46 protein-coding genes (1 of these 46 running past the window's edge) are annotated in these 57,671 nt (G+C 49.7%); 16 read left to right on the forward strand and 30 right to left on the reverse strand.

Annotated features, from left to right (window positions below; all coding sequences use genetic code 11):
* The coding region (locus BFC18_RS19935; RefSeq protein WP_170826638.1) for an Ig-like domain-containing protein at nt 1-1,620 on the forward strand (1,620 nt) is incomplete at its 5' end.
* 41 nt (nt 1,621-1,661) lie between these two features.
* Here the strand turns inward: BFC18_RS19935 and BFC18_RS19940 are convergent.
* From BFC18_RS19940 to BFC18_RS19955, 4 genes are all read right to left on the reverse strand, one after another.
* Nucleotides 1,662-2,618, reverse strand: a complete 957-nt coding sequence (locus BFC18_RS19940) for a PAS domain-containing protein (protein ID WP_170826639.1) — start codon at nt 2,616-2,618, stop codon at nt 1,662-1,664.
* A gap of 50 nt (nt 2,619-2,668) precedes the next feature.
* Nucleotides 2,669-5,182 carry a chemotaxis protein CheB gene (locus BFC18_RS19945; protein ID WP_070127410.1) on the reverse strand — a complete coding sequence of 838 codons (2,514 nt, stop codon included), beginning with the start codon at nt 5,180-5,182 and terminating at the stop codon, nt 2,669-2,671.
* A gap of 16 nt (nt 5,183-5,198) precedes the next feature.
* A complete protein-coding gene (locus tag BFC18_RS19950) occupies nt 5,199-7,181 on the reverse strand; it encodes a putative bifunctional diguanylate cyclase/phosphodiesterase (RefSeq protein WP_170826640.1) in 1,983 nt (660 codons plus the stop codon).
* Between the two features lie 170 nt (nt 7,182-7,351).
* Complete coding sequence (locus BFC18_RS19955) at nt 7,352-9,130, reverse strand: DUF885 domain-containing protein (RefSeq protein WP_211481054.1); 1,779 nt, start codon at nt 9,128-9,130, stop codon at nt 7,352-7,354.
* Between the two features lie 227 nt (nt 9,131-9,357).
* On the opposite strand from BFC18_RS19955, the gene BFC18_RS19965 reads away from it, so the two are divergent.
* The 5 genes from BFC18_RS19965 to BFC18_RS19985 all read left to right on the forward strand — a co-directional run bounded on the left by BFC18_RS19965 (nt 9,358) and on the right by BFC18_RS19985 (nt 15,422).
* The gene (locus tag BFC18_RS19965) at nt 9,358-10,572 is read left to right on the forward strand and encodes a M24 family metallopeptidase (protein ID WP_070127415.1); all 1,215 of its coding nucleotides are present in this window, start codon (nt 9,358-9,360) and stop codon (nt 10,570-10,572) included.
* A gap of 2 nt (nt 10,573-10,574) precedes the next feature.
* The gene (locus BFC18_RS19970; RefSeq protein WP_070127416.1) at nt 10,575-11,177 is read left to right on the forward strand and encodes a YigZ family protein; all 603 of its coding nucleotides are present in this window, start codon (nt 10,575-10,577) and stop codon (nt 11,175-11,177) included.
* A gap of 554 nt (nt 11,178-11,731) precedes the next feature.
* Nucleotides 11,732-13,870, forward strand: coding sequence for a TonB-dependent siderophore receptor (locus tag BFC18_RS19975; protein WP_070127418.1), 2,139 nt, complete (start codon nt 11,732-11,734; stop codon nt 13,868-13,870).
* A 65-nt stretch (nt 13,871-13,935) separates the two neighbouring features.
* On the forward strand, nt 13,936-14,487 hold the full coding sequence (locus BFC18_RS19980) for an Lrp/AsnC family transcriptional regulator (protein WP_245680443.1): 552 nt from the start codon (nt 13,936-13,938) through the stop codon (nt 14,485-14,487).
* A gap of 2 nt (nt 14,488-14,489) precedes the next feature.
* Nucleotides 14,490-15,422 carry a 2-hydroxyacid dehydrogenase gene (locus BFC18_RS19985; protein WP_083273203.1) on the forward strand — a complete coding sequence of 311 codons (933 nt, stop codon included), beginning with the start codon at nt 14,490-14,492 and terminating at the stop codon, nt 15,420-15,422.
* A 76-nt stretch (nt 15,423-15,498) separates the two neighbouring features.
* Here BFC18_RS19985 and BFC18_RS19990 read toward each other — a convergent pair whose 3' ends face one another.
* The 7 genes from BFC18_RS19990 to BFC18_RS20020 form a co-directional block, all read right to left on the reverse strand.
* The gene (locus BFC18_RS19990; RefSeq protein ID WP_070127420.1) at nt 15,499-15,855 is read right to left on the reverse strand and encodes a cupin domain-containing protein; all 357 of its coding nucleotides are present in this window, start codon (nt 15,853-15,855) and stop codon (nt 15,499-15,501) included.
* A gap of 160 nt (nt 15,856-16,015) precedes the next feature.
* A complete protein-coding gene (locus BFC18_RS19995; RefSeq protein WP_070127422.1) occupies nt 16,016-19,144 on the reverse strand; it encodes an efflux RND transporter permease subunit in 3,129 nt (1,042 codons plus the stop codon).
* 11 nt (nt 19,145-19,155) lie between these two features.
* Nucleotides 19,156-20,319, reverse strand: a complete 1,164-nt coding sequence (locus BFC18_RS20000; RefSeq protein ID WP_070127424.1) for an efflux RND transporter periplasmic adaptor subunit — start codon at nt 20,317-20,319, stop codon at nt 19,156-19,158.
* Nucleotide 20,320: 1 nt separating this feature from the next.
* Nucleotides 20,321-21,544 carry a TolC family protein gene (locus BFC18_RS20005; RefSeq protein WP_070127425.1) on the reverse strand — a complete coding sequence of 408 codons (1,224 nt, stop codon included), beginning with the start codon at nt 21,542-21,544 and terminating at the stop codon, nt 20,321-20,323.
* Between the two features lie 65 nt (nt 21,545-21,609).
* The gene (locus tag BFC18_RS20010; protein ID WP_070127427.1) at nt 21,610-21,960 is read right to left on the reverse strand and encodes a hypothetical protein; all 351 of its coding nucleotides are present in this window, start codon (nt 21,958-21,960) and stop codon (nt 21,610-21,612) included.
* A 15-nt stretch (nt 21,961-21,975) separates the two neighbouring features.
* A complete protein-coding gene (locus BFC18_RS20015; RefSeq protein ID WP_070127428.1) occupies nt 21,976-22,827 on the reverse strand; it encodes a GNAT family N-acetyltransferase in 852 nt (283 codons plus the stop codon).
* Between the two features lie 107 nt (nt 22,828-22,934).
* The gene (locus tag BFC18_RS20020; RefSeq protein ID WP_070127429.1) at nt 22,935-24,101 is read right to left on the reverse strand and encodes a M20 aminoacylase family protein; all 1,167 of its coding nucleotides are present in this window, start codon (nt 24,099-24,101) and stop codon (nt 22,935-22,937) included.
* Between the two features lie 296 nt (nt 24,102-24,397).
* On the opposite strand from BFC18_RS20020, the gene BFC18_RS20025 reads away from it, so the two are divergent.
* Together BFC18_RS20025 and BFC18_RS20030 are read left to right on the forward strand one after the other, a co-directional pair.
* Nucleotides 24,398-25,864 carry an aldehyde dehydrogenase family protein gene (locus BFC18_RS20025; protein WP_070127431.1) on the forward strand — a complete coding sequence of 489 codons (1,467 nt, stop codon included), beginning with the start codon at nt 24,398-24,400 and terminating at the stop codon, nt 25,862-25,864.
* A 26-nt stretch (nt 25,865-25,890) separates the two neighbouring features.
* Nucleotides 25,891-27,213: an NAD(P)/FAD-dependent oxidoreductase gene (locus tag BFC18_RS20030; RefSeq protein WP_070127432.1), complete on the forward strand. Its 1,323-nt coding sequence runs from the start codon at nt 25,891-25,893 to the stop codon at nt 27,211-27,213.
* 47 nt (nt 27,214-27,260) lie between these two features.
* Here the strand turns inward: BFC18_RS20030 and BFC18_RS20035 are convergent, their stop codons facing one another.
* Entirely contained in the window at nt 27,261-27,536 is a 276-nt protein-coding gene (locus tag BFC18_RS20035; protein WP_070127433.1) for a metal/formaldehyde-sensitive transcriptional repressor, read from the reverse strand.
* A gap of 73 nt (nt 27,537-27,609) precedes the next feature.
* Here BFC18_RS20035 and BFC18_RS20040 point away from each other — a divergent pair, with 73 nt between their 5' ends.
* Nucleotides 27,610-28,692: a cation diffusion facilitator family transporter gene (locus tag BFC18_RS20040; RefSeq protein WP_070127434.1), complete on the forward strand. Its 1,083-nt coding sequence runs from the start codon at nt 27,610-27,612 to the stop codon at nt 28,690-28,692.
* A gap of 56 nt (nt 28,693-28,748) precedes the next feature.
* Here BFC18_RS20040 and BFC18_RS20045 read toward each other — a convergent pair whose 3' ends face one another.
* Genes BFC18_RS20045 through BFC18_RS20070 form a run of 6 tightly spaced genes read right to left on the reverse strand, consistent with a single transcriptional unit; the run spans nt 28,749 to nt 35,964 of the window.
* Nucleotides 28,749-30,536 (reverse strand): ABC transporter ATP-binding protein, encoded by a 1,788-nt coding sequence (locus BFC18_RS20045; protein ID WP_070127435.1) that lies wholly within the window; start codon nt 30,534-30,536, stop codon nt 28,749-28,751.
* A gap of 1 nt (nt 30,537) precedes the next feature.
* Nucleotides 30,538-31,365 carry an ABC transporter permease gene (locus BFC18_RS20050; RefSeq protein WP_070127437.1) on the reverse strand — a complete coding sequence of 276 codons (828 nt, stop codon included), beginning with the start codon at nt 31,363-31,365 and terminating at the stop codon, nt 30,538-30,540.
* Nucleotides 31,366-31,367: 2 nt separating this feature from the next.
* Complete coding sequence (locus tag BFC18_RS20055) at nt 31,368-32,324, reverse strand: ABC transporter permease (RefSeq protein ID WP_070127439.1); 957 nt, start codon at nt 32,322-32,324, stop codon at nt 31,368-31,370.
* 19 nt (nt 32,325-32,343) lie between these two features.
* Nucleotides 32,344-33,966, reverse strand: coding sequence for an ABC transporter substrate-binding protein (locus BFC18_RS20060; RefSeq protein WP_083273204.1), 1,623 nt, complete (start codon nt 33,964-33,966; stop codon nt 32,344-32,346).
* Between the two features lie 40 nt (nt 33,967-34,006).
* Complete coding sequence (locus BFC18_RS20065; RefSeq protein WP_070127441.1) at nt 34,007-35,284, reverse strand: NAD(P)/FAD-dependent oxidoreductase; 1,278 nt, start codon at nt 35,282-35,284, stop codon at nt 34,007-34,009.
* Between the two features lie 8 nt (nt 35,285-35,292).
* A complete protein-coding gene (locus tag BFC18_RS20070) occupies nt 35,293-35,964 on the reverse strand; it encodes a haloacid dehalogenase type II (RefSeq protein WP_070127443.1) in 672 nt (223 codons plus the stop codon).
* Between the two features lie 526 nt (nt 35,965-36,490).
* Between BFC18_RS20070 and BFC18_RS20075 the strand changes: the two genes are divergently transcribed.
* From BFC18_RS20075 to BFC18_RS20085, 3 genes are read left to right on the forward strand one after another with little or no spacing between them, the layout of a single operon-like run.
* Nucleotides 36,491-37,867, forward strand: coding sequence for an aminotransferase class III-fold pyridoxal phosphate-dependent enzyme (locus tag BFC18_RS20075; protein WP_070127444.1), 1,377 nt, complete (start codon nt 36,491-36,493; stop codon nt 37,865-37,867).
* Nucleotides 37,867-38,943, forward strand: coding sequence for a tartrate dehydrogenase (locus BFC18_RS20080; RefSeq protein ID WP_070127446.1), 1,077 nt, complete (start codon nt 37,867-37,869; stop codon nt 38,941-38,943). Before BFC18_RS20075 ends, BFC18_RS20080 begins: the two co-directional genes overlap by 1 nt.
* Nucleotides 38,943-40,430 (forward strand): NAD-dependent succinate-semialdehyde dehydrogenase, encoded by a 1,488-nt coding sequence (locus BFC18_RS20085; protein ID WP_070127447.1) that lies wholly within the window; start codon nt 38,943-38,945, stop codon nt 40,428-40,430. The genes BFC18_RS20080 and BFC18_RS20085 overlap by 1 nt, the downstream gene beginning before the upstream one ends.
* A 75-nt stretch (nt 40,431-40,505) precedes the next feature.
* Here the strand turns inward: BFC18_RS20085 and BFC18_RS20090 are convergent, their stop codons facing one another.
* The 4 genes from BFC18_RS20090 to BFC18_RS20105 form a co-directional block, all read right to left on the reverse strand.
* Complete coding sequence (locus BFC18_RS20090; protein ID WP_070127449.1) at nt 40,506-41,411, reverse strand: CopD family protein; 906 nt, start codon at nt 41,409-41,411, stop codon at nt 40,506-40,508.
* 21 nt (nt 41,412-41,432) lie between these two features.
* On the reverse strand, nt 41,433-41,825 hold the full coding sequence (locus tag BFC18_RS20095; protein WP_070127451.1) for a copper resistance CopC family protein: 393 nt from the start codon (nt 41,823-41,825) through the stop codon (nt 41,433-41,435).
* Between the two features lie 48 nt (nt 41,826-41,873).
* On the reverse strand, nt 41,874-43,037 hold the full coding sequence (locus BFC18_RS20100; protein ID WP_070127453.1) for an acetyltransferase domain-containing protein: 1,164 nt from the start codon (nt 43,035-43,037) through the stop codon (nt 41,874-41,876).
* Between the two features lie 63 nt (nt 43,038-43,100).
* Nucleotides 43,101-43,820 (reverse strand): DUF4198 domain-containing protein, encoded by a 720-nt coding sequence (locus tag BFC18_RS20105; RefSeq protein ID WP_070127455.1) that lies wholly within the window; start codon nt 43,818-43,820, stop codon nt 43,101-43,103.
* Between the two features lie 442 nt (nt 43,821-44,262).
* Between BFC18_RS20105 and trhA the strand changes: the two genes are divergently transcribed.
* The 3 genes from trhA (at nt 44,263) to BFC18_RS20120 (ending at nt 48,826) form a co-directional block, all read left to right on the forward strand.
* On the forward strand, nt 44,263-44,913 hold the full coding sequence (gene trhA, locus BFC18_RS20110) for a PAQR family membrane homeostasis protein TrhA (protein ID WP_070127457.1): 651 nt from the start codon (nt 44,263-44,265) through the stop codon (nt 44,911-44,913).
* A 313-nt stretch (nt 44,914-45,226) separates the two neighbouring features.
* A complete protein-coding gene (locus BFC18_RS20115; RefSeq protein WP_070127459.1) occupies nt 45,227-47,305 on the forward strand; it encodes a right-handed parallel beta-helix repeat-containing protein in 2,079 nt (692 codons plus the stop codon).
* Nucleotides 47,306-47,341: 36 nt separating this feature from the next.
* Nucleotides 47,342-48,826: an oligosaccharide flippase family protein gene (locus tag BFC18_RS20120; protein ID WP_070127461.1), complete on the forward strand. Its 1,485-nt coding sequence runs from the start codon at nt 47,342-47,344 to the stop codon at nt 48,824-48,826.
* A gap of 52 nt (nt 48,827-48,878) precedes the next feature.
* Here BFC18_RS20120 and BFC18_RS20125 read toward each other — a convergent pair whose 3' ends face one another.
* The 4 genes from BFC18_RS20125 to BFC18_RS20140 form a co-directional block, all read right to left on the reverse strand.
* Nucleotides 48,879-49,718 (reverse strand): class II glutamine amidotransferase, encoded by an 840-nt coding sequence (locus BFC18_RS20125; RefSeq protein ID WP_070127463.1) that lies wholly within the window; start codon nt 49,716-49,718, stop codon nt 48,879-48,881.
* Nucleotides 49,719-49,865: 147 nt separating this feature from the next.
* Nucleotides 49,866-50,669 (reverse strand): polysaccharide pyruvyl transferase family protein, encoded by an 804-nt coding sequence (locus BFC18_RS20130; protein ID WP_070127465.1) that lies wholly within the window; start codon nt 50,667-50,669, stop codon nt 49,866-49,868.
* Between the two features lie 82 nt (nt 50,670-50,751).
* Nucleotides 50,752-51,543: a Stf0 family sulfotransferase gene (locus BFC18_RS20135; RefSeq protein WP_070127466.1), complete on the reverse strand. Its 792-nt coding sequence runs from the start codon at nt 51,541-51,543 to the stop codon at nt 50,752-50,754.
* A 17-nt stretch (nt 51,544-51,560) separates the two neighbouring features.
* On the reverse strand, nt 51,561-52,424 hold the full coding sequence (locus BFC18_RS20140; protein WP_070127467.1) for a glycosyltransferase family 2 protein: 864 nt from the start codon (nt 52,422-52,424) through the stop codon (nt 51,561-51,563).
* Between the two features lie 88 nt (nt 52,425-52,512).
* On the opposite strand from BFC18_RS20140, the gene BFC18_RS20145 reads away from it, so the two are divergent.
* The gene (locus BFC18_RS20145; RefSeq protein ID WP_070127469.1) at nt 52,513-53,322 is read left to right on the forward strand and encodes a sulfotransferase family 2 domain-containing protein; all 810 of its coding nucleotides are present in this window, start codon (nt 52,513-52,515) and stop codon (nt 53,320-53,322) included.
* A gap of 154 nt (nt 53,323-53,476) precedes the next feature.
* Here the strand turns inward: BFC18_RS20145 and BFC18_RS20150 are convergent, their stop codons facing one another.
* The 4 genes in view from BFC18_RS20150 to BFC18_RS20165 are tightly spaced (at most 38 nt apart) and all read right to left on the reverse strand, a layout consistent with a single transcriptional unit that may run on beyond the window.
* Nucleotides 53,477-54,466, reverse strand: coding sequence for a glycosyltransferase family protein (locus tag BFC18_RS20150; RefSeq protein WP_070127470.1), 990 nt, complete (start codon nt 54,464-54,466; stop codon nt 53,477-53,479).
* The gene (locus BFC18_RS20155) at nt 54,466-55,593 is read right to left on the reverse strand and encodes a glycosyltransferase family 4 protein (RefSeq protein ID WP_070127472.1); all 1,128 of its coding nucleotides are present in this window, start codon (nt 55,591-55,593) and stop codon (nt 54,466-54,468) included. Before BFC18_RS20155 ends, BFC18_RS20150 begins: the two co-directional genes overlap by 1 nt.
* A gap of 38 nt (nt 55,594-55,631) precedes the next feature.
* Nucleotides 55,632-56,951, reverse strand: coding sequence for an O-antigen ligase family protein (locus BFC18_RS20160; protein WP_070127474.1), 1,320 nt, complete (start codon nt 56,949-56,951; stop codon nt 55,632-55,634).
* Nucleotides 56,935-57,671: the 3' portion of a glycosyltransferase gene (locus tag BFC18_RS20165; RefSeq protein ID WP_070127476.1), read on the reverse strand. It continues 433 nt past the right edge of the window; the window shows 737 of its 1,170 coding nt (coding positions 434-1,170); its start codon lies beyond the right edge, outside the window; its stop codon occupies nt 56,935-56,937. The genes BFC18_RS20160 and BFC18_RS20165 overlap by 17 nt, the downstream gene beginning before the upstream one ends.

The following is a 57,671-nucleotide window of genomic DNA, read 5'->3' on the forward strand; positions in this document are numbered from 1 at the left end:
CTTGGCGATGGTACGTGGTCGGCGAATGTGCCATCTGCGATCTCAGAAGGTCTGCTGGATGTAAACGTGTCGGTGCTGGATGCTGCAGGCAACTTAGCCACGGTGAGCACGTCGGGTCTTATCGACCTCACGCTGCCTATCCTCAACGTGAACGCTATCACTGATCTCACCAGCGATACGCCACTGATTTCGGGTACCTCTGATGAAATTGGTGCATTGATCACTATTGTCGTTACCGACGGCAACGGTGATGCACAAAGCTTCACCGCCACTGTACTTGGCGATGGTACGTGGTCGGCGAATGTGCCATCTGCGATCTCAGAAGGTCTGCTGGATGTGAACGTGTCGGTGCTAGATGCTGCGGGCAATCTGGCCACGGTGAGCACGTCAGGTCTTATCGACCTCACGCTGCCTATCCTCAACGTGAACGCCATCACTGATCTCACCAGCGATACGCCGTTGATTTCAGGGACATCTGATGAAATTGGGGCATTGATCACCATTGTTGTCACCGACGGCAACGGCGATGCGCAAAGCTTCACCGCCACTGTACTTGGCGATGGTACGTGGTCGGCCAATGTGCCCTCTGCTATCTCCGAAGGTCTGCTGGATGTAAACGTATCGGTGTTGGATGCCGCTGGCAACTTAGCGACGGTGAGCACGTCAGGTCTTATCGACCTGACACTCCCAATATTGAACATCAATCCGATTACCGATCTTATTAGTAGTACACCACTCATTTCCGGTACATCCGATGAAATTGGTGCACTTGTATCGATTGCCATCACTGATGGCAATGGCGATTCGCAAAGCTTTACCGCCACCGTCCTTGGCGATGGCACCTGGTCAGCGAATGTGCCTTCAGCCATTTCAGAAGGGCTGCTGGATGTGAACGTGTCGGTATTGGATGCCGCAGGCAACGTGGCATCGGTGAGCACGTCAGGTCTTATCGATCTCACGCTGCCTATTCTTACGGTAGACGCTATTGGTTTTACTAACGATTTGACGCCCACCATTTCGGGTACGTCGGACGAGATTGGTGCAACCGTAAATATTCTCACCGAGGATGCTCTGGGCAATACGCAGACCCTATCAACAAACGTTGGCGGCGATGGCACATACTTGCTGGATATCCCACTGGACGTTGCAGAAGGTATTTTAAATGTTGACGTATCGGTTATCGATGTAGCAGGTAATCTGAGCGAACTGTCTGTGAGCGGCGTGGTTGACGTTACCCCGCCAGCAGTGAATATCACGCATATGCCATCATTAACAGAACCCTACATTTCAGGAACGTCGGAGGCTGGACTAGAGGGCCTGGCAGTAAATATCGATTTGACTGCGAATATACTGGGTATCGAAACAACACTCGATCTATCGGTTACCATTGCTGAAGATGGCACCTGGACTTATGGTCCCATCCTCAACCTTGGCGTAGGCCCAGTGTCAGCTACAGTATCGATCACCGATGCAGCAGGGAATGTGTCTGAAGTGACGGAGAGCGGTTCTATTTCAGTGCTTGGCGGCTTCCTCAGCGGACCAAGTTCGGAGCCAAGTGGTTCAGAAGATTCAGGTTCACTGCTTTCTATAAACTTGGGGCCATTGAGTATCGATATTTAATAGAAACAACGATAAAAAGGCCGACAGATAATCTGTCGGCCTTATCGAAAGAACAACCCGAGAATGTAGGGCAGATCTACAAATTTGTTGAACATCTCTTCTGATACTGGCATCTGGCGGGCCTTCAGGGCTATCTTTTGCTTACCTGTTAGCCAGTCGAATGATGCTGATTTTTTGTCGACTGATTCATGTAATGCTGTTAAATCATCATCTCCGAACCCAATTACCAGAACGCCATAAAACTCATCAGAGAAAGAATGAAAGATCCCTCCTGGGACGGCTGGTATCAGATTATCCCGAAGGAAAATTCTAAGTTCGTTGATTCGACTGATATCTTTATTTAACGACGGCACAGAAACACTGATTACCGTCACATCTAAACCAAGACGATGTGCATTTTGTGTAAGTAACCGAGTTTGCTCAACAAAATGTTGTTGACCGGAAAATCCCACATCATCTATATCAAAGTCGTTCTGGACTTGCTGATTAAGCGCCTCATTCATTGATCTACTTCGAGAAACTTCTTCACTCAAAGCGTCAAAACGACGGGTCAGATGATCGTATCTAATCTGCAGGCCAAGTAGTTCTTGCTGCCTTTCCATTACCCGGGTTAAGTCCTGATGACATCCTAATAACCGGATTGGCTCTCCATCTTCAGAGTGGATGGCAATACCTTTACAACGCACCCACACAATTGAGCCATTTTTATGTTTGTAGCGCACAACCTGATCGTAAGGAATGTCGGGATTTCTCAGGTGAAGTTGAAGATTGCGCTGCGCTAGCGCCAGATCTTCAGGAAAAATAAGATCCTGCCATTCGCTGACCTTATGCAGTTTAAACTCAGGATCAAAACCAAATAAACGCCAAAATTTCGGGCTCATCCACTCATTTTCTGGCTCGGTTAAATCCCAGTACCAAAGGCCGTCGACTACCTCATTCTGAAAAAACTCAAACATTAACTTGTCGTGCTGGAGCAAATGGAAAAGCTCTTTTTCCAAATAGTGCTCCTGCATCGACAATATCTTTGGTCTTTCTTCAGGCTTGACCATTATCTAAGCTCAATAATCGAAATAATGACCCCTTTCGCCCTGTCACCAATTTTGTACTGGCTAACCGTTACTTCAAGGCTAGTGTCTGTAGTCTCATTGGTGAATACCTCAGTTACAGAGCCCTTTTGGCCTCTATTAACCTGAGAAACCAAATCTTCCAGTGATTTAAGCGGCTTCTTAAATGACAGGTCGCGGAAATCGCGGTTAATATCAAAATCAATGATATTAACGTATTGCTTCATAGCTTGAGTAAAACGGCGGATCTTCAAATCACTGTTTAAGAACAACACCGCCAAATGCGTGGCTATCATCAAGTTCTCGAGGTCGTTGTTGATATCCGTTAACTCTGCGATCTTTTGCTGATATTCGCTATTTACCGTGTAAAGCTCTTCGTTAACCGACTGCAATTCTTCGTTGGTCGACTGGAGTTCTTCGTTAGCAGCCATCAGCTCTTCGTTACTGGATTGCAACTCTTCGCTGGTGGTGTCGAGATCTTCTAGCGCTTCGCGATACAATTTCTGACAGTCGATGAGCGCGTTGTCGAGCTCTTCAATCCGCTTCTCAGTTTGTTCTCCGCGCTCATAAGTGATATCGGAGATCGGGATTTTGCGCATCTCACCTTCGAAGAAGCTTAATGCCACAAACGTATTGTCCGGCCCGTTTTCGCTGAAAGAGAAACATCGTAATGACCAGGAACCATTTTCTTCCGTCTTGACGTCTTCCATGAGTACTGATGTGTGCTCACGAAGTACCTGATGCGCGGCTGAAATAGCCTGCCCGGATAACTCATCAAGAAGGATATCCGATAAATCGTAGGTCACTAAACCCGGGCGCAACTTCTCAGTAAACGGCGAGGTATCACCATAGCTATACACCACGCGCAGCTTCGCATCAGTGATCAATGTGGGAGGAATATATTCATCCATCACCGCCTGACGACCAATAGTGGCAGACTTACGCTCTTTTTCGATACGCTTATTCGGCGTACTCAGATAACTGGAAATTGCTTTAGGCTTATAATTCCGGTTACGAAATGCGGGCGAGGAAGAATTAATCTGCGAGGACGGTACCTTAATATCTTTTGTCTTCTGATAGATTCTGCTGCGCTGATCGGTGAAGTCAAAATAGATACTGAAACTCCCCGGCGATTCGGCACTGCCTAGCACCAGAAAACCACGCACTTTCAGCGCAAAATGGAAGAACGCCATTACTTTTTGCTGCGCTGAATTCTGCAAATAAATAAGCGTGTTCCGACAGCTGACCAAATTCATATTGGAGAACGGCGGATCCTGAATAAGGTTATGAGTAGCGAAAACTACCATGTTCCGCAATTGTTTCGTTACCTGATAATTACTGTCGTTTAGTAATTTGAAATGCTTAGTGAGATATTCTGCAGGTACCTCTGAAGAAATGCTACTGGGATAGGTACCGTTAGCGGCAAATGCGATTGCAGACTGATCGATATCGCTGGCAAATACAGTGACCTGCCTGTGTACGTCAAGCTCTTCCATCGCTTCGGCGAACAAGATGGCATAAGAATACGCTTCTTCTCCTGTTGAGCATCCAGGACACCACAGCCGAATAGTCTCGTCAGGTGGTGTTTCCAGCACTAACGGCTTCACCACATCTTCATACAGTTTTTCCCATACCTCGACATCGCGGAAAAATTGCGTCACACCTATAAGCAGGTCTTGCTTAACCAGTTCTACCTCTTCTGGTGTGGAATTTAAATACTCCCAATACTCAAAGAGGGTGTGCTTACTATTAATGCTCATGCGGTGTTCGATTCTTCGAGACACTGTTGATTCTTTGTAAGCGCGGAAATCCAGCTCTGTACGGGTGTTGATGAGCGCTAAAATATCATCCAGAATTTTAGAATTTTTGGATAAATGTTCTCGGAATTTGCTACGAGTTTCCCGCGCGAGAGGATGCTGAATAAAGCGTTTAATCTGATCAGGAATATCGCGGATAGGTAGTACGAAATCCACCGAGCCAGTATTAATGGCATTGAGCGGCATGCCATCGAATTTGGCTTCATCAGGGTCTTGGACAATAACCATAGCGCCCATCTCTTTCAAGGATAAAACCCCGCGGCTGCCGTCTGAACCGGTGCCCGATAGAATTATGCCGATAGCATGATTTTGCGCATCTTCAGCGAGGGTACGAAATAATTCATTGATGGGCAGGTTAATGCGGTTGTCTGGCGGTAAATCTGAAAGGTAAATCTTCCCTTCGGCAATACGCATTAATTTACCTGCCGGAATGAGATACACCGTGTTGCTCTTTAACTCTTCACCTTCTACGGCTTGATGCACAGCCATTGAGGTGTTTTTACTGAGCAGTTCATCCATCATGGATTTGAAATCCGGAGACAGATGCTGAACGATTACATAGGACGCCCCTAAATTGTCAGGTAGCAGGTTAAACAGTTCCTGCAATGCTTCCAGCCCACCGGCAGAAGCCCCAATGCCAACGATATAGTGCGAAGAGTTATGCTCATCCTTGCTTTCCATAGTGCTTTACCCACGCTTATGATGCTAATTTTTGATCATTCAATATTTTTTTCAGTGTATCCGAATCTACCGGCGGAGAGAAATAAAACCCTTGAAAAAGATGCACTCCCATCTTTTTACACCGGGTGAATTGCTCTTCGGTTTCGACCCCTTCTGCTAAAATCTGCAAATCGAGGCTTTTTCCCATCGCGATCATCGCGATAAGTGTTTTCTGGAATTTATCCGTTTCCAGCATGTTACTGATGAAGTAGCGATCGATTTTTAGCTCGTCGAAATTGTAATGCATGAGCCTTTTGAATGAACTATAACCGGTTCCAAAATCGTCCATGGAAATAAGAAACCCTTGATTCACCAAAAGTTCTATCTGTTTCTCCACCCGCTGACTGTTTCGCTCTAGCATTAATTCGGTAATTTCAACGCACACAGATGTTAACGGAATTTTATGCACGGTACACAGTCGGCTGATCCGGCTTGTGAAATTGCCCACCTCCAGCTGCGATACATCAACATTGAGATTTAAACGAAGGTCAGGATTCGAATTGAGCAGTCCAGCAAAGCCCTCTAGAGCACGATCCAAGGCCATCGAAAGCAGTTGGCGATCAAAATCGTTGAGCTTTGCAAAGGTTATAATGTCTTCAATGCTCTTAAAATACTGCAACGGTTGTCGAAAACGAATTAATGCTTCTACCGACATGATTTTACCGTCTAGCCCGTAAATGGGCTGATAATGGCAATTTACGTCGTTATTATTGAGAATTTCGGACAGCTCTTTACGCTGACTTTTTAGCCACTTTAATTGCTCGCTAAGGTTGACGTCATAAATCTTGAAGTGCTCATTGGAAAAGCCCCCTTTTTTTACTTCATACATTCCCTGGTCCGCCGCATGGACCATGGCTTGTACTTTTTCCGACCGTCCCATTTCTTTATCAAAATGGATCATCGGTGTCCATGCGATACCGATGCTACAGCTAATTTGCTGTTCTCTGCCGTCGATGGCAGCCATTCGGTTTAATGAATCGGAAATCTTTTTCGCAACGTTTCCTACAGTGCTATGTTTATCAATTCCTGGCAAACAAATGACAAATTCATCACCGCCGAAGCGCGCAGTCATATCGTGCTCTCTTACTATTGAACGGATCTTTCGTGATACAACTTGCAGCACCTTATCACCCGCTTTGTGACCGAGGGTGTCATTAATTTCTTTGAATTTATCCAGGTCGATGAATACGAAGAGCGAATTAGCAAACTTGGCTTCATCCATTTCTTCCACTTTGCGGATAAAGGCTGAACGATTGAGCAATTCGGTAAGCGGGTCGTGGTCAGCCAAATATTGCAGCTGCGACTGTGCCTGATGTTCGCTGGTAATATCACTTACAGTAACTGTCGCGTTGATGAATTTATCTCTGTGATCGAAGTGAGCGGAAAGCTGCACAGAAAAAATAAATACCTTGCCTAAGGGGGTAATAAACTCAGCTTTACTTTGATATACGCTTCGTCTGAGTTCTTTGTCCATAATATGCGCCTGCATATCACGTATGGTGTTCTCAGGAAGAAATTCTGCCCAGCCCCTACCAAGCAATTCGTCAATGGAGGTTTTCATCATATCGGCACAATGGCCGTTTACAAAAACTGCATCCCAGTTGCTATCAACGTTGATAATGCCAATGGGGAGATCATGAGCAATTTTGGTAATGCCTTTATTGTCAGAAAAAATGGATAATGCATAGGGTTCTTCTGGTATTGCAGTAGCAGATAAAACACAGTGATAGCCAATTAACTTTTCAATACTGACCACAATAGGTCCGGCATTAAGAAGTGAAATATCTTTTTTAGTAAGAATTCGGGGAATGAGCGAGCCATACGCAAATTGCGACAATCGTTCTGACGCCCTGCATAACTCAAGGTCCCTGTCATAATAAGCCGTGAAACCGTCATTTAACTCGACGATAAGATCACGCACATCTTTTTGAGGAGAAATTAACGCTGTGGAACTTCCCATTTCAATCAACTCTTTGCACCTTTCAAACTGCGTTAAATCACAGATCATCCATTCACAAAACACATAGTTTCATAAAGATAGTACTAAATGAGTTAAAACGAGAAACATTAGATAAAAGTTTATTGCGCGTGAAATACACGCGCTCTAGTTATGAATAAGAATGGCAGGCTTTAGTTAGGGTATGGCGATGGACCGCCCTCCTCGATAAAGCGGTCGATACGCTGCTCCAGTACCGATAATGGCACTGAACCGAGTTGAAGTACGGTATCGTGGAAGTTACGAATATCAAACTTATTCCCTAACGCTTTTTCCGCCTTTGCCCTTACCTCTTCCATTTTCATTTCACCTAGGTAGTAAGACAACGCTTGCCCCGGCCAGGCGATATAACGATCTACCTCGGTGGTAATTTCATGTACCGACAACGCCGTGTTGTCTTTCATAAACTGTTGCGCCTGTTCGCGGGTCCAGTCTTTAGAGTGAATACCGGTATCTACCACCAAACGGGCTGCGCGCCACATCTGATAGCTGAGCATGCCAAACAACTCATAAGGTGTATGGTATATGCCCATTTCCTCACCCAGTTTCTCGGTGTACAACGCCCAACCTTCACCATAAGCAGAGATATAGCTTTGACGACGGAATTCAGGGATATCATCATTCTCCAGTGATAATGGCATCTGGAAAGCATGACCCGGCGCTGATTCGTGTAATGTGAGTGCAGGCAACGAATACAGAGGACGGGACGGCAGATTATACGTATTCACCAGGTAAACGCCCGGACCACCACGGCCAGCCGTATAAAATGGCGCAATATCATCGGGCACAGGAATAATGGCAAAACGTGCCCGAGGTAAATGGCCAAAGTAGTCACCGGCCACCGCATCAAATTCTTTTGTCGTCCAGGCTGCCCGGTCTAGCAAGGCTTGCGGGGTATCAACGTAAAATTGCGGGTCGGTACGCAGAAATGTCAGAAACTCTTGCAGTGAGCCTTTGAAATCAACATCCGCCATAACCTTAGCCATACGCTCGCGAATCTTTTTCACCTCACTCAAGCCGATGTTGTGAATTTCATCGGCCGTTAAGTCCAGCGTAGTGTATTTTTTAATTTCCGCTTCGTAATACGCTTTACCATCAGGTAAATCGTACGCGGCGATAGAAGGTTGTGCGTTGGGAATATAGTCTTCGACTAGAAATTCCAGCAGCTTTTCGTGAGTAGGAATAATTGATTTTTTAATGGCAGCTTTACCTTCGGCGATAAGTGCCTTTTGGCGCTCTGGACTGATTTTCGAAGGCAGCTTGGTAAAAGGCTGAAAATAGATGTTGTCTTCGCCGCTGGCTTCCACCACCGACTTTACAGAAGCTTCCCGTCCCACCAGCGATATTTTTGGCAAGGTGTAGCCACGAGCCAAACCCAGCTTCATATTGCTGATTTGCTGGTCGAAATAACGTGGCATGTCGTTTAGCCACTTAATGTAGTTCACATAATCCTGTTCGGTGTGAAAGGTTTCCCGGGCCAGATAAGTTAAGTTACTCCAGAAAGCCGTGTCGCCTTCCAGGGGCTTTTCATACATACGGAATTTCTGGTCAGTAATTTTAGTTTCTATCTGGTAGCGATAGACTTCATAGTTAACTTTATTTTCTGCCGACAGCGCTTCTACATTTAACGCATCCAGTTGCTTAAGTACTGACTCCCAACGCTTCAAACGACTGGCCTGTACTTCAAGACTCACGTCTGGCAGCGAACTTGGCGCAGCCTTGGTATCGCTGTTTTCATCAACACTGTATTGATTGGTTCGCCAGTTCCATTCACTGGTATAAATGGCTTCAAACTGGCTATCCACACTCTGCTCAGCCTGGGTAGCGTTTGCAGCATGAGCAATGCTTGCGCCTTGTGTTGCAATAGCGATAGATAACGAGAGTAACTTAATTGACCGAGATAATGTTCCCACAGAAAACTTCCTTATTGTTGTTATCAGGTTGTTCACCTGGTTTTGTGAGGCCAGTTTTAGCATTTACCGGCAGGTATTTACCACTGCTTGAAGTCAGTTCGACAAAATGGGCGGATAAACGGTAAATCGACAGGCGAACAGAAATTACCGCCTGACGCACGCATCGGTTTTTAGGTTTTGGTATACTGTATTCCTTACAAAACACCATTATAATACCGGGAGGCCCAATGGCAGTAAACGGGATTGGCGGCAAAACAACCGCCGAAGCATTATCATCATTAAAAGATATGACACAAGACATCTCCGCCGTAGGCAAACCGGAGTATCTTTCCCGCATTGCAAGCGCCCAAGCGTATATGCAGCAAAATGATATTGCTGCCGTTTACCTGAACGCCGGCACAAACATGACGTACTTTACCGGCCTTGAATGGTACGCCAGTGAGCGTCTTGTAGGCGCTATTCTGCCAGCAAACGGCGACATCGTTTTTATTGCTCCCACGTTTGAAATTGGTTCGTTGTCTGAACGCCAGCTTATTGAAGGCGAAATTATTGGCTGGCAGGAACACGAAAGCCCGTATACCTTATTTGCTAACACCCTTTCAAACATGGGCATTAGCGAAGGCGCCACCATTGGCGTGGACGAATCCACTGCATTTTTCATTGTCGACGGCTTCAATAAAGCACTATCCGGTATAAACATCATTAACGGTAGTGCTGTAACTGCGCACTGTCGTATGCAAAAAAGCGAGACGGAATTAGCACTGATCCAGCGCGCTATGGACATGACCATCACTGTGCATAAAGCGGCGGCCAGTATTTTGCGTGAAGGGATCACCACCACCGAAGTCGAGCAGTTTATCCATGAAGCACACAAGAAAGTGGGCGCGCCAGCAGGGTCTTACTTCTGCATTGTATTATTCGGTAAAGCCACCTCATTCCCCCATGGCGTGAAAGATCCGCAAGTGCTGAAAGCCAACGACATGGTGCTAATTGATACTGGTTGTAAACTGAAAGGTTACTTATCAGACATTACTCGCACCTATTGCTTCGGCACGCCCACAGAAAAGCAGGCAACCATGTGGGAAGCGGAAAAAGCCGCTCAGATTGCTGCCTTTAACGCAGCCAAAACGGGTGCGCCATGTGGCGATGTCGATGCCGCTGCCCGCGCCTGTCTGGAAACCTATGAGCTTGGTCCAGACTATAACCTTCCGGGCCTGCCTCACCGCACAGGTCATGGCATTGGTATGGATATTCACGAATGGCCTTACCTGGTAAAAGACAATCCACAGCCACTGGCAAAAGGCATGTGTTTCAGCAACGAGCCGATGATTGTGGTACCCGGAGAATTCGGTATTCGTTTAGAAGACCATTTCTACATGACCGACACCGGTGCTGCCTGGTTCACTGAACCGGCCCACTCCATCGAGAACCCGTTCGGCTAATCATGAGTTATCGCGTTCCGAAACAGCGGTATGAAACGCTGCTGGAAATTAAAAAGAGTAAGTTCTTTGCTTGTGCTGGCTTCGTGGAGTCCCGCGAAGCGGCGATGCAAATGCTTGAAGAAGTGAAAGCCCAATACCCCGACGCCCGGCACCATTGCTGGGCGTATCTACTTGGTACTCCCCATCAACCGGTAAGCGTGGCCATGTCAGATGACGGCGAGCCTTCGGGCACCGCAGGTAAACCCATTCTGAATGTGCTGCAACACAAAGATGTGGGCAACATCATGATGATTGTCACCCGCTATTTTGGTGGTATCAAGCTGGGTGCAGGCGGACTGGTACGCGCTTATTCCGGCGCAGCGCAGCAAACCATGGAAACCTTACCAGTAATTGAAATGGTAAGTCTGGAATCGTTTCAGGTAGAAACCGACTTCGCCCAGGAGCAGTTTATTCGCCATTGGGTCTCAACGGTAGAAGGCAAAATCGCCGATTGCCAGTACAGTCAGGCCGTTACCCTGTTTGTCGATATTCCCGCTGATGCTGAAGATGCCCTGATGGCAATGGAAGGCAGTCATGGATTGCGGATTAAGCGGGTTGCGGATTAGTCAGACGACACAGAGAGCGCCCGGACAGCGCGATCATACAAGCCGGCCTAAGCATGACGAGCGGTTGAAAGTAAGGAGCAATTGCTCGTACGGAACGGTAAGCCCGCGGACAGGGGGTGGTGTTGCCTGAGTGAACCGTCTGCCGCAGGGAAGCGGCAGCCGAGGCCCCATGGATGGGTTTACGCCGTGTTCACGAAGGCAATACCACCCCCTGGCCAGAAGGGCTTACATACGTTCCTACGGGCAATTGCGCCTTATTTCGTCCAATTGGCACAGTAAGGCTTCGGCTTTTATTATCGCGCCGTCTTGCCGCCACCCCGCTCAAATTCCATCCAAAAACGCGGTTTAGCAGAATCTGCTGCATTGCTTGAACGCTCAAAATTTTTCACTGCACTAGGGCGCTTTTTCAGCGCATTTTCAGCGTGGCAATCACCGTATACTGATTGTGGAAGAATTATTCACCAACAATAAGAAGCTTTAATTACATTAAATAAAATAAGCTCAGAGGATAATGCTTTTGCCGTTGACCAGAGAACTTATTGGAGAGGAACACCATGATAACCAAAAGAATTTTGACTAAATCGGTGCTTGCGGGTGCTGTTTCAGTCGCCCTATCGTCTACCGTCAACGCACAAACTTCAAACGAGCAACAAGATGTTGAGCAAATCGAAGTGGTTCAACAACGTCAGGCTTACCGTGGCGACGTGCCACTCAAATCTATGCCGCAGAATATTGATGTGGTCAGCGCAGAACTGCTTGATGACCTCGGCGTAAACGACTTTCAGAACGCGCTGGACTTCACCAGCGGTATTGCCCGTCAGAACAGCTTCGGCGGCATGTGGGACAGCTTTGCTATCCGCGGATTTGCCGGTGATGAAAACCTGCCAGGCGGCTACCTGGTAAATGGATTCAGCGCAGGCCGTGGTTACAGTGGTCGCCGCGAAACCTCGAATATTCAGTCCATCGAAGTGATTAAAGGCCCGGGCTCTGCACTGTTCGGCCGTAGTGAGCCTGGCGGTACTATCAACATTATTACTAAAAAGCCGCAGTTCAGTGAAGAAGGCTATATTCAGGCGACTATCGGCAGCTACGACCTTTACCGTGTAGAAGGTGATTACACCAATGCGATTACCAAAGATTTAGCATTCCGCGTAAACGGTGCCTATGAAGATGCCGGAAGTTTCCGTGATACTGTTGAAACCAACAAACTTTCCATCAGCCCGTCTTTCCATTACAACTTCTCTGCCGATACCAGCCTGGTTTATGAGTTGGAATACCTCGATCAGGAACTGCCGTTTGACCGCGGGATCATTGTTACCAACTATGAATTCGGTGATGTGCCCATTGAAACCTACTACGGTGAACCCGCCGATGGCCCTACGCAAATTGATGCAACCGGTCATCAGCTTACGTTCCAGCATAAGCTGAATGATAACTGGAACTTTCTTGCCGGTTTGAGCTACCGCGAATCCAGCTTTGAAGGCTATTCATCGGAAGTTGAACTTGGCGGTCGCCAGTTGGTTACCGAAGAGGGTTTTGAAGAAACAGTAAACCGTCGCCGCCTGTACCGTAACTATGAAAGTGAAGATCTGGCCGGTCGTCTTGAATTTAGTGGTACTGTAGATTTAGCCGGTATGGCTCACCACATTCTGATTGGTGCTGATGCCTACGAATACACGCTGGACATCACACAAGATCGCTGGCGCGTAGCCTGGGGCGTAAACGATACCACCTACTCGGTAAACAAATATAACCCTGTGTATGGTCAGGCATTACCCGAGCTTTCTCCAGTTCGCTTCGATACCGAAGACCAGAGTTCTGTCGGTATTTACTTCCAGGATCAAATCGACGTAACCGAAAAATTCAAAATTCAGGGCGGTATCCGCTTCGATGATTTCGATCAGGACTTTGAATCTTTTCTCACTGGACAGGTAACCTCGCAGTCGCAAACCGCCACCAGCCCGCGAGTTGGCCTGGTGTATGAAGCTTCCGAACTGTATACCCTGTATGCAAGTTACTCAGAAGGTTTCCGTCCAAACTCAGGTTCCAACTTCGACGGTGAAACGTTTGAGCCGGAAGAAAGTAAATCCTATGAGGCAGGTGTGAAATTCAACACTGCCGATGAAGGTATTACCGGTACTGTCGCCTTCTTCCGTGCGGAAAAATCTAATGTGCTGGCGGCCGACCCGAATCCTGAACATTCAGGTTTTTCCGACACCATTGGTGAAGCAGAAAGTCAGGGCGTGGAAGTGGATTTAACTGCCATGCTGGGTGACAACACTATGGTGACAGTGGCATACGCCTATGTAGATGCCACCACGTCAAACGCTATCGTCAACGCTGATTGGGGTGTTGAGATTCCGGCTGGTACCCAACTGCTGAACATTCCGAAAAATAAACTGAATGTAACGGCAATTCACTACCTCGACATTGCCGGGAAAGAATCGAAACTGGGTGCCAGTGTGAGTTACGTAGATGACCGTCCAGGTGAGTTAATTGACCCGAACTATGTACTGCCGTCTTACACCACGGTTCGCATTTTCGGCTCTGTCAACCTCACCGATGCTCTGAGCATCAATGCTGACATCGAAAACCTGTTTGATGAAGAGTATTACGCCAGTTCTTATTCAGCGATGTGGACAATGCCGGGTAATCCGCGTCAGGCCAAGCTGAGTGTGAAGTACGCATTCTGAGTGTAAAAAGCCGGACCGTTCTGGTTCGGCCTTTCAGGATTTTGCATACGCTATAGGTAAAATAGATGACTGTTTATGCCTATAGCGGTAATGTGAAACAGAATGTAGTACAGAAGGAACATACCGTGGCAGACATGAAATTAGACCGTATTGATATTAACATCCTGGCAGAGCTGCAAAAGAACGGAAGGATCACCAACACTGATTTGGCCGACGCAGTGGCACTCTCTCCCAGCCCCTGTCTGGCAAGGGTAAAGCGCTTAGAAAAAGCCGGTTACATTACCAGCTATAACGCTAAAATCGCGTTAGATAAGTTAGGTGAAACCGCAACTGTTTTCACCGAAGTTACACTGACCGACCACCACATGGAAGATTTTGCCAAATTTGAGCGCAACATTCGCACCATTGACGAAGTGATCGAATGTCACCTTATCAGCGGCGGTTACGATTATCTGCTCAAGTTCGTTACCCGTGGTATCACCCATTACCAAACACTGATGGAAGAAATTCTCGAGAAGGATTTTGGCATTGCCAAGTATTTCAGCTACATCGTGCTGAAGTCGCCTATCGAAAAACTTCATTACCCCCTTACTACTTTGTTTAAACCGGAAAAATAATTGTGTCGCTGACGCTGCTTTATAAAGGCCCTGCTGAGCGGGGCGAATGCTGGCAACAGGCCGTTGCGGCAGCATTGCCTGAGGTTCGCTGGTTTACCTGGCCAGACGTACCGCAACCGGAAGCCGTTGACGGCTTCATTACCTGGACGCTGCCAGACGATTACCAATCGCGATTCCCGAACCTGAAGGCCATCTTCTCCGTGGGTGCCGGTGTTGATCAGTTCAATCCGGCATCCCTTTCATCCGACCTCAAACTGGTACGCATGGTCGACCCTTCCATTGCTACCCAAATGAAAACCTACGTGCTGACTGCCGTAATGATGCTGCATCGAGAGCAGTTTCGTTACCAGCGTCAGGCCGCACAAAACCTGTGGCAGGCTCACCCGGTAAAACTGCCCCATGAATGTACCATTACCATTTTAGGATTAGGCAGCCTGGGCAGCAGCGTGGCAGACATGCTTCACCAGCTAGGTTTTAATGTGCAAGGCTGGAGCCGCAGTCCGAAAACCCTTGATGGGGTAACCACTCTACACGGCGACGAAGGCCTGAAGGCGCTTTTACCCAATACTGACATTTTGGTTTCCCTGCTTCCGCTCACCGATGAAACCCGCGGGCTATTGAACCAGGATTTACTCAGTCAGTTGCCCAAAGGCGCAGCGTTAGTTAATGCAGGTCGTGGCGAACAGGTGGTGGATGATGATTTGCTGTTCATGCTGGATTCCAGCCATCTGAGCCAGGCCGTGCTGGATGTATTTGAGAAAGAACCCTTACCCGCAAAACATGCATTCTGGGACCACCCGAATATTCATGTTACGCCCCACACCGCGACCGTGACGCGCAATGACACCGCGGCAATTCGTCTGGTCGACAACCTGAAACTGTGGTTGCAGAACGAAACCATGGAGGGCGAAGTAGATAAAACCCGGGGCTATTAACGGCACCCGGGAATAGCCCATAAAAAAGCGCCGGTCAGCGTGCATCGCTCACCGGCGCTTTTTCTTTAATACCGCTTTAATCGTATACGCAAACGTACACTTTTTTGTATTTCTCTATGGTGCGCCAGGTCCCCTGAAAACCATCCTGCATCAGGAATGTATCACCCGCTTTGTAAGTCACCGGCTCGCCGCCGTCTTCTGTTAGCTCAATCAGTCCCTCAATCAGGTAACAGAATTCAAAGAATCCTTTCTTCACTGAACGGTTTACGCTGGCCTCACAGGTCATTACGCCTACTTTGATTTTGTCGTTGCCCGCCGCCACGTGGGCCCACTTTTCCAGTAACGGATTGCCTTCAATCAGAATTTCAGGATTCGCATAACTTTCGGTAGGGGCTTCAGCAGGATGCTGCACAACAGTTTGTAAACGGCTCATTAATTTAAACACTCCGGATAAAAAAATAACGCTGTCTGCCTACCCGGCAACAGCGACTTCAGTTATATCCAGTATAAGCAGGTCGCCCCGGCAGCTTTCGCTAAATCGGCAAGGCTGCGGGGCATAATGATTGGCTTGTCAGATAAAATTCAGACAAAAATTACGCGTCTGTTTTTACCCGGGCAAACCACGGATATAGCGTGGGTAGCACCACCAGCGTGAGTAAGGTGGAGCTGATAAGTCCGCCCACAATTACTGCCGCCAGCGGTTTCTGAATTTCAGCACCTAGCCCGTTAGAAAGCAGCATGGGGATTAACCCGAGCGCTGACGTCAATGCCGTCATCAATACCGGCCTGAGGCGCGAGCAAGCCCCGGAGACAATTGCTCCCATCGCGTCCGCCTGATCTTTAAGCCTTAAATTCAGACTTTCCACCATGACCACACCGTTTAGCACCGCAACGCCGAACAGGGTAATAAAGCCGACAGAGCTTGGCACAGACAAATAGTGTCCACTGATATACAGCGACAGTACGCCGCCTACCGCCGCCAGTGGAATGTTTATCATGATCAGGGCCACCAGCCGCACATTGGTAAAGGCAAAGTAAAGCAACAGCGCAATCATCAGCAGTGAAACCGGCACCACCAGCATAAGACGCTGCATGGCGCGCTGCTGATTTTCAAACTGACCGCCAATCTGCACCGCATAGCCCCCCGGCAGCGCAACCTGAGAGTCGATGGCGTTACGAATATCACTCACCACGCTGCCCATGTCACGGCCATCAACGTTGGCCTGGATCACCACTCTGCGCTGTACATCATCACGTCGTATTTGCGGCGGACCAGACTCGATAGCCACTGATGCCACGTCTTTAAGGCGTATCCAGGCACCCTGCGCACTGAGCAGACGTAGCTCGTTAATGGCATCAATATCATCGCGGAATGATTCGTTGTAACGCACCACAATATCGTATCGCTCGTTACCGCTAATGATTTGTCCTGCCGAAGCACCACCAATCCCCTGCTGCACCAGATCCATCACATCCGCCACATCCAGGCCATAGCGACTCAACTGTCTGCGATCAGGCCGCACCACTAATTGCGCCTCGCCGCTGATTTGTTCCATAGCCACATCCTGAGCACCGGGAATTTGCGCCACGGCGTCAGCGATTTGTTGACCATAATTGGCCAGTACATCCAGATCCGGACCAAACAGCTTGATTGCCAACTCCGCTTTTACACCCGACAATAACTCATCCACACGGGTAGAAATGGGCTGGGAGAAATTGAACAGCAAACCGGGATGCATTTCCAGTTTACGACCCATGGCTTCCTGCAGGCCCACGCGACTTGACGCGGTTTGCCACTCGTCCACCGGTTTAAGACCAATGTAAATTTCGATATTGTTGACCGGCTCAGGATCGCCACCGATTTCTGCGCGGCCAATTTTGCTCACCGCATAAGTCACTTCCGGAAATTCCAATAGCATTTTTTCCAGTTTCGGCGCGACACTCAAGGCAGTATCCAAACTGGCAGAAGGGGCCAGCGTAACCCGCAGGTTAATGGTACCTTCCTCCAGTTCCGGCGCAAACTCCGTACCCAGTTGTGGAATGAGTGAACCCGCTATGGCTACCAGCGCAAGTGCTACACCTACAACGGCCTTTCGATGATGCATAGTGCGGGTCAGCAAGCGCGCGTAAGCCGCCTCCAGCTTCAGCAATACAGGATTTGCCCGCTGGACTACAGGACGGGCTTTCAGCAGATACACCGACAACACCGGCACAAACACCAGGGCAACAATAACCGCGCAAATTAAAGCCAGCATAATCGCAATAGCCATCGGCTGAAACAGCTTCGCTTCTACGCCTTCGAAACTGAACAATGGCGTGAATACCACCAGAATAATGAGCGTGGCAAAGAACACCGGTCGCGCCACTTCCTGGGCGGCACGCACTATCAGTGCGGTGATGTCACCCGCGGCGTTATTGTCTTTCGGTAGCTTCTGATAGATGTTTTCCACCACCACCACCGAGCCATCCACCAGCATACCGATGGCCACCGCCATACCGCCCAGTGACATCAGGTTGGCAGAAATGCCCAGCATACTGAGCATGGCCAGCGCCAGACCGATAGACACGGGGATGGAAATCAACACCAGTAACGTAGCCCGCACGCTGAGTAGAAACAGCGCCAACACCACCACGATAAACAAAAACGCCAGCAGCAACGCGTTGACCACGGTATCCACCGCCTGTCGAATGAGATCTGCCTGGTCGTAGTAGGGTTCAAAGCGCACACCTTCCGGCAGTGCGGCGTTGATAAGGTCGATGCGCTGGTTTATGCCCTGAATCGTTGCATTGGTGTTGGCCCCCATGCGTTTGAGCACCACGCCGGATACAACTTCGCCCCGGCTTTCCACCTTACCCTGCTCGTCTTTCACCGACATGGTTACCGCTCCCTGGCGGATTTCACTGCCCATTTCCACCGCGGCCACATCACCCACAGTGATAATGGCAGCTCCTTCGGTTTTCAGCGGGATCTGTCTTATCTCATCTAATGCCGCTTCACCAGAAGACAACCAGCCTGTTCCCCGGATCACCAGTTGTTCAGGGCCACGCTCCATATACCAGCCACCGGCATTATTGTTATTGCGGGAAAGGGCTTCTACCACGTCCTGTTGCGTCAGGTTGTAGGACAATAACCGATTAGGCCAGAGATTCACCTGATACTGACGTACATAGCCACCGAAAGACAGCACTTCAGTAATACCGTCCACCGGCATCAGCAGCAGCTTAATGAGATAGTCATTCATACTGCGCAGCGCCATGCTATCGTAGCCTGAACCCTCATCGGCAATCAGCAAATACTGGTACACCTGACCAAGTCCCGACGTATTCGGGCCAATGGCTGGCATGCCAATGCCTTCGGGGATCATGTCTGCGGCGATTTGCAAACGCTCAAACACCAACTGGCGGGCAAAGTACACATCGGTGCCCTCGCGGAACACCACCGTAATGCCGGATAAACCGGTTTTCGAAATAGAGCGCACTTCTTCCACATCAGGCAGTGCATACATCACGGCCTCAATGGGATAAGTAATAAGCTGCTCCACTTCCTCAGCGGCGAGTCCCGGCGCTTCGGTATTAATGGCAACCTGAATATTGGTCACGTCGGGAAACGCATCCAGATTCAGCCGGGGGATCATCAGCGCGGCAAAGGCACACAAGCCCGCCAACGCCAGAATTACAATCAGACGCAGTTGTACTGCGCGGTCAATTAAACCTGCAAACATACTGAGTCCTGTTAGTGGTTGTGCGGATCAAAACCGCCTTTGGCGATTTCAGAAGCAACGAAAAAAGCACCGCGGCTCACATAGGTCGTGCCTGCGTTAACACCGCTGATTGCCTGCCATTCGCCGAACTTCGGCCCCAGGGTAACCGTAACTGGAGACAGGTCGCCGTCTTCAGTTTCGGTAAATATCTGCCAGTCGCCGTCGGCATCGCGCATTAATGCAGATTGCGGCACAGCCAGCACACCGGTCGTTTCCGGGCCGTTGAAATAAATGTCCGCAAACATACCGGAATGGAAACGGTGTGCGGTGTTATCCAGGTCAAGCCGCACGGTACGGGTACGACTTGTCGGATCAATCGTATGGGACTCCTGGGTAACCATCGCTTTTGCCGACATGTCACCTACGATCACGCTAGCCTCATCGCCGGGCGCAAGATGCAGATCGTTTTGTGCTGACAGGCGGGCTTCTACCCACAAGTGGGCTTCATCAGACAGCAGCATCAGCGGTTGTCCGGGTTCGATACGCTGCCCCTGATTAAAGTCATCGGTCATAATCAGGCCGCTCGTTTGTGCAGTGAGGGTATATTCGCCCAGCGGATAGCGCTCGTTCTTTTCAATGAGCTCGATGGTGGAAGCAGAAAGGCCCAGCGCCTGTAAGCGCCGACTGGCGGCGTTGTAGTTGGTTCGCGCCTCAATGAAACGTTTTTCCCCAACCGCACGCTGTCCCAACTTGCTGACCCGCTGCCACTCAACATAGGTTTGCTGAAGCTGGCTTTGCGCATCAATCATTTCCTCACTGAACAAGGTAACCAGAGGCTGCCCGGCACTGACTTTCTCGCCCAATGCAGCATGACGAGCCGTTACCACCGAGCTCACTCGAGGAGAAATAATGTAGCTGCGGTAACCATTTACCTTTATTTCACCCGGCGCATAAACCTGCTGACTCAGAGACATTGGCGACAATACTTCCAAATGAATGTCTGCCAGCCCTCGCTGCGCTTCAGAAAGGGCAACTTCAGCCTGCTCTTCATGGCCGCCATGAGCTTGTTCATTATGATCTTCATGCTCGCTTTCATGTGCAGGTTCATGTGACAGATGACTTTGCCCGAAAACCGGAGAAATATTTAATACAGCAAGCAAACTCACTGCTTTCAATAATGTTGATAAATCCTTCATGTTACTGCTCCTGTGAATTCAGTGAAGATATGTGATTTGCCAGACGGGCAGTGATATGCAGGTATTCAATTGTGGCAAGCTGGAAGTTGGCTTTGAGTGTAAGACCGGCCTGCATGCCGTCTCGTAACTGCTGCACTTGCCACTGATAATCAGAAAGGCTCAAGTCGCCTTGGGCATAGCGCGACTGAAGCACCTTTACCTCATTGGCAAGATCGTCTTCATGCAATGCTTGCCATTGCAAAAAGCGTTCTTTGGTTTGATTTAATCGCAGGGCGGCATTGTCGAGGGTTTCTTTGGTACTTCGCATCAGCGCATGCATTTCCTGCTCACTGGCCAGCGCCGCCTCACGTGCAGCATCATTCACTTCTGAATAGTCATTGCGCCACTGCAGCGGTACAGATACGTTCAGCGACACCAACGACTCACCCGCCTGGCGCCCCACCCCAACACCGATATTCGGAACGGGTTTATTGGATTTCAGTTGGATATCAGCGTCTGCCTGTGCGCTCAGCCAGTTAATCCGGGCTTGTTGCAGTGCAGGGAGCCGGGCCACCTCGATAGGGGTATTACCGGGCAGCACCTGCTGCCAGAAAGCTTCACTGACAGGACGATGCATAGCCTGCTCGCCAGCTAATGCCCTTAGTGCTTGCCGGGCATCCAGCCAGTCCTGCATACGTTCATTTTCCGACACCATCCCCTGGCCAACCACGGCTTTCGCCATGGCCACTTCGGTATGGTTAACCTCACCGGCGTTGAGCTGCGCCCGGGTCAGTTCAAGTAACTGTAGATCCTGTCTAACCTGTAGCCGGGCTAATTCATAAGCCTGTTCGCCCAACTCGGCCTGCACTTGCGCGCGCATGAGCTCTGCCAGCAAATCATTGGTGATAATGGTGACACCAAGTCGCCCTTGTTGAGCCATCAGATCACCGAGTCCGGTACGGGATTGTTTTACATCCCACCAGTCGATATCGGACGACAGTCCTACCTGAAAATTGGTTTCATCACCTTCCCGTTCGAGGGAACTGTCGAAAGACGGGTTGTAAAGAGGCCGAGCCATGGCCGCCGCGGAATATTCCGATGCAGTCATTTGATGGGTGTAAGCCTGCATGGTGGGATGCTGCCGTACGGTCTGCATTGCCCACTTCGACCAGGAAGTAGATTCCGCCGCACACAGCGATGTACTGAGTGCGAGCAATAAGCCCGCACCTAAAAAGCGATGTTTCATTGAATTTATCTCTTAACGATGACACGCACTTCGGCCTACGCCGAAGCATGAAGAAAGCCTGTTCGTTAAGCGATAGGAGGTCGAAGCAGGTTGCTCCAATGGCCTTCCGTCAGAGGCTGGATAAGGGAATGACGGGTGTAAAACTGATTATCAGTATTCAGTGCTTTTACTGCTACGGGCAGGTAAATATGCTGGGCGCCGTGACAATGACAGCAGTGCTGACAATCGAGTCCGTATTTGTCGGTGGTCTTTGGGTCTTCCTGAAACTGAGTGCCGGAAATATCAACGGCATCACTCTTCACATGAAAATCGGTATCCTGATGGGCTGCGTGCGAGTCGAAAACCACACTCATTGCCTGCGAACTTACTGAAAGCAGCAGCAATAAAATGAGTGTTTTAAACGAACGACTTCGCATACTGATGGCGACCTGTTATCCGAATGCCTGGGAAATGAGGCTGTAGATGGTAACACCGCTTTGTGACGACGGCAAAAATTTACCTTTTACCATTACACTGACTTTGTCGACCTGCGCCAGTCCCAGAGATTCGAGCCAGGGTTTCAGTGCTAGCGCTTCTTCGGTAAGGTCAAAGCGGATAAACCCGGTTTCATCTGCCAGCAAGCGGCTGATTAACGCTTTGGCCGTGTCATCATTATCCGCCAGCACCGGCCCGAGCGTCTGGCCATGTCCGCTGGTACGCAGCATGGCGAATCCTGCCGGTTTACCCTCGTTAAAGGCAACCAGTCCTTTTCCTGTGGCAGCCACGGCTTTGAGCAGTGATTCCCGTGAACACCCGTAAGCGGCCGCATCCAGCGCGATTACATCTTTCAGCGTGGTTTCGTCCAGATCGCTAAATGACAGCGCAGAATTTGTCACCTCAGGTTGAGCTGTCAGCTCGCCCTGCACCTGATACACAAACCCGCACTCTTCAAAACCGCATTGCTGATACAGGCGTGTCCCGGCCACGGTAGCCACAAGCTGCAAGTTGCGCGCGCCAGTCTGACTCATCACCGTGTCCATTAGAGTTCTGCCAAGGCCGTTGCCCTGACGGTGCTCGGGCACCACCACCAATCCTACGGAGGCGTACTCACTGCCGTAATCCCACCACAGGATGCAGCCAGCAATTTCACCGTCAGCATCTTCGATGATGCTGCCGTTACCCTGGGAGAAATGCAGTTGCCAATCGCCCATCCGGTGGGGCCATTTAACCTGCTGAGTAAAGGTTAAACAGGTGGGTAAGTCGGTGTCACGCATTGCGCGAACGGTGAATTCAGTTTTATCCATTGGCTTTAATTACCTGCAATGTATAGAAAAATTTCGTAAATAGTGTAACGGTGCCGACTCAGCAGATTTTGCCGTTTGAGATGCGTTCACAAGTCACTTCTGTGTTTTCACACCATCTGTGACGGCAGAAAATCTTCCACCAGTGCCACGTGAAGGTTCACGCCGGTGGCGATGATATCGTCATTGAAATCGTAACCGGGGTGATGCAGAGGAATATGTTCACCGCCACGGCCCTGCCCTAACCACACATAAGCGCCCTCACAAGCCTGCAGCATAAAGGCGAAGTCTTCAGAGGTGAATGCCGGCTCCGGGGCCTGTACTGCCTTACCGACTGTTGCCGCCACTTTCAATGCATGCTCGGCAGCCGCCCCCGCATTAATCGTGGCCGGATAATAGCGATGATAATCAATACTGATTTGTGTGCCGGAAGCCAATGCAACGCCATCAATCACCTGACGGACGGCGGCTTCAATCTGATCTTGTACCGCTGGGTCAAAGGTTCGCACTGTGCCGGTAAGTGTCACCGCTCCGGGTAGAACGTTATGCGAATTGCCGCCGCTTATCTGAGTCACCGACAATACGGCGGTAGACGTAGGCGCAATCCGACGGGAAACGATGGTGTTGAGTTGGCTCACCAGCTCACTGGCAGCCAAAATGGCATCCGGCGTCTGATGAGGGACGGCAGCATGACCGCCTTTGCCTTTCACTTTAATCGAAAATTTATCTGCCGCCGCCATAATTGGCCCCGGACGGGTTGAAATGGTTCCCGCCGGTAAATCCGGCCAGTTGTGAAATGCATAAACCCGGTCACAGGGGAAACGATCGAACAAGCCATCTTCTATCATGGCTTTCGCCCCCGCCTGCCCTTCTTCGGCCGGCTGGAAAATAAAATGCACCGTGCCATCAAAATTGCGGGTGCGGGCTAACTGGCGGGCAGCACCCAGTAGCATGGTGGTGTGACCGTCATGGCCACAACCGTGAAACACGCCATGATGGCAGCTGGCGTAAGGCAATCCGGTTTCCTCGACAATGGGTAACGCATCCATATCCGCACGTAATCCTAGCGAGCGGTTTGAATTACCCACTTTCAGCGTGCCGACCACACCGGTTTTTCCAACGCAGGTAGTGACTTCTAGCCCAATTTCCCGCAGACTCGCCGCCACTTTTTCAGCAGTCTTCACTTCTTCATAAGCCAGTTCAGGATGGGCATGAATGTCTCGCCGGAACGACACAAGCTCATCGAGCAAATCATCAATACCGGTATGCTGAGTCATAATGTTGTCTCCTGAACAGGGTGAAAATGGAACGGTCTTTTGCTGGCCATACGGGCAGTCTTGCAGGATGTCAGTGTAGCGTGTCCGGTGCAATGAAATCGGCCTGTTTGTACTGCTTTTTTCAATATAATTTGCCGTTCAGACAAATAAAGCGGCACCCAATGCTGCTTTATCACCCCTATACTGGATTCCACTAACTTGCAGCAGAATCTGCCGGTCACGTTTCTCGCAGACACATGATCATCGCAGACAGATGGCCACCAGAACTACGCAAAGACATAAACAGGAAGCGCATAATGAGTAAACAACCCGTCGAGCAATTTCTTGATAGTAGCCGCCTTAAGCAGGCTTATATCAATGGTGAGTGGATTGCACTGTCCGGGAATGCGCCCTTTGACGTTATCAATCCGGCGACAGAAGAACCGGCTGCAACTATCCACCTAGGCAATCGGGACGATTTAAACAAAGCCGTGGCAGCCGCCAAAGCAGCATTTCCGATCTGGGCGAATACGCCGGTAGAAACCCGTCTGGCCGCACTGGATAAAATTATTGAACTGATTGAGGCGCGCACTGAATTACTGGCTAATCTGATGTCCCTTGAAATGGGCGCTACTCTGGCTTATGCCCGCGGAACCCAGGTTCCCCTTGCCGCCGCCCATATCCGTGTCGCCCGTGAAAATCTGGCCAAATACGAATTTACTGAAATGCGTGGTACCACCGCGGTCACCCGTGAACCAATTGGCGTAGCGGGCCTCATCACCCCATGGAACTGGCCTCTTTATCAGGTGACGGCCAAAGTAGGACCGGCTCTGGCTGTTGGCTGTTCAATTATTCTTAAGCCCAGTGAGCTTTCACCGCTGAGCGCTCTGGCGTTCGCCCAGATTATCCATGATGCCGGCGTGCCTGCCGGGGTATTCAACCTGGTGAACGGCAACGGCATTGATGTGGGTGAGCCCATGGCCAGCCATCCTGATATCGATATGATTTCCTTTACCGGTTCTACCCGCGCCGGCGTACTGGTTGCCCAGGCAGCAGCACCTACGGTAAAGCGTGTTGGTCAGGAACTGGGCGGCAAGTCGCCGAATATTCTGTTGCCTGATGCCGATTTTGCCAGTGCAGTAGGTCCTGGTGTACAGGCCGGGATGCGCAACAATGGCCAGTCCTGCAGTGCACCAACCCGAATGCTGGTTCCCAGAGAACGTCTGGCAGAAGTTGAGAAATTGGCCGCCGAATCTGCCGAATCTATTGTGATTGGTCTGGCTGATAACGAACTGGCCACCCATGGCCCGGTTGCCAATAAGCCGCAGTTTGAACGGGTACAAACCATGATCCAGCGCGGTATCGATGAAGGCGCCCGCTGTGTCACCGGTGGTACCGGACGTCCTGAAGGTTTTGACCGGGGCTATTATGTTCGCCCTACCGTATTCAGCGATGTCACGCCAGACATGGATATTGCACAGGAAGAAATTTTTGGCCCGGTGCTGTGCCTGATCCCTTATGACAGTGTGGAGCACGCCATTCAGATTGCCAATGACACTGTTTATGGGTTGGCGGCACATGTGCAGTCCACCGATCTGGATGCAGCCAGAAAAGTCGCCCGTCAGATCCGCTGTGGACAGGTACTGATTAACTATCCAACCTGGGACCCACAGGCACCTTTTGGTGGTTTTAAACAATCAGGCAGTGGCCGGGAATACGGCATCGAAGGTCTGGAAGAATATCTCGAAATCAAAGCCATTGTAGGCTTTGAAACGCAAGCATAACGAAATTGATGTAAGGTACTACAAGCATGTCTCCGCAACTGAAAAAAATTGCAAGCAACGAGAAACTGCCCTCAGAGGTAGATGTTGTCGTCATTGGCGGCGGCATTATTGGTGCTGCTGCGACCTATTTTATGTCAAAGCAGGGTTATAAAGTCGCGCTGATTGAAAAGGGCCTGGTGGGCTGCGAACAATCCAGCCGCAACTGGGGTTGGTGTCGCCAGCAAAACCGCGACGAACGTGAACTGCCTACCTCCGGGCTGTCTATGCGTTTATGGGATGAAATGTCCCGTGATATTGGTTTTGATCTGGGGTTCCGCCGCTGCGGACTGCGCTACGCCACCGACGATCCGAAACAGTTGGCCCAGTGGGATTCATGGCGAGATCTGGCAAAGCAGTACGGTGTAAATACCGTCATGCTGAATGCCAAAGAAGCCAACGAGATGATTCCGGCCAAAGGCCGCACCTGGCTTGGTGGTGTGCATTCTATTGACGACGGTAAAGGAGAACCCGCCATTGCCGCCCCGATGATTGCCGAGGGAGCAAGAGCACTGGGCGCAACGATTCACCAGAACTGCGCTGCACGTGGCCTTGATATCAAAAACGGCAAGGTTGAAGGGGTTATCACCGAAAAAGGCACCGTCAAAACCAGTAAAGTACTGTGTGCTGCGGGCGCCTGGGCATCCGCTTTCTGTCGTCATCACGGCATCAGTTTTCCTCAGGCTAGCGTGCGTCAGACCGCTTTTCGCACCAAGCCCATCACCAATATCGGTGAAGCGATTTATACCAGTAACGTCGCCCTGACCCGTCGCCTCGATGGCAGCTATACGGTTGCGATAAGTGGCACTGCGCTGCTGGAGTTTACCCCTCAGGGCATTCGATATGCCAAACCCTTCATGCCGATGTTTATGCAACGCCTGAAAGCGGTACAGGTGAATATTGGCAGTTCATTCTTTAAAGGCCCGGAAGCGTTCAATCGCTGGACCAATGATGGCATTTCACCGTTTGAAAAGATCCGTATTCTCGACCCGGCACCGGTGAAGAGCAACCTGCGGAAAACTATGGAAACGGTAAAAGCCCTGTTCCCGGCACTCGCCGAAATGGAAATGGCAGAAAGCTGGGGAAGTTATGTAGACTGCACCCCAGACGCCATTCCGGTTATCTCCCCAATCGACCAGATTGACGGGTTCTTTTTGGCAGCAGGTACCTCCGCTCACGGATTTGGTCTCGGACCGGGCCTCGCCAATGTGGCCGCCGACATGGTATTGGGTAACACCCCCGCCATCGATGCCAGTTCCTACCACCTCTCCCGGCTACTGGACGGCTCGAAAATCCGCGTTGGTGCGATCTGAGGTATCTTGCTGCCAGTTTGTCAGCCGGGCTTTTATGCCCGGCTTTTTTATTTAAGGTAAGACTTCAGAATTTTGTTCAGCGCGTCTATTTCCTCGCTACGCTGCGCATCGGTCAGTCCCGGCGCCCCCACGTGTTCGCGAATGTGCTCCTCCAGTATCGTGGTCATCAATCCATTCATGGCGCCTTTTATCGCCGTTACCTGCTGCAGGATAGTCAGACATTCGTTACCTTCTGTCAGCGACTTTTCCACTGCATTTAACTGACCGCGTATTTTCTTCACCCGGGTGACTAACGCCTGCTGATTTTTGTGAATGTGCGCCATTTAAAGACCTGTTCTTTTCCAAAATAGTATACTGGGGTATAGTATATTAAAAGTTTGCAAAGGTTAACTAATAATGTCTGTAAAAGCGGCTGAAGCACGCATTCACTCCCACGATTTTTATGTTGAATCAGGCGATTCAGAAAAGAAAATCAATCTGGTCTTTTTACTCACTACCCTGACCATGATTGTAGAAATCGCAGCGGGAAGCTGGTTCGGGTCCATGGCTTTGCTGGCCGATGGCTGGCATATGTTTACTCATTCGGCTGCCTTTGCGGTATCACTGTTTGTGTACTGGTATTCCCGCAAGCACCGTCATAACCGTGACTTCTCTTTTGGCACCGGTAAGGTTAACGCTCTGGGTGGATTCGCGAGTGCGGTTGCGCTGGCAACAGTATCGCTTTTTATGCTGATGGAGTCTGCGGGCCGGCTGTTTATGCCACAGGCTATCAGCTTTGATGAGGCAATCGTGGTCGCCGTGATTGGTTTTATCGTTAACGTGGCTTCGGTTTTTCTGCTACATGATCATCATGGTCATGGTCATCATGATCACGGGCATAGCCATCAAGACCATGGGCATCATCATAGCCACCATGAGCATCATTCCCACGCACAGGGTCATCACCATCACGCCCATTCTGATCACCACAAGCATGTCCACCATGAACATACTGATCATCACCACCATCATGCAGCCGAACACACTGCACATCATGAACACGCTGCGCATCAGGGGCATCACGACCATAATCTGAAAGCCGCTTATCTGCATGTACTGGCAGATACTCTGACGTCGCTGCTGGCGATTATTGCGTTAGTATTGGGGAAATTTTATGGCTGGCTGTGGGCAGATGCTGTGATGGGCATTGTCGGCGCAGTGGTTATCGCGAGATGGGCCTGGGGACTGATCACCCATAGCAGCGCAATGCTGCTCGATAAATCTGTTACTCCAACAAAATTTGATGCCGTGAAACAGTTACTTGAAAAGGACGGGCAAAGTACCGTGACCGATATCCATTACTGGCAACTGTCCGCTGGCCACAACGCCGGGATCATTTCATTGACCACGGCGTCGGAATTAACCCCGGATGAAGTAAAGGACAAGGTCAGTGAGTTGCTGCCCTGCGATCATCTTACCGTTGAAATTAATCCTGCCTGAAAATAATAAGCCCGTTGTACACAGCAACGGGCTTTATCATCATGATCCGTAAAGGATTAACTATAACTCAGCATCGCCTCATCACGGTGACACAGAACAGACTTACCGGATGAGAGTTTGCGCGACGGTGGCGCTTCACTGTCACATAAGCCATTCAGTTTAACCGTGCAGCGGTCTCGAAAGCGGCACAGGCTGTCACTGTTGCTGATGGGGATATTACGGGCTTCCTGATCCTGATTGCGGCTATCCAGCCACTGTGGGTCCAGCGTAGGCACACTGCTCACCAGCAGGTCGGTGTACGGGTGATACGGCGCAGAGGCAAAGGATTTTCCGCTGCCATGTTCGACCTTACTGCCCTTGTACAGCACCACCACTTCATCACACAGGTGTTTTACCGTGGAAATATCATGACTAATGAACACAATGGCGATATTCAGTCGCGCCTGTAATTCTTCCAGTAGTTCGAGAATAGCAGCCGCCACAACGGTATCCAGTGCTGATGTCACCTCATCACAGAGGATCACGCTGGGCTCTGCAGCCAGTGCACGGGCCAGGTTAATACGTTGCTTCTGCCCGCCGGACAGAGCACCGCATTTACGATCGGCAAGTTCCACCGGCAACTTAACCAGTTCCAGCAGCTCGGCCACCCGTTGCTTGCGGGCTGCCCCGGTGAGACCGTGGAAAAAGGTGAGCGGCCGGCCCAAAATATCACCGACCTTATGGGCGGGATTCAGTGCCGTATCAGCATTCTGGAACACCATCTGAATATGCTGGCATTCTTTTTTGTCTCGATCTGCAATCGCAGAAAACAGTTCACGTTTGTTCAGCAGCATGTAGCCGCTGGATGCGGGTAACAATCCGGCAATAACCCGGGCAAATGTCGACTTACCAGAGCCCGACTCGCCAATGATCCCCACAGTCTGACCACGACGGACCTTCATAGAGATATCCGACAGAATAGGAATTTCTGGCCTGCCGTCGGGTTTGATTCTGCCGTAGCCTGCTTCGATATTGGCAATTTCCAGCACCACATCGCTATCGGCTTTGTTTTGAACAATGTCAGAGTGCTGGACGGCACTGAGTAGCTGACGGGTGTAAGGGTGTTCGGCATCGCTGAGTATTTTGGTGGTGGGATTATTTTCCATCACCCTGCCCTGCTGCAGCACCAGAATGCGGTCAGCCATTTGCGCTACCACCGCCAGATCATGGGATACATAAACCGCTGTGGTATTGGTTGCCTTCACCGCCGCTTTGAACGCTTTGAGCACATCCACCTGTGTGGTGACGTCAAGGGCAGTAGTGGGTTCGTCAAAAATCACCAGTTCCGGGTCGCAAATCAGCGCCATGGCCGCCATCAGTCGTTGTAATTGACCGCCGGACACTTCGTGGGGATAACGTTTACCGATGGTATCCGGCGATGGAAGGGATAGCTGCGCAAACAGCTTCACCGCTTTTTCTTCAGCCGCTTTGCGGGACATTACGCCATGCATGAGCGCGCTTTCTACCACCTGATCCATGATCCGGCGGGACGGATTAAATGCCGCTGCAGCACTCTGCGCCACATAAGCGACTTTGCGTCCTCGCAGGGTGGCCAGCTGTGCATCCGTTTTATCGGCCATATTGTCGTTGCCCACCATCACCGCACCGCCGCTTATCCAGCAGCCCGGGCGGGCATAACCCAGCATGGTCAGCGCGATGGTGGTTTTCCCTGATCCCGATTCACCAATCAGCGCGAGCACTTCACCACGCTGCAGGCTGAAACTGACGTTGTGGACAATGGTTACCGGTTGCTCCGGCGAGCCTGCCTGCACCTGTAAATTATCGACAATGATATGTGCTGTCATGTTACTTCCCCTTCGCCGCATAGGTGGCACCGCCACGCAAGCTGTCGATGACCAGGTTTACTGCAATGGTGATAGTGGCTATGGCAATGGCCGGTACGATGACCGCAGGCGCACCTTCGGCCAGACCGGAAATGTTTTCCCTTACCAGCGAACCAAGATCGGCCTCCGGCGGCTGTACGCCCAGACCGAGAAAACTCAGGCTACTTAACAGCAGTACAACAAACACAAAACGCAGCCCGAAATCCGCCAGCATGGGGTGCAGAATATTTGGCAAAATTTCTTTTACGGCCAAATAAAGCCGGCTTTCACCACGGGTGCGGGCAACGGTAACAAAATCCATACTGGCAACGTTAACAGCCAGTGCCCGGGCAATACGGAACGAACCGGGCATATAACTGATAGCGGTAATGGTAAGCAGAATAGGCACCGAAGAGCCAAACGCGGCAATCATCACCAATGAAAAAATCTTACTGGGAATGGAAATCAGCGCATCCATAAAACGGGCGATGATTTCGTCTGTGCGCGGATGGCTCACCGCTGAATACAACGCGATAAGCGTACCCGCGGAGCAGGCCAGCGCCGCCGCCAGCAAAGGGATAAAGATAGTAAAGCGAGTGCCATCGAGAATACGGCTGAACACGTCCCGGCCAATATAATCGGTTCCCAACACGTACTCGCCACCAATAGGCTCAAACACATCATAGGCCACGATTTCACTGGCTGTGTGTGGCGCTAACCAAGGGCCGAATAAAGCGATAAACAGCCAGAACGCCACCAGCGCCGACCCGAGCTTGCCAGAAACCGGCATGGATTTAAAAACGGACATCATGATCAGCCTCCGGTTCGTAGTTTAGGGTTAGCAAGAATTGCAGCGAGATCAGCAATCAGTACCAGGATCAGGTAACCGGTACAGAACAACATGGCACACGCCTGCAGTAGCGGCATATCGCGGTTGGTTACTGCGTCGACCATCAAACTGGCAACGCCGGGATAGTTAAATATCACCTCAACAATCACCACTCCACCCAGCAAGTAAGACAAACTGAGCGCCACAGCGTTAACTATGGGGCCGACAGCATTGGGCAAGGCGTGACGAAGTACCGCTCGAGACAGCGGCGAACCTTTTAACAACGCCATTTCCACATAGGGTTGAGACAGTTGTTCAAGCACTGCCGCCCGGGTCATTCGCGCCATTTGCGCGCTTAGCACAATACACAAGGTAGCCACAGGAAGGGCAAAGGCACGGAAGTAGTCGTAAAGCCCGGCATCGGAAGGAATGTATGAGAGCGACGGCAGCCAGTTCAGTTCAACGGCGAAAACCAGCACGAAAATGGTTGCCAGTAAAAATTCCGGCACCGCTACCATCGTCAAGGTGGCGATGTTCATAATCTTATCGATGCGGCGACCGCTGTGCATGGCCGCCACAATCCCCAGAACCATCGCGAAAGGCACTGCGATAACGGCTGTCAGCCCTGCAAGTAACAGCGATTGAGACAATCGTGAGCTAATCAATTCACTCACAGGTCGTGAGTTCGCCAGCGACGTACCCGCATCACCGGTAACCAATCCGCCCAGCCACTTTGCGTAGCGGGTAAGTGGCGGATCATTTAGCCCGTAAGCATCCCGCAGCGCGGCTACCGCTTCTGGGGTAGCACTTTGCCCCAGCATTTCCTGGGCGGCGTCACCGGGGAGCAGGTTGGCAATAAAAAACACCACTGCCGACACGATAAACAGCGTGATAAGCGATAATCCGATCCGCTTCAGGATCAGCTGGAAAATGACCTTCATTGCAAACTCCTTAAGACCATTATGCGTCCAGCCAGACATGTTCAGCGAAGGAATAACCCATTAATCCGCCAGTAGGAATAGGATAAAATCCTTTCACCCGTTTATCGTAGCCGTCGATCAGATTCATGAATACCGGAATACTGACACCGCATTTATCGGCAATGAGCTCCTGCATGTCCCAGTACATTTGTTTTCGTTTTATCTCGTCCCCTTCACCGCGAGCGGCAATAAGCAGCTCATCAAACTGCGCATTCTGCCAGCCTGACTCATTCCATGGCGCGTCAGATTTATAGAACAAACTGAATAGTTCATCGAGGCTAACCCGCGGGTTGATGTTGCCGAACCCAAGAGGATGTTTCATCCAGTGATTTGACCAATAGCCATCTGAGGGCACCCGGTTTATACCGAAGTGCATACCCGCTTCAATTCCAGACAGCTGTAATAGCGCCGCCATGTCCACCGAGCCTTCTGCGGCCGGAGACGCGAACACAGGCACACGAATTCCGCTCATACCCGCTTTCTTCAAGTGAAATTTTGCGCGGTCAATATCGTAAGGACGCTGTGGCAGCTCATGGTTAAAATACTTGTGACTTGGCGCTACGGGATGGTCGTTCGCGATGGTGGCATAGCCACGGAACAATGCCCGTTTTATCAGTTCCCGGTTCATCATGTATTTCACCGCCAGCACAAAATCCGGGTTACTGGTGGGATAACCATCCTGACGCATGATCAGGTTGGTATATAAGCTCGATTCTGTCTGCAGCACATCACAGGTCCCAGAACGCTTCACCCGCTTGGTTGAACGGGGGTTTACCGCCAGTGCCATTTGAATGTCGCCAGACAACAAGGCATTCACCCGGGAAGATTCATCGGCAATGCCCACTAACTCCACTTCATCCAGGTACGGTTTACCCGGCTTCCAGAAGTTGGGATTACGAACGCCAATGGTGCGAACACCGGCTGAAAATTCTTTCTGTTGATAAGGACCGGTACCGTTCGCCGTTTGTGTGAAGTCGGTAGTGCCATCTGCAACAATACAAAAATTGGCAGATGCCAGCATCACTGGTAAATCAGCGTTGGGCGCATTCAAGGTGATTCGTAGAGTATTTGGTCCGGTAACCACCACCTCTTGAAACTGGGCAGCAATGGGCGCTGCCCGTGATGTTACCGCCGGATCTTTGTGGCGCAGCAGTGAATACACCACATCCTGTGGCGTTAAGCTTTTACCGTTATGAAAAGTGACACCGCTGCGTAATGTGAAATGCCAGTTCTGCTGGTCTTCGGTTTCAATCGTTTCTGCCAGCGCTGGATCGGCCCCCAGTTCACGGTTGAATTGCGTGAGACCACTGTAAAACATGTAAATGCGGACGTAGTCGGTGCTCAGGGAAGCCTTCGCTGGGTCCAGCGTATCCTTGGTAGACATAGACGTGGTAGCAACACGAATGCGTCCGCCGTGTTTTGGTTTACCGCCAGCCTGATTAGCCGTTGTGCTTTCATCAGAGAGCTGGGCCAATACATGTGCTGGCAACGCCAGGCCGCTTGCGGCAGTCACGAGGCCTGCGGCACCTAACGATTTAAGCAGCGCACGCCGACTTCCGGAATGATGCCCTCTCAGGGCGGCATCTATTTTATTATTGTGCATGGTCGTCCCTTATACATTACGGTTCTGGCTTGTGTACTTATCAGTGCAGTTTGTCCTGCAACTTGTAGTACATGCCAACGAAAGGTAAAAACCAGGGTTTACCAAAATGAAACGGTACCGCAGGCCAGTCTGTGGTCATCCAGGGGCAGTCTGTGGGTTTGCCGTCAATAATGTCGGCCATCACGTTACCCATGTGCAGCGCCATTTGTACGCCGTGCCCGCTGTAGCCCATGGCATAGAACAGGCCATCGTGCTCACCCACTTTGGGCAGGCGATCAGCACTCATATCCACGGTGCCACCCCAGCAATAATCAATGCGGGTGTTAGCTAATTGGGGGAACATTTCGTGTAATGACTGGCGCAAAATTTCACCACTCTTCAAATCAGAACGCTGATTAGACACGGCGAAGCGAGCGCGGCCACCGAACAGCAATCGACGATCCGGCGTCAGTCGGAAATAATTACCAATATTCTTACTGGTGACATAAGAGCGGTTGCCTGGGAACAGTGAAGCGCACAGTTGCTCATCCAGCGGCTCAGTGGTTACCGCAAAGCTGCCTACCGGCACAATCCGGCGACGGAACCAGCTGAACGGACCTGGGCCACTGCCGCCCGTAGCAATAAGTACAGTTTTCGCCACAATGGTTTGTTCCGGCGTATGCACCATCCATTGCTGAGGCCCTTTTTTATCAAGCTTCACCACCGGCTGATGCTGAAAAACAGCCACACCCTTTTCAATGCAACGGGAAGCCAGACCGTAAACCATTTTACCGACGTGCAGCTGTGCGCCGTTGGGGGTGAGTAGTCCACCGTAAAATTTGTCGGAGCTGATTTCCTGCTGTAGCGCAGTGGCGTCGAGCAATTTAGCGCCAGGATCCACTTCCTTGGTCAGCGCATCATGGGTTTTTATCAGTTTATCGAAATGTTCCGGCTTCGCCGCCAGTTTGATTTTGCCAGCCCGGCGAAAATCACATTCAATATTTTCATTTCGTACCAGCGATTCAACGGAATCCACGGCCTGGTTGTAAAACTGATAGAAAGCGCGCGCCTTGTCTTCGCCATAGGTGGATACCAGTCCGGCGTAATCCTGAGCGGTGCCGTTATTGCACTGCCCGCCGTTGCGACCAGAAGCTTCACCACCCACGACACCGGCTTCACATAACGCCACTGAGGCGCCGCGTTTGGCCATTGCCAAAGCTGAAGATAAGCCGGTAAATCCGCCGCCAATCACCACAACGTCAACCGACTGTGACGACAAGGTCGTATCTTCGGTATTAATTGTCGGCGCTGTATCGAGCCAGTAAGACGCGCTTTTCATATGAATCCTTATTCCAGACCGACTACGCCCGGCAGACCGCGGATATCCTGAATTTCGGTGTAACCATAGAATGGGTTGGCAGGCTCGTGGCCACGGTTTACCCAGACTTTGTTTTTAATACCGATATCGTGCGCAGACATCAGGTCGTAACGGAAACTGGAAGAAACGTGCAGAATATCTTCAGGATTACAGTTCAGGTTATCCAGCATATATTCAAACGCCTGCAGACGAGGCTTGTAGGCTTGCGCCTGCTCTGCGGTATACACATGAGCAAATGGTGCTTCGAGGTTCGCCACGTTGGAGTGGATTTGTCCGTTCATTGCATTGGATAAAATAACCAGTGGGATCTCAGCTGCGACTTTCTTCAGTGGCTCAACCACGTCGGGATGAGGGCCCCAGGTAGGTACGGCGTTGTATATCGCAATACTGTCTTCATCACGATATTCAATATTCCACAGTTTGCACAAACGCATTACGGCGTTGCGAACCACTTCCTGATAAGGTTTCCACGCACCCAGCACTTCATCCAGACGGTAAGCAGAAAAGTCTTTCACAAATTGTGGCATTTGCGCCTCAGTAATGCGGTCGGCAAAAAGTTTTTGTGCCATCGGCGCCATTTCAAAATAGATCAGGGTGCCGTAACAATCGAAGCTAATATACTTAGGCTTAAATACACTCATTGTTGTTTCCAGATATAGTTGTTGTTGCAAGTCGGTTCTTGATTTTTATTTCACTCTTATTACAACACGCAGTGTCACTTATTTAATGCCAAATTAAATCTGTTGTAAGCATTCTTCAGTCTGTTTTGACGAATCAATCAGCAGACTATGCTGAATCGACAAACGCTTATCTCACTGTAATTTGCATGGCTAAACCCCTTCCTCAGCCCCGCGCCAAAGCGCTTTTTACCTGCCTGTTTCTGCAGTAAGGTGAAAGGGTTACATCAACACTGCGCGAGTAATGTTGTGTTAATCTATCCTCGCTCAAACCGCACAGCAGATTTTGCTGAGAAGTTCGCAAAAACAACATTTCCACACTCTTCTTGTCGCCGGTACAACAAATTTTAACCAACAGGGAACGCTACCATATCGGATAGAAATCGTACCTGTCAGTTTCAGGTACATCCTCTTCGACGATGTATATAAAGAGTGCGCTTCCTGCTTTAAGGCACCCGGCTCTGCAATACACTTAACATGGACAATCATCATGCAAACGCCTGCTTTGACAGAACTAGACAGTCGTTATCTCATTCATCCTGTTTCCAACTTCCGTGATCATCAGAAAAAAGGCGTTAAAATCCTTGAGTCAGGCGATGGCGTTTGGCTGACAGCGGCAGACGGTGAAAGATATCTGGATGCTTTTGCCGGTTTATGGTGTGTAAATGTCGGCTATGGTCAACAACGCGTAGTCGATGCGGCGGTGAAACAAATGCAAACTCTGCCCTACGCCACAGGGTATTTCGGCTTCGGTAGCGAACCGGCAATTAAACTGGCAGAAAAACTGGTGTCGATGACCCCAGACTCGCTGCAACACGTTTACTTTTCATTAGGTGGCACCGATGCCATTGATGCGGCCATTCGCTATATCACTCATTATTACAATGCCATTGGGAAGCCCACGAAGAAGCACATTATTTCCCTGAAGCGGGGCTATCACGGCTCTTCTGGCGTAGGAGCAGGCATAACAGGATTGCCAGCATTTCATACCAATTTCGACGTACCAACCCCATCTCAGCATCATATTAGCTGCCCGTATCTGTATCGCAGCGAGTTCGACACACCTGAAGCACTCATCGCAGCGTCAGTGAAAGAGCTGGAAGATAAAGTGGCGGAAATTGGCGCAGATAATGTGGCTGCATTCTTCTGCGAGCCTGTGGTGGGCAGTGGAGGCGTGGTGGTGCCTCCGAAAGGCTGGCTGAAAGCCATTGAACAAACCTGTAAGCGTTTAGGTATTTTGCTTCTGCTGGATGAAGTGATCACCGGCTTTGGCCGTACCGGCAAAATGTTTGCCTGCGAACATGAAGATATTCAACCCGACTTGATGACTATGGCAAAAGGCCTGACATCCGGCTACGCCCCCATGGGCGCGGTTATGATGTCGGATGAAATTTTTAATGGCATTGCTGATGGCCCGAACAAAGCTGCGGTAGTCGGCCACGGTCAGACCTATTCGGCCCATCCGGTAAGTGCAGCCGTTGCTTTAGAAGTGATCAGTATTTACGAAGAAGGCCTGCTGGCCCACGCGCAGAATGTTGAGCCCTACTTCAAAGCGAAACTTGAAGCGTGCCTGTCGCATCCGCTGGTCGGCGACGTGCGTAACCTTGGCCTGCTCGGTGCCGTTGAATTGGTGGCTGATAAAGCGACAAAACGTCAGTTCAACCCAGCGCTGAAACTTAGTGAAACCATCGCAGACATTGCCTGGAAACATAAACTCATTTTCCGCGCGTTCGGTGACAATATCTTAGGCTTTGCCCCTGCTTTAAGTTTCACTGAAGCAGATTTCGACACCCTGTTTGAACGTCTGCAACTGACGCTCGATGAAGTTCTCGCGCTGGATATGGTTAAACAGGAGATGGCAGGCTAATGAGTACGTACAATATTGCGGTTATTGCCGGTGATGGTATCGGTAAGGAAGTCATGCCGGAAGGTTTAAAAGTGGTTCAGGCTGCGGCAGATAAGTTCGGCCTGACACTGAACTTCCACCATTTCGACTGGGGCGGCTGCGACTACTATCTGAAACATAACCGCATGATGCCGGAAAACTGGAAAGAGCTGGTCGGCGATATGGACGCCATTTACTTCGGCGCAGTGGGCTGGCCGGATACAGTACCTGACCATATCTCACTGTGGGGTTCAATTCTGACCTTCCGCCGTGAGTTCGACCAATACATCAACATGCGCCCGGTGCGTACTTTTGAGGGGGTAAAATGCGCCCTTTCCACCCCGAAAGCCAATGAGATTGATTTCATTGTGGTGCGTGAAAACACCGAGGGAGAATACTCTTCCATTGGCGGTATCATGTACGAAGGCACGGAACGCGAAGTGGTGTTACAGCAGTCTGTGTTCAGTCGCCATGGCACCGACCGGGTGCTGAAATATGCCTTTGAAACCGCCATGCGCCGGGAAGCGAAAAACCTTACCGTAGCCACCAAAAGTAACGGCATGGCAATCAGTATGCCCTGGTGGGATTCCCGGGCCGAAGCGATTTCCGCTGATTACCCGGACATCCGTTGGGACAAACAACACATTGATATTCTTTCGGCGCGGTTTGTGATGAACCCTGAACGGTTTGACGTAGTTGTGGCTTCTAACCTGTTTGGCGATATTCTGTCGGACTTAGGCCCTGCCTGCACCGGCACCATTGGTCTGGCGCCGTCAGCCAACCTGAACCCGGAACGTAAATTCCCATCACTGTTTGAACCGGTGCATGGGTCAGCGCCGGATATCTACGGCAAAAACATTGCCAACCCTATCGGTATGATCTGGTCTGGTGCGCTGATGTTACGCTTCCTCACCGCTGACTCAGGCAGTGGTGCAGAAGCCCACGACGCGATAATCAGTGCCATTGAAACCACACTCAAAGACGATGTGTTAACGCCAGATTTAGGTGGCACAGCCAGTACCCAGGCACTGGGTGATGCAATAAAGGCAAACCTTTAATGACGAAAGAAACATTGGTCGATTTGGCTTCATCGTTAAATGAGCCCTCACTGCTGAGTAATCTGAATTTCATTAACGGTAAGTGGAAGAAAGCCGTTTCTCAGCAAACCTATGAAGTGATGAATCCAGCCACCGGTGAAAGCATTGCCGGTGTTGCCAACAGCGACGCCATTGATGCTGCAAACGCCGCCCGTTCGGCGCGCAAAGCGTTCAACAGCTGGCAGTTAACCACCCACCGTGAACGCGCCACTCTGCTGGAAAAATGGCATGGGCTTATGCAGCAACATTCCGATGATATTGCCCGCATCATGAGTTCTGAGCAGGGCAAACCGGTAGCGGAATCAAAAGGCGAAATCGCTTACGGTGCGTCCTATGTAAAATGGTTTGCCCAAATGGCCATGCAACTGCGCGGTGACATTTTGCCCGACAGTGTACCCGGTCGTGTGCAAACGGTGGAGAAACGTCCAGTGGGCGTGGTCGCCGTAATCACGCCCTGGAATTTCCCGTTTGCCATGCTGGCCCGTAAAATTGCTCCCGCACTGGCGGCAGGCTGTACCGTAATAGTTAAACCTGCGGAAGACACCCCGCTCACGGCACTAGCCATGGCAAAACTGGCAGAGATGGCAGGTTTCCCGCCGGGCGTGATCAATGTGGTTGCTGCCTCACGGGAACAAACCGCTATCGCTGTAGATGCCTGGCTGAAAGATGTTCATGTGAAAAAAATCAGCTTTACCGGCTCAACGCAGGTAGGTCGTTACCTGGCAGAGCGTGCCGCCAGTTCACTGAAAAAGCTATCCCTTGAACTAGGTGGTAATGCCCCGTTCATCGTATTTGAAGACTGCGACATGGATGCGGCCATCACCGGTTTGCTGGCAGCTAAGTTGCGTAATGGCGGACAAACCTGTGTGTGTCCGAATCGCATTTACGTGGCCAATGCCATTTATGACGAATTTGCCAGCCGCCTGGTAGACAAAGTGGCTGCCATGAACGTGGGTAATCCGTTTGAAGATGACACGCAGATAGGCCCGATGATTAATCAGAAAGCCATCGATAAAATTAGTCATCACGTGAAAGATGCCGTCGAGCAAGGCGGTATTCTTCTCTGTGGTAACGCTGAACCCCGGGACGGTCTGTACTTCGAGCCCGTGGTCATTGCAGAAGCCAATAATAAAATGGCGCTGTTCAGCGAAGAAACGTTTGGTCCGGTGCTGCCACTGTTCCGGTTCTCTTCAGAAGACGAAGCTATTGAAGAGGCGGACAACACGGAATATGGTCTTGCCGCTTACTTCTATACTCAGAACCATAAGCGTATTCATCGCGTTAAACGCGCCCTGCAGGCGGGTGTAATTGGCGTTAATGAAGGCGCGGTGGCCAGTGAAGTGGCGCCGTTCGGTGGTGTAAAAGCCTCTGGTTATGGCCGTGAAGGTTCCCATTATGGTTTGGATGATTTCCTGCAACTGACGTATGTTTGCGAAGGAAATCTGTAGCCCGTAGTCGTATATGGAAGATGAAAAAAGCGCCGTCGGCGCTTTTTTTTGGCATCGCCAGACATCTGGTTTCGCTCAATGTGCAATCCCAATACTGTTAGTCAGCGTCGCCGTGACAGCCAAAACCAACACGCCTACCACGGCCTCGGCAGTTATGGATTTACGTACTTTGTCGCAGTCATGCATTGAAGTAATACTCCCCACCAGCTTCCACTTGTGATGCGCGGCAAAACTCAACATACCGCAAACTAAAAGCAGCTTCACGCCCATCACCCACAAATAGATCGTGTTCACCTCACCACTTACGTTAAGTATAAGCAGAGTAAGCAGTACTCCGCCTGAGAACAGTAACAACCCGACCCATAGCGCCGCTTGATTACCGTAAGTATGCAACGTGTTGCGCAACGCTTCGTATTGCGAGGTTTCTGTAGACAAACGACATAACCTGATAAGCGGATAAAAACTCCCCACCCACCAGCCTGCCATCACCACATGCACAGCAACGCAAAGCTGTGCCAGTACTGATGTCGCCGCTGAGTGCCCGCTGCGGGTAAATGACCAGCCAATAACCATGGCCGTGATCACCAAACCCGTTTTTAGTAACAGCGACCACGCCCCGGCTTTGCTAAGTGACATCCACACCGTAAATACAAACACCAGAACTAATGCAATTGCTCTTGCTAGCGTCTGCTCACCAATGGTGGACTGCCAGGCAATCTGCAGCATCAGCGGATCAGTAATGCCAGCAAGCCCATCATCCAGCATCATACCGGCATTTAATGGTAGAACCGCAGCAGCACCTAGCACACTCAGGCCAAGCAAATACCATTGGCAACGTAATAATCGACGCTCACTAATACCCGGATGGGTGACAGAAAAATGGGAACTGAACAGACCGCGCATGGCGGCAAGGCCGATAAAACCAAAGATGCCAAGATAGAAACATAGCCTGGCAAGAGAGAGAAGCGCGAGCCAGCCCATCAGACTGACCCGCCAGGCAGATTAATGTGCACCATGGTTGGCGTGAGCCGATTTCATTTTATCCATGTCATGCATGTTATGATGGCCATGGCCCGACGCAACACTGAAGGCATAACTGTTTTGAAAGGTGTGTCCATCTTCCCCCATCACTGTCCATTCAACCTGATAACTACCCGCTTTTAGCTCGGGTAACGGCCAGGTTAACTCGCTTGCAGCATCGACTACAGGCTTAAACCCAAAATCCACCTGCTTGCCATTTCCGTCTGTCAGCTTTAGCTTTATCACCCGAACATCACCGGAAAAAGACAGGAAAAGTGCTTCAGGAGAAACATTCACCTCGGAGCCCGCCGCTGGCTTGGAATCATATAACTCAGTGTGCGCCTGTGTCACACCGGCGAAAAACACCGCACTCATTATTATTGCTTTGATCAGTTTCATATAATTTCTCACCGTATTGTTAGATTAGAAGTACTTCACCAACGGATTAGTACTGTTATGTTTAAATTTGGCGAATGCTTTTGTTGGCCAGTACAACGCCAGCGCTAGCACCGCAGCGACCAACCAAACCTGCCAGACATGATCGAACGCAAATAAATCGCCGTAATTCGGCCCCACCAGATTCAGCGCAATTCTATAACCCACCAGCAGAATAAACAGATGAAGAATGTAGTAAAACATGGGTGCAGAACCGAAGGTCTCCACGGCCTTGCTTGCGCGATTGTTCACATTTTCGAGACCCGCAAGCACCAGTAACGCAGCGCCCAACGTAAACAACACATAGTCCAAAGATGGCGGGTATTTGGTGTAATTAATGAATGACATCACCGTGTGGATAGCATCCTGCTGAACTTCCCAGGGCAGTACCTCACCGTAAATGTTCAAGCCGCGAATAATGGCTAACAGACACCACATCGCCAGACCAATTTTTATCAGCGCTGACTGACGCTTTGCGCCATCTACCGCTCGTGAATAAATTGGCCCCATACTGAATCCCAGCAGGATCACGCCTATCCACGGCAGCACCGGATAAGATGCTTTAATGCGGAAACTTTCAGACTCAAAAATGAAACCGCGATCATGCAGAATTGCCCATAAGGTGTATCCAGTTTCACCGGGCGCAAAGCTGATCGGACTTAACAGATTGTGTCCGGCTACAATGAGCACACCCAGGGCAAGAATCATTTTGTAAGGTAACTTACAAAGTACTGAAAGCGCGATCATGCTTATACCGATAGCCCACATTACCTGTAGCCATAACGTGTCGTAGCTCCCCATCCACAGCCAGTTAATAACCGCAATTTCAACGAACACGATAAACAGGCCGCGTTTGAACAGAAACGGCGTTGCTGAACGTGGCGCCTTATTATGCGGATGAGAATACAACCAGGCAGACAAACCGGTTAGAAATACAAATACCGGTGCACAAAAGTGAGCAGAAACACGGGTAAAAAATAATTGCGGACTGGTGGTATCCAGATCCATTGGGTCGCCAACATTCTGATGAAAGAAGAAGCGTTCACGCACGTGATCAACCAGCATGAAGAGCATCACCAATCCACGCAGGATATCGATGGATGCGACCCGCTTTTTTACCACTGCAGCGGGGGTCTGAAAATCTGAACTCATAGTGTCACCTGTTTTTTTGTACTGCTGGCGGGCTGTACATTGCAGCCCGCGACCTTATTAATTTTATTCCGGAATGTGCGGTAAGATAAACGACAATGTGGCCAGCAACTCATATTTATCTATGATTTTAGGCCGGTCTGTCGGCGCATCGTAAGTCACTGCAACGACGTTCAGGCCCTGATTGCGCACCGGCATTGTCACCATTCCATTTTTATCCGTTGGTATAGGCTTGGCGTCGGTATCGTTGATGAAATCGTTCTTAAACATGGCGCCTTCAACAGGTTTCCCGCGATAGAGTACCTGGTACGTCTGCATCTCTCCCAATAGTAAGGGAAAGCTGTCGCCCACGGGCATTATTTGTAAATCCTGGGCTGGTAATTGAGGGATCTTTTTCAGTGGTCCATCCAGAAAAACCGCATACTTGATGGTTTCCTCACTGAGAATGGCATTGGGTACTTCATCTCTGCCCTTACCTATCCAGTGCCCTTCACCGGTATTACTCCAAATGCCATTTTGCATTACCGCAGACACTGCCGCATGCTTACCATCAACGAAAATCATCGGGTCGGCCACTTTCAGTTCCGCGTCTACCTTTTCCCAGTCATCGTTGTACGCGGTAAATGACTCAATTTTTGGCAGGCGCTTCACTATTTGCAGATCATCAGCACCTACACCGTAAACCAATGCGGTTTTTTGCACTCGCTCAGCGAAATAAATACCATGCGCATAACTCTGCGCCGCGGCAAGTGTAGCAATAGCCAGAACGGATAATTTCTTCAACATGCGTGTTTCCTCAATATGTTTGTTGTTTTAAGCGAATATTAATGACTGAGTAAATTGACGGAGGCTATAAACTCCTGCCGCAAACACCCTCGTCACTTCTGCCCTTGAGTACCACTTTTTCTAATGCGCCTGTTCCACTGGCGACAGTCTGCTTTAAATGCGTAACCCCATGCTGGTTATCGTTTATTTTGATAAAACTGCGCGACTGCATCCCTAACTTCAAAAATGATACGCAAGAGTTGTGAGCAGAAACGACTCTTTAAAACCAGCTTGCTGATAAAAAGCGCCGTTTTATCTGAATGAAAAAACAGGAAACGCTGCGAACGCGCTATAGGCGATTTTGAAACTGACTTATCTCTGCAATAAAGTTAGTGTACAAGTGTACGCTGAAATTCTAGAATGGCCGTAAAGAACAAAAAAGCGCCTTAAAAAGGAGAACGCCATGTCCAAATCAGATCCACGTCCTGTGGCCGCAAAAGCTTACTCGGTTGTTGAAGAGTGGCTTAACAGTACCAGTCACGGTATTGGGTTAATTGCTGCGGTAGTCGGACTGGTGTTTTTGCTGATGCGGGCAGAGCATCCGGTGGCGATTGCGGCGGCGGCTGTGTATGGCTCAACGCTGATTTTAATGTTCTTAAGCTCCACGCTTTATCACGCCATATCAAATAAGAAAGCCAAAGGGCTATTAAAACTCTTCGACCACAGCGCCATTTATTTATTGATTGCTGGCACGTACACGCCGCTACTCATGGTGGCCATAGGCGGCTGGTTGGGAATTACCATGACAGCCATCGTTTGGTTACTAGCGGTGGGCGGCGTAGCCTTCAAGCTGGTAGCGCAGCACCGTTTCCCGAAGATATCCGTGGCCACGTACCTGCTGATGGGCTGGATTGCGTTGGGTTTAATTTATCCGCTGTATGTTGCGCTGCCAGGCGCAGGGCTATGGTTAATCGTAGCGGGCGGCCTTTGTTTCAGTATTGGCGTGTTATTTTACGTGGCTAAGTCAAAACGCTACACCCACGCTATCTGGCATTTGTTCGTGCTGGGCGGATGTGGCTGTCATTTCTTTTCCATCTACTATTTTGTGGTGTAGAGGTCGGTAGTGCAAAGCTCGGTGGCACAAAGCTCGGTGGCATTAAGCTCGGTGATACAAAGCTCGGCGGACTAGCGCTCATTCGCCTTACTGTCGTTTTAAAGTGACAGTTATTCCACTCCCTGCCTGATTTTATATTGGGCTTATCCTCCAAATACATCGTATAAGCACATAACTACCGTATTTATCGTAGCTGGCCCTGCTTTTGCTTACTACATTGCTAACTCTAGTAAGTGTTGTTTGCAATACACAGCAAGCAGGCACATACGACGCTGCTTTACCCTGATTTCTTATTTCCAACCGGAGTTCCTGAATGCGACATTTGCCGCAAACGCTGCTCAATTCACGTAATTCACTGACATTCATTCTGGTGCTGATTGCCAGCACCTTATCGTTGTCGGCCTGCACGCAGGTACAATCAGAGCCCCGAAACCTCACGGTACTCCCGTCGCAGCCAGGTACCGTGGCCTTAGAGAAGCTTCTGGAACAGAATATTACTGATGCCAGCGACGCTGAATCTATTGTGCTGGGACTGGCTGAATCCAAGGATTACGGGCGTATTCTCAATTTGCTTAAAGCAGACTACGCCGATGAAGCCGCGAAGCTATTATTGACCATGAACGAAGGGGTTTCGCTGGAAGAAGCGACCCTGAAGCTGGCAAAAGCTACCGACTCGGAAACCGCCATGGGTCACGTGGTCAGAACAGCATTTATCCTGTTCCCGTTGGAGCAAGGTGGGCTTTACCATTATCTGCAGGATAATCTTGGTATCCGCGCCACATTATTAAATAAATGGGCAGAAAGCGCAGGGTTACTCACCGCCGCCACCATGCCTGAACCCGATGAAAATGGCCTGTTCATCCAGCCACTCATCAATTCAGCAAGTATTACCTTATTCCATCCTGATCGCGATACCCGTGGTGCAATGTTCTACAAACCCGCTGATTCAGAGACCTGGGAAAAAGCCCGCGACATGACATGGGAGCCGGTAAACAGTGTGCTTACAGGGCCAATTGTTTACCTGCAAGCCAATACCACTTACGACGTAAAAGTTATTCTCACCGAACAGCAAGATGTGGAAAGAGAAATCGTCACACAATTCACCACCCGCCCAGATACGCCGGTTATTAACCCGGAAAAGGTGTACAAACTGTCAGACATTTATCGTGGCGGCACATTAGATTTAGAAGCGCTGGGCATTGAAGGTGACGAAAACGGTTACGCGAAAATTGTCGGCGACAAGGACACGGTGATTCGTGCTGGTGACGATGAGAAGTACGCGGTAAATGTGGGTGACAACAGCTACATTTATTTTGAAAACATCACCATTGAGGCAGCCAGAGTCCATGGCTTTTACGGCGAAGGCGCCCACGACATCTGGATCAATAACTGTGATATTTCCGGCTGGGGACGCGCCCCGAATGTGATGAAAAAAGGTATTGCTTATGAAATGGAAGATGCCCAGGCGATAAACTACGACTCGGCAATTTACTTCCGTCAGTCGGGTGTGATCACGGTGGAAAACTGTAATATTCACGACCCGCGTGCTATTGCGAATGACTGGTCGTTTGGTCATCCGAAAGGGCCAAATGCTTTTCTTGCCCACGCCAATCATCCCGATCCAAAATTTAAAGGCCAAGTCATTCTGCGTAACAACCATTTCCACGGCACCCAGACGCATCGTTTTAACGATATTATCGAAGGTCGTAAAAACGCAGAACCGCTGGGCGGCTTCGTGCGCGATTCAGCCATTTACAACAATGAACTGGCCTATTCAAACGACGATGCCATTGAGGTAGACGGTGGTCAGCAGAATGTGTTGGTCTACAATAACGATATCTCTCACACCTATTCTGGCATCAGTATTACGCCGGTTCGGGTAGGCCCTAGCTTCATCTTTAACAATTATATTCACGACCTGGGTGATTTACGTGGCAAGCAATGGGCCTCAATAAAAATGGGTGGCTTGCTTACTAGTCCGTCGGGTCAAAGTGTGATTCTGCATAACTTGATCACGGTAGGCAGAAATGGGCTAACGGCCTCGCGTTTTAAAAACGACGATACCTTCTGGACTTATGCACAAAATAACATTGTGATCACCGAAAAAGACAACAATCAGGTAGGCTACGCCGTATACGATCCGGAAAACTATAGCGGCTCGCAGTTTATTAATAACTACTTCTATAATTTAAAAACCGGTGCCCCGAAAATTGAGGCAACCCTTACCGAGCCCTATGTATTTGAAGAGAGCAAACTGAATCAGCAAATCGCTGAGGCGTTATTTAATGGCGGTAAAACCGTTATGCTCCCTAAATGCGACAAATATCGTATTAACAATTTTACTCAACGCAATGAAGACGGCACACAGGCATTGTACGGAATCGTTGAATAGTTTTAAGTCAGTGAAGTAACAAGGACGCTTCGTTTTATGTCGTTAAAAGCCCGCTCCCTGAAGGGAGCATTCTTCAACTTGTCTGCCAATGGCGCAGGCCAGCTGGTTAATTTCGTCGTTTATGCCATCATGGCCCGCATTCTCGGGGTCGAAGAGTTTGGTCTGGTCGCCATTTGTCTTATGGTCGTGGAATTCTGCAACCTGTTCGTTACGGTAGGCGTTTCGCAGAACCTTATCCAACGGGATAAATGGGACAATGAATTTGCCAGCCTGTCGTTCTGGTTTCTGATGGCCGTGTCGCTGGCCATAGCCGTACTCATGTTTGCCGTTGCTGTACCGGTTGCCTGGTACACCTACTCAGAACTCGCAGCCCAGCTCATTGCAGCACTCGCTATTATTCCGCTTGCCAACGGGGTTCGCTTGGTACACAAAGCCAAGATGGAGCGGGACTTTTTGAATAAGCGCCTGGCGGCCTACGACACTGCTGGCGTATTAGTTGGCGGCGTAGTCTCTGTAGCGACAGCCCTAACCGGGTTCGGCGCATGGGCCATCATCTTTGGTAAAATTGTACAGGCATTTGTGTCTACCGCCCTGACTTGGCATGGTTCGACGTTCCGTCCACACTGGGTAAAAGATAAAACGCACCTGCCCGAAATCATTCATTTTGCCAAGCCGCTGATTGCCATGTCGTTTATGAATTTCTTCTCTCAGCGCACGTCCAATATCGTTATTGCTGCGTTTTTAGGTGCAGCTACGTTCGCATATACCTCTGTAGCCAGACAAGGCTTCTCGGTATTGAACAACCTCACTTTCCAACCGCTGAATCGTATTGCATTGGCAGGGCTTGCCAGGGTTAGCGACGATAAATTATCAGACACCTTTGGCCGGGTAGTCAGCATGACAGCCCTGTTCGTCACGCCAGTCTATTTTGGTGTGGGCGCCATCGCCCATCCGTTTATCGATTTGGTATTTGGTGACAAGTGGGTAGACAGCGCTTATCTGTTATCGATCCTGGCACTGCAAACGCCGTGTAATGTGATGGCGTACTATTTGCCCAACCTGCTCATTGCGCGTGGAGAGCCCGGCGCGGCATTCAAGCTGAATATCATTAACCTTACTTTTAACTTCTTATTGCCGTTGGCCGCTGTACCTTGGGGGCTTTACGCTGTGATCAGTGCCTTGGTAGTGGCGAATTACATTACGCTTATTCTTAAATTCTGGCTGGTGAGCCGCTCTTTAGATGTGAATTTAAGCCTGGCCTTTAAAGAAACCTGGATGTTCACCTTCGTGGGTTTGATCATGTTCGCCGTGGTGTTATATCTGGAGCGCTTCCACGTGTTCGGACTGGACAATATTTTCCTGGAACTGCCCGCTCTGGTCGCCGTTGGTGGAGTCATTTATTGTGGTGGATTACTGTTATTCTTCCGTCGTAAAACACTGAAAATCGTCAATGAGTTTAAATCCGGGAAGAAACAGAAGAAGAAAGGCAAGACACCGTTAGCAGAAGACACGATAGATTGAGATCGCTGAAGCACTCACACAGGGGCACGTAAAACGCCCCTGATGGTTGCCCTTATGCGCAGTCTCTGGGCATATTTTTCGGGCTCACCATTTCGTGCTCGGCTTTGTGTACTGGCACATCCTCCTTGCCCTGCGCGATGACTTCTCCCGACTGCCAAAGCTTCCATTCGCCTCGCTCGTAAACATCCCATTCCTCGTCGTGAGTAAGTGGTTCTGTCGCTATAATGCTGACTACATCTTTGGGATTTGTTTCAGAGGCAAAATCTACCGCCACTTCCACATCTTTCAGGCAAGCCGGTCCAAAGGGCGCGCGGCGAGTAATGCTGGCGAGTTTGGTACTGCAAAAGGTAAATAACCAATCACCATTACTCAGTAAACAGTTAAATACGCCTTGCTCGGCATAGGATTTCGACAGTGCCACCAGCGTCGTCGCCAGTTGCTCAGCGGTGGCATCTCGCTGCAAATTTTGCCGCACGTGGTTCATCAAATCACAGAACAATTCTTCGCTGTCGGTATCGCCAATGGCTTCGTATATACCGGTGCGACGGGTAAAACCAGGGATCTGGCCGTTATGCGCAAACACCCAGCAACGCCCCCATAATTCCCGGGTGAATGGATGCGTATTAGAAAGGTTGATGTTGCCCACGTTGGCCTGACGAATATGGCAGATGGCGGTTTTGCTTTTAATCGGTAACTTGGCAACAAATTCGGCAATCTGAGAAGTGGCGCAGGGTTCGGGATCATGAAACAAGCGCACGCCCTTTCCTTCGTAAAAAGCCACGCCCCAGCCGTCTTTATGCGGGCCAGTTTCACCGCCGCGACGGGTCAGGCCGGTAAAGCTAAAGCACAAATCGGTTGGTGTATTGGCACTCATGCCGAGAAGTTCACACACAGCAGTTTCTCACATCAGACGTCAGATGCGGGAAGCATAGCCAACAACGCAGAGGGTTTCAATGAACGGACCGCGTTTGTGCAACGCGGGCCTTAGCAGAGACTTTAGTGAACAGACACTTGAGCAAGCAGAGATGAGGGGTTGTTTTTACACGCCCCAGAGATCGAACGGAAAGGCTTTATACAGTTTGTCTGTCACCGCAGTGAAGTCTGGCGGCGTGTCTAAATGCATCGAGATCCCTTCTTCCAGGCTAGTCGTTTTAGGCACATCGGTACGGCCAGTACCCTGATAGTAATCCTGGTATTTAAACATGGATTCACCGCTGCCCGAATCGTAGAAAATGGCTGGTATGCCATACGCTTCGGCAATGATAATACCGTGAAGACTGCTGGATATAACCCGCTTGCTGTTTACGATGGCTTCAATGAAGGAGCCTGGATACTGCATTGGCGTAACCTGGTCCTTTTCGTAGCCTGCGTATTGGGCCATGTCATCGTTCATGTGGTTAATGATGATGTAGTCTTTCTTGTCGGCTTTTTCCATGAGCGGACGGGAATAGAAATAAGGCAGCAACAAGGCCGGATCGCCATACACTTCAGGTACGTTAATCCCGCGATTTAACAGGTACTCACGAGTGAGCGGACCGCGTACTGCACGCACATCCAACTCGGAGAATTTAATCACGTCGTCGCCCATCTTCTGGTTATAGCCAGTTCCCCACAGCGTATCGCCATCACGGGCGAAATGCAGTACCGAACCTACGCTTACCAGTTTATTGTCGGGGTTGAGCTTATCTTTAATCAGCTTGCCTTTCATGGCCAACACGCGTTTTACTAAATCATAAGCAACGTAGTCACCAATATTCGGGCGATCATCTTTTTTCGACTGCCACCAGTACACTCGCTTCTTTTCTTCAGCCAGAGTCTGTTTTATAGCCCATTGGTTCAGCATGCTTTTTCCTTCTTATCCGTGACGCTTGAAGTCACCTTTCATCCAAATTTGTGTTTATGTTTTATACCCATGAGCGGGTGTATCAGGAGAGCTTTTTAGCCAGCTTGTGCCAGATGCTTTCCTGGTTAAATCGCAGTAATTCGTTGTCGGCATTAAATTCTTGCTGGAATCTTGCCAACCACTTTTTGTTCAGTTCATTACTTTGTCGTTTGGTTACCGGCGATGTGGGAATTTTCGGGCTCTCCACGTCGATACCCATGAAATCAGCAATGCGTAATACCGTGTTCACGGTGTTAGAGCGTACATCGGAGAAATTCAATTCCATGTACTTACACCCCGACGCGGCCAGTGAGTAGCGCCATGACGCATTTTCGAGACACACCCGACGGAGCCCGGCTTCGATGTCATCGAACCGGTAATCCGGATCGGCAACCGGTTTACCCTGCTCAGAAATCCACGCCCCGGTTTGTTTGGCTACCGCAAGAGACACCGCCTGCGCCATTACATCTTCCCGGGTAAGCAGCACGAAGTGTGGATTAGGCAGCAAGTCGCACATTGCCTTAAAGCCACCAAATTCCTGCACGTGGGAGTAATGTATCTTGATACCAAAAGTACCGTTTGATGAGGTACGTCGAGCCTGTAAGGCTTTCAGCACTTCCGGCAGGGTTTTGCAATTCAGTCGCGCTTTCCACTCGTCGAGGTTCTTACGGTTTGCATATTCCAAAGGAAATCCAAACGCATCGGTCTGATGCAGCAAGTGGCCCAGCATATGACTACCGGAGCGTACCGTAGAGGCGATCACAAGGGTCTTTTGGGTTTCAGTTTGGTGCCGATAATCGTGTTCCGAAGAAAACTGATCCTGATAAAGCTCCATGTTAATGCTCCTGTTGGTTAGCTAACGCGCTGACGTAATTTTTTTACCGTTACCGCAGCCAGATGGTTCAGTGTGGTAGCCAAACCAGCGATATGCACTGACTTCATCACCCACTTCATCTTGTCCTTCTTCTGCGGCAGGTATACCAGCAACTGCGCCGCTACCCGTTTACGGTAATTTCGGTCGCCGAGAAACTGGCGATGCTTATCGGCCGACCGCAATCGCACCACGGCTTCATCGGGTGTCATTTTCGCCACTTTGGCGCCAATGCCATCCATATTCATAAAACGATAAAGAAAGATAGGTTTAGGAATGTTGAATAGCGCGTAGTCTTGCTGCAGCAAGCGCACGTACATATCCCAGTCCTGGCCGTTAGGCAGAGTTTCATCAAACCGTTCGGTAAGCGCTAAGGATTTACGAATACTGAAACCACTCATTCCGCAATACTGATTGCCGGTTCTGAGTACATCCCACTCAACCCGACGTGATGGCTGTACATAAAGCTCATCTTCCTTACCCAATACGGCGTACCCGCTCACTACTGCATCAGCGCCTTTCTCATACGCCTTTTTGTGTTCCCACAAATACTCTGGTTGCCAGATGTCATCGTCATCGAGAAAAGCAATCACATCGCCTTTGGCGTTATCTACACCAATATTGCGTGCCTTATTGGCACCCGACGACGTTTTCAGGAAATAGTAGTGAAAATCGGGTTTAGCAGAGAATTCAGCAAGAATGTCATCATATGGCAAGGAAGATGCATCATTCACAACAATCACCTCAAGCGGCTGCTCGATTTGTGCATACACCCCATCCAGCGCTTCTTTGAGTTCTGCGGGGCGGTTGAAGGTTGTGATCACAACACTGAATTTTATGCTCATTGGTATCCCTGTGAGTTTACAAATCAATCCGAAATGGAACAGAAATCTGTGAAGATTTCCCAAACATGAATACTATGGAGCAAGAATCATGCAAGAAATCCTGAAGCAGCAATCAGAAAAATATCTCGCCCGCTATCCCAAGATTTTCTTCTGCCACGTACCCAAATGCGCAGGGGTTTCTCTGTCCAATGCGATTTACCAGGCCGTTTATCCATCGCTGTTAAAAGCTACGCGTTTTACCGGCCACATAGACCTTCGAGCCAGTCGCGAATGCGAGCAGCTATTGGGCGTAGATATGATGACAGCACGAGAAACGCAGCTTACCTTTCAGCTTAGTAGTAAATACCAGGTTTTCACTACCGGGCACTGTGTGGCGCGTCCTGAGGTGGTGAGTAACTTTTACAAAGACTGGCACTTTCTGACGATACTACGTAAGCCCGTTGACCGTTTTATTTCCGAATACGTGTACAACCGCTTTAAAGAATCGGAATGGCAGAAAAATGAAACCGATATCGAAGAGTATCTGAACTCAGAAAAAGCCCTCAGTTCAGCGGTGACCTACGCAAGATATTTTTCTGGGTATCGTGATGCTAAGGAAATTTGGGAAAATGCCGATGATGTGATCGCTAAATCTGTAGCCAATTTGCGTCGTTTTTCCGTGTTTGGCACATTGGAGCAAATGGATAAATGGCAGGAAGATTTTAACCAGCGTTTCAACACCCGCATCAACATTGCGAGTAAAAATACCAGTCCGAATCGTGGCGCCTCTTCTGCCATTACCAGCAGAACGGATTTGATGTCGAAAATTGCAGAACTGAGCAGAATTGACCAGGCCATTTACGATGAAGTGGTAAACATGGTAAACGCCCGCACGGTAACCACTGCGAAGGCGAGCTAATTCTACATGTACTACGAGCACCGCTGACACAGCGGTGCAAAGTTATTAGTGCTGTAGGCCAAATATTTAAAAGCCTCGAAACAAGTGTCTCGGGGCTTTTTGCATTGAAAGTGTTTACCGGTAGCCTAACATCACGAAGACGTTAGGTACCCGTTCAGGTTGATAGCACCACACGCCAGGATTCGCGTATAGCCTGCTCGCCGTAGTGAGCCACAGCCTGGTTTATCACTACACTCGAATCGACATAATCGAGATTAGCTAACTGTGACTCCAGGTTGTCTGGCTGAAGAATTTTAACGAAAGGAAATTCCCGCGCTTTCATTCTGGCGAAAGCGGAGTCGAAACAGAGCACATTTGCCCCAAGGCTCATCGCCATGTAGAAAGTGCCTGATGAAATCATAGCATTATCATCGTGAGCCATAATCACAAACCGCGTATTAGAAATGGCTGCTTCAAGCGTTTCCTCTTTAACGAACGCATTGTTCCAATCCACTTGCAAACCCCTTTGCTCAATAATCCCATGCAATTTGGCTGCATAACCCTTGTCGGAACAAAAACCCATTACTTCCAGCTTTTGCGCCACCGGCCACACCTCTAATAGTTTATCGAGGCGCTTGTAAGGCTTGATCGACCCGAAATACAGGAAATCATGGGACTTTTGGGTATCTCCAATGCCTTCAAAGAATTGAAATAAATCCCTATCGTTAAAATACAACGGGTGCTTGACCACACTGGACTCGATTTTATCTGTCATTTCCAGGGTGACGATTCTATCGGCGACCATGGAAAGTAAGCGCAGGATCACGTTGTATAACGAGGACTTTTCGGCAACATTGTGAGGTTTGTAGTTATGACGTACCCAAATCACCTTGCTGCTGAACAGAGGAATAGAACAGACGGTCAGAAAAAATGCGAACAGGAAGGCCCAACGCTTTGGTCCAGACATGCCTTTCCGAAAAGGCTGATCTTCGTACCAGTTCAGTACCAGCCAATTTTCGTCCCGGCTAAATAAATTAGCCGGGCGAAACAACGTCTTGAATGGTTGAATATCATAGCCAAGTTCAGAGAACGCACCTTTTATGCGTTCAACAAAACCATTGCTATGTACAAATGGGTAGAGAAACAGTTTTCGGTTTTCTTCCATTACGCCGCCGTACGAGGTTGAGCCGGAAGTCCCATAGCCAGATTATTGGCAATAACAAATGTATCGTTAGAGATGGAATCCCAGTTGAACGTGTTCAGGAACGCTTCTTTGTTTATTGCCAACGCCAGCTCATTCACGTGCGTTAATTTATATGCCAGTTGATCAGTATCACCCACGCGAAAATATGCATCCTCTGGTAAGCCGATATCGGCATTTGGGGTGATGTCGCTGATGATCACCTCTGTACCCGCCGCGATGGCTTCTAATGCGACGATGGGCAGACCCTCATGATAGGAAGGTAAAACAAATACGCGGGCAAATTTATACAGCGCATTCAACTCGTCGCCCTGACGACGCCCCGCAAAAATGATGTTGTCTCCCGCCTGCTTTTTAAGGCTCATGGAGTATTCATCTTCGTGGTCAGCACCACCAACGATTACTAATTTCAGATCCGTATCTGCTTTTTTATAGGCTTCAACTAAATCGTGAAAGCCTTTCTCTGGAACAAGTCTACCTACAGTAAGTACATACTTACCTGGTTCAAGTTTCAGATCTGCAGGCAACGCTTCTGCGCCCATGTTGGTGTCCATATCGGTTTTCGCACCGTTAGGCACGAACATGATGCCGTTGGATTTTCTGGAGAACTTATTCTTCAGTGCCCCCGTTAACGAACGGCCTACAACGATGGCGCGGTCTGAAAATTTAAGCGCCATAGTCTCGCCGAATTTCAGTACGTTTTTTGCGAACTGATTCCATTTCTGGCGATCGTAGTCGGCACCGTGGTGCGTCACCATCACTTGCATACCCAGTAATTTTGCCAGCGGTGTGAACAACGCTGGACCTATACCGTGAATGTGCAGTACATCGGGTTTCACCACAAAACGGGCGTAGAAAATCGCTAAAAACGTATGTAGGAACGTTTCCACGAATTTGCTCTTCATTGTCCATACCGAGCGTAATTGCACACCTTTGTACTCTTTAACCGAAGAGTCTACATAGGGTGAACGACAAATCACGGTAACTTCCATGCCAGATTTAACCAGGCGCGGATACAGCTGCTGACAGTGAGACTCAATGCCTCCCATCACGTCAGGAATTCCTCTTAGTCCTACGGCACATAATTTCATAACATTCTCCAAATTCTCAGCGAGACCTGAGTTTCAAATCAATTCGCCAGACGAGACTCTAAGGCTGGTGCTGCAAACCACTCGTTGCGAGGTAATTTCACCGGTCCGATGGCGTTGCCAACTAAAATGGCAAATAAAATAAGCCCCTCGATATTCCACAGAGGCATGGTGGCGAAATTCATAATCAAAAAGCCCACCATTGAAGAACAAAGCGTAAAGGCAAATTGCTTGTTCTTAATTTTGAATGCCTGCAGAGCAAAACTTCCTGCAGCGCACAGAAACGTGAGCAGACCCACAAAGCCATACTCATATAAAAACGATACATAGGTGTTATGGGCATATTTCGGGAACACGCCCGACCAGGATTCTGGGCCCCAACCCACCAGTTGATGAATTAAAGAACCGTTAGCGTATTGGTAGAGGTACATGCTCCACAGATAAACGCGAGCAGAGAAAATGTCTTTCTCGGCCTCGGAGTAATAGAACGGTGCTTTAATCAGGTCGTCGATGCTGGTTAAAAATACGAATACGTCGGCAAAGCGGTCTTGCATGGTGTAACTGGCGAGCAGAAACAGCATGCTCATACCGAAGAATGCAGCAATGAAAAATACGCCTCTGTAGCGATGAGGAATTTTGCTCTGCATGGCGGTGTACGCAAAAATAGCGGCCAAAGGTAAAATGGCCAGTACTGACGTACGGTAGTTCACCAGAATTAGTAACACACAGCCCAGCATGAACAGGGGGCCGCGATAACGGATAGCACCGGGCGAAAGTAAACCCACCACCAGAATGTAGCCAGCAATAATCATCGAGAATGCGGCTTCGTGGTTATAGCCACCAATATAGCTGGTAGAACCATCTGCTTCTGTTGCCTTCACCTCGCCGAGCAGCACCGACATCAGCGCCAGAGACACTGGCAGGAAAAAGCTAACAAGCAACTTTCTTAGCACGTAATCTTTATTGGTTTTGCGAATAGCCATAAACATGGAGCACGCTAGTACCATGAAAAATAACCATTTCACAGCAACGTTGATAAGCCCGACCACACCGCCGTTAATGATTCCACTGGCGATAATTGCCGCGAAAAATGCGTATACCGGTAACAGTACCCGAAGTTGAAAAACCTTCGGTGGTAACATCAATAAGCCGGTTGCTGCGATACCTATAGAAGCCAACGCATTAATTGAAAAGCCAGCCACCAGCGGTTCGTAAGTAATGTTGTGAAATGCAGACAGGAAAAAGCGCAGCCATACTGCCGCTACAACGAAAGCCAGATACTTATTACAGTTCTGGCGAACGGTTTGCCATACCAGCCATGCACTGATGGCGCTGAAAAGAACCTTAACAACCAGAAACATACTTCTGCTCCAATTGGGTTACGTTCAGACCTAATGCACCGCGAATACGTTGGCGGAATACTTCATTAGAGAAGGTAGCGGCACGCTTTTGACTGCGGTCGGCATACTTTTTACGGTTAGTTTCTGCCGCCATGTAATTCAGTGCGTCGGCAACGCCGCTGACGCTGTTCACTTCACAAAGACAGCCGTGAGCTTGCGCTTCGAAGCCTTGAACAGAATATGGGTATTTACCAGTGAGAATTTCCGCAGGTCCTGATTCGCAGTTCGTTGCTACCACCGCTTTGCCTAAACACATCGCTTCCGCGATAGCATTGGGGAAACCTTCTGCGTTTGAGGTAGAAACAAAAAAGTCGGCATTTTTAATATACGGATACGGGTTCGACTTAAACCCTTTAAGGTGAAGGCGGTTTTCTAATCCCAGTTCTGCAGCGCGTGTCAGTAACGCCGCCTTTTCATCGCCTTGTCCCAAGATCACGATATCGTGATCGATGTTAGACGCCGCGACAGCCTTCAGCATTAAATCAAAGTTTTTGTTTTTAACTAATCTGCCAGTGCCAATGATGTAAGGCTTTGCTGGTAAATCAGAAACCGGTTCAGCAGCTAACGCATTGATAGCGTTGATGTCGTAAGGGTTATACACGGTTTGAACGTTGCTGGCAGACACGCCGAAGTTTTCTACTAGATCGGCTTTTACGCCCTCGCTAACCGCAATAATCAAGT

The sequence above is a fragment of the Alteromonas confluentis genome (genome assembly GCF_001757105.1).
In the GTDB taxonomy this organism is placed as follows: domain Bacteria; phylum Pseudomonadota; class Gammaproteobacteria; order Enterobacterales; family Alteromonadaceae; genus Alteromonas; species Alteromonas confluentis.

Bases quoted from the DNA above. Each gene is read 5' to 3' on its own strand.
- BFC18_RS19945 (WP_070127410.1), bottom strand. From the start codon at position 5,182: ATGGAAAGCAAGGATGAGCATAACTCTTCGCACTATATCGTTGGCATT.
- BFC18_RS19950 (WP_170826640.1), bottom strand. From the start codon at position 7,181: ATGGGAAGTTCCACAGCGTTAATTTCTCCTCAAAAAGATGTGCGTGAT.
- BFC18_RS19965 (WP_070127415.1), top strand. From the start codon at position 9,358: ATGGCAGTAAACGGGATTGGCGGCAAAACAACCGCCGAAGCATTATCA.
- BFC18_RS19970 (WP_070127416.1), top strand. From the start codon at position 10,575: ATGAGTTATCGCGTTCCGAAACAGCGGTATGAAACGCTGCTGGAAATT.
- BFC18_RS19975 (WP_070127418.1), top strand. From the start codon at position 11,732: ATGATAACCAAAAGAATTTTGACTAAATCGGTGCTTGCGGGTGCTGTT.
- BFC18_RS19980 (WP_245680443.1), top strand. From the start codon at position 13,936: ATGACTGTTTATGCCTATAGCGGTAATGTGAAACAGAATGTAGTACAG.
- BFC18_RS19990 (WP_070127420.1), bottom strand. From the start codon at position 15,855: ATGAGCCGTTTACAAACTGTTGTGCAGCATCCTGCTGAAGCCCCTACC.
- BFC18_RS19995 (WP_070127422.1), bottom strand. From the start codon at position 19,144: ATGTTTGCAGGTTTAATTGACCGCGCAGTACAACTGCGTCTGATTGTA.
- BFC18_RS20000 (WP_070127424.1), bottom strand. From the start codon at position 20,319: ATGAAGGATTTATCAACATTATTGAAAGCAGTGAGTTTGCTTGCTGTA.
- BFC18_RS20005 (WP_070127425.1), bottom strand. From the start codon at position 21,544: ATGAAACATCGCTTTTTAGGTGCGGGCTTATTGCTCGCACTCAGTACA.
- BFC18_RS20010 (WP_070127427.1), bottom strand. From the start codon at position 21,960: ATGCGAAGTCGTTCGTTTAAAACACTCATTTTATTGCTGCTGCTTTCA.
- BFC18_RS20015 (WP_070127428.1), bottom strand. From the start codon at position 22,827: ATGGATAAAACTGAATTCACCGTTCGCGCAATGCGTGACACCGACTTA.
- BFC18_RS20020 (WP_070127429.1), bottom strand. From the start codon at position 24,101: ATGACTCAGCATACCGGTATTGATGATTTGCTCGATGAGCTTGTGTCG.
- BFC18_RS20025 (WP_070127431.1), top strand. From the start codon at position 24,398: ATGAGTAAACAACCCGTCGAGCAATTTCTTGATAGTAGCCGCCTTAAG.
- BFC18_RS20030 (WP_070127432.1), top strand. From the start codon at position 25,891: ATGTCTCCGCAACTGAAAAAAATTGCAAGCAACGAGAAACTGCCCTCA.
- BFC18_RS20035 (WP_070127433.1), bottom strand. From the start codon at position 27,536: ATGGCGCACATTCACAAAAATCAGCAGGCGTTAGTCACCCGGGTGAAG.
- BFC18_RS20040 (WP_070127434.1), top strand. From the start codon at position 27,610: ATGTCTGTAAAAGCGGCTGAAGCACGCATTCACTCCCACGATTTTTAT.
- BFC18_RS20045 (WP_070127435.1), bottom strand. From the start codon at position 30,536: ATGACAGCACATATCATTGTCGATAATTTACAGGTGCAGGCAGGCTCG.
- BFC18_RS20050 (WP_070127437.1), bottom strand. From the start codon at position 31,365: ATGATGTCCGTTTTTAAATCCATGCCGGTTTCTGGCAAGCTCGGGTCG.
- BFC18_RS20055 (WP_070127439.1), bottom strand. From the start codon at position 32,324: ATGAAGGTCATTTTCCAGCTGATCCTGAAGCGGATCGGATTATCGCTT.
- BFC18_RS20060 (WP_083273204.1), bottom strand. From the start codon at position 33,966: ATGCACAATAATAAAATAGATGCCGCCCTGAGAGGGCATCATTCCGGA.
- BFC18_RS20065 (WP_070127441.1), bottom strand. From the start codon at position 35,284: ATGAAAAGCGCGTCTTACTGGCTCGATACAGCGCCGACAATTAATACC.
- BFC18_RS20070 (WP_070127443.1), bottom strand. From the start codon at position 35,964: ATGAGTGTATTTAAGCCTAAGTATATTAGCTTCGATTGTTACGGCACC.
- BFC18_RS20075 (WP_070127444.1), top strand. From the start codon at position 36,491: ATGCAAACGCCTGCTTTGACAGAACTAGACAGTCGTTATCTCATTCAT.
- BFC18_RS20080 (WP_070127446.1), top strand. From the start codon at position 37,867: ATGAGTACGTACAATATTGCGGTTATTGCCGGTGATGGTATCGGTAAG.
- BFC18_RS20085 (WP_070127447.1), top strand. From the start codon at position 38,943: ATGACGAAAGAAACATTGGTCGATTTGGCTTCATCGTTAAATGAGCCC.
- BFC18_RS20090 (WP_070127449.1), bottom strand. From the start codon at position 41,411: ATGGGCTGGCTCGCGCTTCTCTCTCTTGCCAGGCTATGTTTCTATCTT.
- BFC18_RS20095 (WP_070127451.1), bottom strand. From the start codon at position 41,825: ATGAGTGCGGTGTTTTTCGCCGGTGTGACACAGGCGCACACTGAGTTA.
- BFC18_RS20100 (WP_070127453.1), bottom strand. From the start codon at position 43,037: ATGAGTTCAGATTTTCAGACCCCCGCTGCAGTGGTAAAAAAGCGGGTC.
- BFC18_RS20105 (WP_070127455.1), bottom strand. From the start codon at position 43,820: ATGTTGAAGAAATTATCCGTTCTGGCTATTGCTACACTTGCCGCGGCG.
- trhA (WP_070127457.1), top strand. From the start codon at position 44,263: ATGTCCAAATCAGATCCACGTCCTGTGGCCGCAAAAGCTTACTCGGTT.
- BFC18_RS20115 (WP_070127459.1), top strand. From the start codon at position 45,227: ATGCGACATTTGCCGCAAACGCTGCTCAATTCACGTAATTCACTGACA.
- BFC18_RS20120 (WP_070127461.1), top strand. From the start codon at position 47,342: ATGTCGTTAAAAGCCCGCTCCCTGAAGGGAGCATTCTTCAACTTGTCT.
- BFC18_RS20130 (WP_070127465.1), bottom strand. From the start codon at position 50,669: ATGCTGAACCAATGGGCTATAAAACAGACTCTGGCTGAAGAAAAGAAG.
- BFC18_RS20135 (WP_070127466.1), bottom strand. From the start codon at position 51,543: ATGGAGCTTTATCAGGATCAGTTTTCTTCGGAACACGATTATCGGCAC.
- BFC18_RS20140 (WP_070127467.1), bottom strand. From the start codon at position 52,424: ATGAGCATAAAATTCAGTGTTGTGATCACAACCTTCAACCGCCCCGCA.
- BFC18_RS20145 (WP_070127469.1), top strand. From the start codon at position 52,513: ATGCAAGAAATCCTGAAGCAGCAATCAGAAAAATATCTCGCCCGCTAT.
- BFC18_RS20150 (WP_070127470.1), bottom strand. From the start codon at position 54,466: ATGGAAGAAAACCGAAAACTGTTTCTCTACCCATTTGTACATAGCAAT.
- BFC18_RS20155 (WP_070127472.1), bottom strand. From the start codon at position 55,593: ATGAAATTATGTGCCGTAGGACTAAGAGGAATTCCTGACGTGATGGGA.
- BFC18_RS20160 (WP_070127474.1), bottom strand. From the start codon at position 56,951: ATGTTTCTGGTTGTTAAGGTTCTTTTCAGCGCCATCAGTGCATGGCTG.